The 55,164-nt window shown below is 54.2% G+C and carries 63 protein-coding genes and 2 tRNA genes (2 of these 65 only partly in view); 16 read left to right on the top strand and 49 right to left on the bottom strand.

Annotated elements, in window-relative coordinates:
* The 5 genes from CVV30_08035 to CVV30_08015 all read right to left on the bottom strand — a co-directional run.
* Positions 1–89: the start of a hypothetical protein gene (locus CVV30_08035; protein PKL69493.1), read on the bottom strand. Its footprint begins 634 nt before the window's first position; 89 of the gene's 723 nt are visible here — the first part of the coding sequence; its start codon is at positions 87–89; the stop codon falls past the left edge of the window.
* Between the two features lie 85 nt (positions 90–174).
* Positions 175–429, bottom strand: coding sequence for a ferredoxin (locus CVV30_08030; GenBank protein ID PKL69492.1), 255 nt, complete (start codon positions 427–429; stop codon positions 175–177).
* The gene (locus CVV30_08025) at positions 426–953 is read right to left on the bottom strand and encodes a pyruvate ferredoxin oxidoreductase (GenBank protein PKL69491.1); all 528 of its coding nucleotides are present in this window, start codon (positions 951–953) and stop codon (positions 426–428) included. Before CVV30_08025 ends, CVV30_08030 begins: the two co-directional genes overlap by 4 nt.
* Complete coding sequence (gene porA / locus CVV30_08020; protein ID PKL69490.1) at positions 946–2,058, bottom strand: pyruvate ferredoxin oxidoreductase; 1,113 nt, start codon at positions 2,056–2,058, stop codon at positions 946–948. Before porA ends, CVV30_08025 begins: the two co-directional genes overlap by 8 nt.
* The gene (locus CVV30_08015; protein PKL69489.1) at positions 2,055–2,936 is read right to left on the bottom strand and encodes a 2-ketoisovalerate ferredoxin oxidoreductase; all 882 of its coding nucleotides are present in this window, start codon (positions 2,934–2,936) and stop codon (positions 2,055–2,057) included. The genes porA and CVV30_08015 overlap by 4 nt, the downstream gene beginning before the upstream one ends.
* Positions 2,937–3,350: 414 nt before the next feature.
* On the opposite strand from CVV30_08015, the gene CVV30_08010 reads away from it, so the two are divergent.
* On the top strand, positions 3,351–3,836 hold the full coding sequence (locus CVV30_08010; protein ID PKL69780.1) for a potassium transporter TrkA: 486 nt from the start codon (positions 3,351–3,353) through the stop codon (positions 3,834–3,836).
* Complete coding sequence (locus CVV30_08005) at positions 3,836–4,969, top strand: cation:proton antiporter (GenBank protein ID PKL69488.1); 1,134 nt, start codon at positions 3,836–3,838, stop codon at positions 4,967–4,969. Before CVV30_08010 ends, CVV30_08005 begins: the two co-directional genes overlap by 1 nt.
* Positions 4,970–5,110: 141 nt before the next feature.
* On the opposite strand, the gene CVV30_08000 is transcribed toward CVV30_08005, so the two are convergent.
* The 8 genes from CVV30_08000 to CVV30_07965 all read right to left on the bottom strand — a co-directional run bounded on the left by CVV30_08000 (position 5,111) and on the right by CVV30_07965 (position 12,120).
* Entirely contained in the window at positions 5,111–5,575 is a 465-nt protein-coding gene (locus CVV30_08000; GenBank protein ID PKL69487.1) for an FAD synthase, read from the bottom strand.
* Positions 5,572–5,943 (bottom strand): proteasome protein, encoded by a 372-nt coding sequence (locus CVV30_07995; GenBank protein ID PKL69779.1) that lies wholly within the window; start codon positions 5,941–5,943, stop codon positions 5,572–5,574. Before CVV30_07995 ends, CVV30_08000 begins: the two co-directional genes overlap by 4 nt.
* 92 nt (positions 5,944–6,035) lie before the next feature.
* Positions 6,036–6,863, bottom strand: a complete 828-nt coding sequence (gene budA / locus CVV30_07990) for an acetolactate decarboxylase (GenBank protein PKL69486.1) — start codon at positions 6,861–6,863, stop codon at positions 6,036–6,038.
* Positions 6,864–6,879: 16 nt separating this feature from the next.
* Positions 6,880–7,161 carry a peptidylprolyl isomerase gene (locus CVV30_07985; protein ID PKL69485.1) on the bottom strand — a complete coding sequence of 94 codons (282 nt, stop codon included), beginning with the start codon at positions 7,159–7,161 and terminating at the stop codon, positions 6,880–6,882.
* 372 nt (positions 7,162–7,533) lie between these two features.
* Complete coding sequence (locus CVV30_07980; protein PKL69484.1) at positions 7,534–8,976, bottom strand: MATE family efflux transporter; 1,443 nt, start codon at positions 8,974–8,976, stop codon at positions 7,534–7,536.
* Positions 8,977–8,989: 13 nt separating this feature from the next.
* Entirely contained in the window at positions 8,990–10,189 is a 1,200-nt protein-coding gene (locus CVV30_07975) for an ABC transporter permease (GenBank protein PKL69483.1), read from the bottom strand.
* Positions 10,186–10,851, bottom strand: a complete 666-nt coding sequence (locus CVV30_07970; GenBank protein ID PKL69482.1) for a lipoprotein-releasing system ATP-binding protein LolD — start codon at positions 10,849–10,851, stop codon at positions 10,186–10,188. The genes CVV30_07975 and CVV30_07970 overlap by 4 nt, the downstream gene beginning before the upstream one ends.
* Before the next feature lie 12 nt (positions 10,852–10,863).
* Positions 10,864–12,120 carry a hypothetical protein gene (locus tag CVV30_07965; GenBank protein ID PKL69481.1) on the bottom strand — a complete coding sequence of 419 codons (1,257 nt, stop codon included), beginning with the start codon at positions 12,118–12,120 and terminating at the stop codon, positions 10,864–10,866.
* Positions 12,121–12,280: 160 nt separating this feature from the next.
* Here CVV30_07965 and CVV30_07960 point away from each other — a divergent pair, with 160 nt between their 5' ends.
* A complete protein-coding gene (locus CVV30_07960; protein ID PKL69480.1) occupies positions 12,281–13,168 on the top strand; it encodes a hypothetical protein in 888 nt (295 codons plus the stop codon).
* Positions 13,169–13,259: 91 nt separating this feature from the next.
* Here CVV30_07960 and CVV30_07955 read toward each other — a convergent pair whose 3' ends face one another.
* The gene (locus CVV30_07955; GenBank protein ID PKL69479.1) at positions 13,260–14,672 is read right to left on the bottom strand and encodes a dihydropteroate synthase-like protein; all 1,413 of its coding nucleotides are present in this window, start codon (positions 14,670–14,672) and stop codon (positions 13,260–13,262) included.
* 41 nt (positions 14,673–14,713) lie between these two features.
* Between CVV30_07955 and CVV30_07950 the strand changes: the two genes are divergently transcribed.
* Complete coding sequence (locus tag CVV30_07950; protein ID PKL69478.1) at positions 14,714–15,391, top strand: histidinol-phosphatase; 678 nt, start codon at positions 14,714–14,716, stop codon at positions 15,389–15,391.
* Complete coding sequence (locus tag CVV30_07945) at positions 15,346–16,182, top strand: tRNA pseudouridine(38-40) synthase TruA (GenBank protein ID PKL69477.1); 837 nt, start codon at positions 15,346–15,348, stop codon at positions 16,180–16,182. Before CVV30_07950 ends, CVV30_07945 begins: the two co-directional genes overlap by 46 nt.
* 61 nt (positions 16,183–16,243) lie before the next feature.
* On the opposite strand, the gene CVV30_07940 is transcribed toward CVV30_07945, so the two are convergent.
* From CVV30_07940 to CVV30_07920, 5 genes are all read right to left on the bottom strand, one after another.
* Positions 16,244–17,455 (bottom strand): NAD-dependent malic enzyme, encoded by a 1,212-nt coding sequence (locus tag CVV30_07940; protein PKL69476.1) that lies wholly within the window; start codon positions 17,453–17,455, stop codon positions 16,244–16,246.
* Between the two features lie 67 nt (positions 17,456–17,522).
* The gene (locus CVV30_07935) at positions 17,523–17,951 is read right to left on the bottom strand and encodes a low molecular weight phosphatase family protein (protein ID PKL69475.1); all 429 of its coding nucleotides are present in this window, start codon (positions 17,949–17,951) and stop codon (positions 17,523–17,525) included.
* Positions 17,948–18,286, bottom strand: coding sequence for a 4Fe-4S ferredoxin (locus CVV30_07930; protein ID PKL69474.1), 339 nt, complete (start codon positions 18,284–18,286; stop codon positions 17,948–17,950). The genes CVV30_07935 and CVV30_07930 overlap by 4 nt, the downstream gene beginning before the upstream one ends.
* Complete coding sequence (locus tag CVV30_07925; GenBank protein ID PKL69473.1) at positions 18,286–19,350, bottom strand: carbon monoxide dehydrogenase; 1,065 nt, start codon at positions 19,348–19,350, stop codon at positions 18,286–18,288. Before CVV30_07925 ends, CVV30_07930 begins: the two co-directional genes overlap by 1 nt.
* A gap of 14 nt (positions 19,351–19,364) precedes the next feature.
* Positions 19,365–19,658, bottom strand: coding sequence for an AbrB family transcriptional regulator (locus CVV30_07920; GenBank protein PKL69472.1), 294 nt, complete (start codon positions 19,656–19,658; stop codon positions 19,365–19,367).
* 82 nt (positions 19,659–19,740) lie between these two features.
* Here CVV30_07920 and CVV30_07915 point away from each other — a divergent pair, with 82 nt between their 5' ends.
* Positions 19,741–20,316, top strand: coding sequence for a zinc/iron-chelating domain-containing protein (locus CVV30_07915; protein PKL69471.1), 576 nt, complete (start codon positions 19,741–19,743; stop codon positions 20,314–20,316).
* 11 nt (positions 20,317–20,327) lie between these two features.
* Here the strand turns inward: CVV30_07915 and CVV30_07910 are convergent, their stop codons facing one another.
* From CVV30_07910 to CVV30_07870, 9 genes are all read right to left on the bottom strand, one after another.
* Complete coding sequence (locus CVV30_07910) at positions 20,328–20,618, bottom strand: DUF333 domain-containing protein (protein PKL69778.1); 291 nt, start codon at positions 20,616–20,618, stop codon at positions 20,328–20,330.
* Between the two features lie 287 nt (positions 20,619–20,905).
* On the bottom strand, positions 20,906–21,715 hold the full coding sequence (locus CVV30_07905; GenBank protein ID PKL69470.1) for a tryptophan synthase subunit alpha: 810 nt from the start codon (positions 21,713–21,715) through the stop codon (positions 20,906–20,908).
* Positions 21,712–22,884 carry a tryptophan synthase subunit beta gene (gene trpB, locus CVV30_07900; protein ID PKL69469.1) on the bottom strand — a complete coding sequence of 391 codons (1,173 nt, stop codon included), beginning with the start codon at positions 22,882–22,884 and terminating at the stop codon, positions 21,712–21,714. The genes CVV30_07905 and trpB overlap by 4 nt, the downstream gene beginning before the upstream one ends.
* 2 nt (positions 22,885–22,886) lie before the next feature.
* The gene (locus tag CVV30_07895) at positions 22,887–23,462 is read right to left on the bottom strand and encodes an N-(5'-phosphoribosyl)anthranilate isomerase (GenBank protein PKL69468.1); all 576 of its coding nucleotides are present in this window, start codon (positions 23,460–23,462) and stop codon (positions 22,887–22,889) included.
* A complete protein-coding gene (locus CVV30_07890) occupies positions 23,453–24,208 on the bottom strand; it encodes an indole-3-glycerol phosphate synthase (protein ID PKL69467.1) in 756 nt (251 codons plus the stop codon). The genes CVV30_07895 and CVV30_07890 overlap by 10 nt, the downstream gene beginning before the upstream one ends.
* Positions 24,205–25,224, bottom strand: a complete 1,020-nt coding sequence (gene trpD / locus CVV30_07885; GenBank protein ID PKL69466.1) for an anthranilate phosphoribosyltransferase — start codon at positions 25,222–25,224, stop codon at positions 24,205–24,207. Before trpD ends, CVV30_07890 begins: the two co-directional genes overlap by 4 nt.
* Positions 25,221–25,802: an aminodeoxychorismate/anthranilate synthase component II gene (locus CVV30_07880; protein ID PKL69465.1), complete on the bottom strand. Its 582-nt coding sequence runs from the start codon at positions 25,800–25,802 to the stop codon at positions 25,221–25,223. Before CVV30_07880 ends, trpD begins: the two co-directional genes overlap by 4 nt.
* On the bottom strand, positions 25,799–27,328 hold the full coding sequence (trpE, locus tag CVV30_07875; protein ID PKL69464.1) for an anthranilate synthase component I: 1,530 nt from the start codon (positions 27,326–27,328) through the stop codon (positions 25,799–25,801). Before trpE ends, CVV30_07880 begins: the two co-directional genes overlap by 4 nt.
* A gap of 373 nt (positions 27,329–27,701) precedes the next feature.
* The gene (locus CVV30_07870) at positions 27,702–28,073 is read right to left on the bottom strand and encodes a hypothetical protein (GenBank protein PKL69463.1); all 372 of its coding nucleotides are present in this window, start codon (positions 28,071–28,073) and stop codon (positions 27,702–27,704) included.
* A 110-nt stretch (positions 28,074–28,183) separates the two neighbouring features.
* Here CVV30_07870 and CVV30_07865 point away from each other — a divergent pair, with 110 nt between their 5' ends.
* Complete coding sequence (locus CVV30_07865; protein PKL69462.1) at positions 28,184–28,780, top strand: hypothetical protein; 597 nt, start codon at positions 28,184–28,186, stop codon at positions 28,778–28,780.
* Between the two features lie 5 nt (positions 28,781–28,785).
* Here CVV30_07865 and CVV30_07860 read toward each other — a convergent pair whose 3' ends face one another.
* Complete coding sequence (locus CVV30_07860) at positions 28,786–29,019, bottom strand: hypothetical protein (GenBank protein PKL69461.1); 234 nt, start codon at positions 29,017–29,019, stop codon at positions 28,786–28,788.
* A 137-nt stretch (positions 29,020–29,156) separates the two neighbouring features.
* On the bottom strand, positions 29,157–30,287 hold the full coding sequence (locus CVV30_07855) for a putative peptide-modifying radical SAM/SPASM domain-containing protein (GenBank protein PKL69460.1): 1,131 nt from the start codon (positions 30,285–30,287) through the stop codon (positions 29,157–29,159).
* A 112-nt stretch (positions 30,288–30,399) separates the two neighbouring features.
* On the opposite strand from CVV30_07855, the gene CVV30_07850 reads away from it, so the two are divergent.
* The 7 genes from CVV30_07850 (at position 30,400) to CVV30_07820 (ending at position 37,327) form a co-directional block, all read left to right on the top strand.
* Complete coding sequence (locus tag CVV30_07850) at positions 30,400–31,215, top strand: SAM-dependent methyltransferase (protein ID PKL69459.1); 816 nt, start codon at positions 30,400–30,402, stop codon at positions 31,213–31,215.
* A 53-nt stretch (positions 31,216–31,268) separates the two neighbouring features.
* Positions 31,269–32,630, top strand: a complete 1,362-nt coding sequence (gene ftsA / locus CVV30_07845) for a coenzyme F390 synthetase (protein ID PKL69458.1) — start codon at positions 31,269–31,271, stop codon at positions 32,628–32,630.
* A 37-nt stretch (positions 32,631–32,667) separates the two neighbouring features.
* Positions 32,668–33,306: a hypothetical protein gene (locus CVV30_07840; protein ID PKL69457.1), complete on the top strand. Its 639-nt coding sequence runs from the start codon at positions 32,668–32,670 to the stop codon at positions 33,304–33,306.
* A 106-nt stretch (positions 33,307–33,412) separates the two neighbouring features.
* A complete protein-coding gene (locus CVV30_07835; GenBank protein ID PKL69456.1) occupies positions 33,413–34,063 on the top strand; it encodes a hypothetical protein in 651 nt (216 codons plus the stop codon).
* A 300-nt stretch (positions 34,064–34,363) separates the two neighbouring features.
* Positions 34,364–34,579 carry a hypothetical protein gene (locus tag CVV30_07830; GenBank protein ID PKL69455.1) on the top strand — a complete coding sequence of 72 codons (216 nt, stop codon included), beginning with the start codon at positions 34,364–34,366 and terminating at the stop codon, positions 34,577–34,579.
* 129 nt (positions 34,580–34,708) lie between these two features.
* On the top strand, positions 34,709–35,521 hold the full coding sequence (locus tag CVV30_07825) for a hypothetical protein (protein ID PKL69454.1): 813 nt from the start codon (positions 34,709–34,711) through the stop codon (positions 35,519–35,521).
* A gap of 66 nt (positions 35,522–35,587) precedes the next feature.
* Positions 35,588–37,327, top strand: a complete 1,740-nt coding sequence (locus tag CVV30_07820; GenBank protein PKL69453.1) for a bifunctional metallophosphatase/5'-nucleotidase — start codon at positions 35,588–35,590, stop codon at positions 37,325–37,327.
* 39 nt (positions 37,328–37,366) lie between these two features.
* Here CVV30_07820 and CVV30_07815 read toward each other — a convergent pair whose 3' ends face one another.
* A complete protein-coding gene (locus tag CVV30_07815; protein ID PKL69452.1) occupies positions 37,367–38,248 on the bottom strand; it encodes an MBL fold metallo-hydrolase in 882 nt (293 codons plus the stop codon).
* A gap of 124 nt (positions 38,249–38,372) precedes the next feature.
* On the opposite strand from CVV30_07815, the gene CVV30_07810 reads away from it, so the two are divergent.
* On the top strand, positions 38,373–40,076 hold the full coding sequence (locus CVV30_07810; GenBank protein ID PKL69451.1) for a xanthine permease: 1,704 nt from the start codon (positions 38,373–38,375) through the stop codon (positions 40,074–40,076).
* 629 nt (positions 40,077–40,705) lie between these two features.
* Here CVV30_07810 and CVV30_07805 read toward each other — a convergent pair.
* The 5 genes from CVV30_07805 to CVV30_07785 form a co-directional block, all read right to left on the bottom strand.
* On the bottom strand, positions 40,706–41,797 hold the full coding sequence (locus tag CVV30_07805; protein PKL69450.1) for a hypothetical protein: 1,092 nt from the start codon (positions 41,795–41,797) through the stop codon (positions 40,706–40,708).
* A 64-nt stretch (positions 41,798–41,861) separates the two neighbouring features.
* Positions 41,862–41,935, bottom strand: a tRNA-Val gene (locus tag CVV30_07800).
* A 2-nt stretch (positions 41,936–41,937) separates the two neighbouring features.
* A tRNA-Gly gene (locus CVV30_07795) sits at positions 41,938–42,008 on the bottom strand.
* A 172-nt stretch (positions 42,009–42,180) separates the two neighbouring features.
* Positions 42,181–43,209: a hypothetical protein gene (locus tag CVV30_07790; protein ID PKL69449.1), complete on the bottom strand. Its 1,029-nt coding sequence runs from the start codon at positions 43,207–43,209 to the stop codon at positions 42,181–42,183.
* A gap of 190 nt (positions 43,210–43,399) precedes the next feature.
* A complete protein-coding gene (locus tag CVV30_07785) occupies positions 43,400–44,287 on the bottom strand; it encodes a zinc metalloprotease HtpX (GenBank protein PKL69448.1) in 888 nt (295 codons plus the stop codon).
* 231 nt (positions 44,288–44,518) lie between these two features.
* Here CVV30_07785 and CVV30_07780 point away from each other — a divergent pair, with 231 nt between their 5' ends.
* On the top strand, positions 44,519–45,169 hold the full coding sequence (locus tag CVV30_07780; protein ID PKL69447.1) for a DUF1917 domain-containing protein: 651 nt from the start codon (positions 44,519–44,521) through the stop codon (positions 45,167–45,169).
* Positions 45,170–45,294: 125 nt separating this feature from the next.
* Here CVV30_07780 and CVV30_07775 read toward each other — a convergent pair whose 3' ends face one another.
* The 13 genes from CVV30_07775 to CVV30_07715 form a co-directional block, all read right to left on the bottom strand.
* On the bottom strand, positions 45,295–45,441 hold the full coding sequence (locus CVV30_07775; GenBank protein PKL69446.1) for a 50S ribosomal protein L40e: 147 nt from the start codon (positions 45,439–45,441) through the stop codon (positions 45,295–45,297).
* Between the two features lie 46 nt (positions 45,442–45,487).
* Positions 45,488–46,066, bottom strand: coding sequence for a non-canonical purine NTP pyrophosphatase, RdgB/HAM1 family (gene rdgB, locus CVV30_07770; protein PKL69445.1), 579 nt, complete (start codon positions 46,064–46,066; stop codon positions 45,488–45,490).
* Positions 46,063–47,646 (bottom strand): Kae1-associated kinase Bud32, encoded by a 1,584-nt coding sequence (locus CVV30_07765; protein ID PKL69444.1) that lies wholly within the window; start codon positions 47,644–47,646, stop codon positions 46,063–46,065. The genes rdgB and CVV30_07765 overlap by 4 nt, the downstream gene beginning before the upstream one ends.
* Before the next feature lie 6 nt (positions 47,647–47,652).
* On the bottom strand, positions 47,653–47,838 hold the full coding sequence (locus CVV30_07760; GenBank protein PKL69443.1) for a 30S ribosomal protein S27ae: 186 nt from the start codon (positions 47,836–47,838) through the stop codon (positions 47,653–47,655).
* Between the two features lie 2 nt (positions 47,839–47,840).
* A complete protein-coding gene (locus CVV30_07755; GenBank protein PKL69442.1) occupies positions 47,841–48,134 on the bottom strand; it encodes a 30S ribosomal protein S24e in 294 nt (97 codons plus the stop codon).
* A 124-nt stretch (positions 48,135–48,258) separates the two neighbouring features.
* Entirely contained in the window at positions 48,259–48,750 is a 492-nt protein-coding gene (locus CVV30_07750) for a DUF359 domain-containing protein (GenBank protein ID PKL69441.1), read from the bottom strand.
* Complete coding sequence (locus tag CVV30_07745; GenBank protein PKL69440.1) at positions 48,750–48,956, bottom strand: DNA-directed RNA polymerase subunit E''; 207 nt, start codon at positions 48,954–48,956, stop codon at positions 48,750–48,752. Before CVV30_07745 ends, CVV30_07750 begins: the two co-directional genes overlap by 1 nt.
* The gene (locus CVV30_07740) at positions 48,940–49,578 is read right to left on the bottom strand and encodes a DNA-directed RNA polymerase (protein PKL69439.1); all 639 of its coding nucleotides are present in this window, start codon (positions 49,576–49,578) and stop codon (positions 48,940–48,942) included. Before CVV30_07740 ends, CVV30_07745 begins: the two co-directional genes overlap by 17 nt.
* A gap of 4 nt (positions 49,579–49,582) precedes the next feature.
* Positions 49,583–49,936, bottom strand: coding sequence for a nucleotide-binding protein (locus CVV30_07735; GenBank protein PKL69777.1), 354 nt, complete (start codon positions 49,934–49,936; stop codon positions 49,583–49,585).
* Positions 49,937–49,962: 26 nt separating this feature from the next.
* The gene (locus tag CVV30_07730; protein ID PKL69438.1) at positions 49,963–51,198 is read right to left on the bottom strand and encodes a translation initiation factor IF-2 subunit gamma; all 1,236 of its coding nucleotides are present in this window, start codon (positions 51,196–51,198) and stop codon (positions 49,963–49,965) included.
* A gap of 254 nt (positions 51,199–51,452) precedes the next feature.
* Positions 51,453–51,749 (bottom strand): DUF2098 domain-containing protein, encoded by a 297-nt coding sequence (locus CVV30_07725; GenBank protein PKL69437.1) that lies wholly within the window; start codon positions 51,747–51,749, stop codon positions 51,453–51,455.
* A 51-nt stretch (positions 51,750–51,800) separates the two neighbouring features.
* Complete coding sequence (locus tag CVV30_07720) at positions 51,801–52,778, bottom strand: histone deacetylase (protein PKL69436.1); 978 nt, start codon at positions 52,776–52,778, stop codon at positions 51,801–51,803.
* A 74-nt stretch (positions 52,779–52,852) separates the two neighbouring features.
* Positions 52,853–55,164, bottom strand: partial view of an oligosaccharyl transferase, archaeosortase A system-associated gene (locus tag CVV30_07715; protein ID PKL69435.1) — the 3' portion only. The gene runs 274 nt beyond the window's last position; the window shows 2,312 of its 2,586 coding nt (coding positions 275–2,586); its start codon lies beyond the right edge, outside the window; the stop codon is at positions 52,853–52,855.

Below are 55,164 nucleotides of genomic sequence, written 5' to 3'. Positions count from 1 at the left end.
CTGGTAAGGCCGGGCATGGATTTCATGATATGACGCACAAGATCGAATTTAAAAAGATCCCGCTGGTCCCCAAAATGTTTCCTGTTCACGAGCGCTCACTCTAACCCAATTTTAACGCTGTAATAAAAAAAGATTTTGATTGGTGTATAAAAATAGTGAAATGGATTATGGGAATTACTTCTCTTCCCGGACCATCTCGATCGCCTTTTTCGGGCATTCATTGGCGCAGATGCCGCAACCTTTACAGAACCGGAGATCGATATTCAGCTCCTCATCAATGACACCGTCCGGGCAGTACATGGCGCACAGCCCGCAGGCATTGCATTTCTCCCGGTCCACGACCGGCTTGAATACCCGCCAGGTCCCGGTCTGCCCGGCAGCCCCCTCCTTCGGGTGGCTCATGGCAAGTCGCTCGCGTGAAGTACTCATGCGCTCATCTCCTTATAGGCCGCTTCAGCCACTTTGACATTGCGTTCATCGGAAAACATCTCGCGGATCGCTGTTTTTGCGGAGTCTGCGGTGACGATCCCCATCTTGGCGAGAGCCCCGAGCACCGGTGTGTTTAAGATCGGGCTTCCGGCTACCACGAGGTTCTCGCGCAGTGCAATGCCGGTCAGGTCCACGTTGCGGCTCTCAAAACCTTCAAACGCTTTTTTGTTTGCGCTGTTGAGGAAGACGCGGCCGCCCTTCTTGAGCCCGTGCAGGACATCGACTACGTCCATCACACTCTCGTCGAGCACAACCACCATGTCCGGTTGCCGGATCTGGCTGTAGACTTTGATGGGCTTGTCATCGATGCGGACGAACGAGACGATCGGTGCGCCCCGGCGCTCGGCACCGTAGAACGGGCACGCGGTCGCGTACTTGCCGTCATGGAGTGCGGCCATCGCAAGGAGCCGGGCCGCAGTCACGCCGCCCTGCCCGCCCCGGGAGTGGATGCGGATCTCAAACATGGTCGTTCACCCCGAACCAGAACTCTTCGCCTATACGACGGGTCCGGACAAAGCCCGCGACATCATCGTAGGTCACTTCCTGCCCGCCGATACCCGCGATCACGCTGTAGAGGCTGATGCCGGTCTTGGACCGGATCTCGCCTGCCAGGATGCCGCCGAACCCGAACGAGTAATCGCGATCGATGACCACGACTTCCTTTCCTTTCAGGTCGAGTTTCGGGAACGGACGCAGCCAGCGGATACGCATCGAGCCGGCCTTGATCCCCTCATTCCTGAGGATGTCAACAGCGACTTCCGCTTCCTTGCCGAGCGTCCCCATCGCAATAACGATCACATCGGCGTCCTCGCACCGGTAATCTTCGGTAAAGCCGTACTTCCTGCCGAAGCGCTTCGCGAACTCTTTCTCGGTCTCTTCAATGACCTTGACCGAGTCCCGCATCGAGCGCTCGATATCCCACCGGAACCTGAACTGCTGGTCAGGGCCGGTCAGCGTGCCATACCCTGCCGGGTGTTTGGGATCAATAGCATACGGGAGGTGTATCGGGGGAATGAAATCCCCCAATTCAACGGTATCAACCGGCTGCATGATGTGGGAGAGTAAAAACCCGTCAAGGTTCACCATCACGGGCAGCAGCACATCGTTGTGCTCAGCGATCCGGAACGCCATGAGGGTGGCATCGTAGGCTTCCTGCACGGTGCTCACATAGACCTGTAACCAGCCGGTATCGCGTTCCTGCAGGGCATCGGTGTGCTCCGCCCAGATATTCCAGCCGGGCCCGAGCGAACGGTTCACGTTTGCCATCACGATCGGGAGGCGGGCTCCTGCAGCCCAGTTGGTCATCTCGTGCATGTAGAGGAGACCGTGCGAACTGGTGGCCGTGAACGTGCGAATGCCGGTGATACTGGCACCGATACAGGCTGCCATCGCGGAGTGCTCGCTCTCGACGGCGATATATTTGGCCGGCATCTGGCCGCTGGTCACGAACTCTGCGATCTGCTCCACGATCTCGGTTTGCGGGGTGATGGGGTACGCAGCGACAACCGTGGGGTTTGCCTGTTTTACCGCTTCAGCAACGGCCTTGTTGCCGGTGGCGATCTTCTTCATGCTGATGCCTCCTCTTCGGCTGCCAGCCGTTTGAAGTTCTTTGCGATCCGCTGTTTGAGAATCTCGACAACCTTCGCATCAATGCCCTTGAACCGTCCCTGCGGGGAGAGGTAATCTTCGAGCGGGATAGGTTTCTTCATCGCAACCTTCGACTGCGGGCCAATCGTGACCTTCCCGTACTCGCGCTCGTAGAGCACCCACATGCCGCTCTTGACCGCGAGTTTTCCCATCTCAACGGTCTTTTCGGTGGGGTAGCGCCAGCCGGGCGGGCACGGTGCAAGAATATGAATGAAGGTGGGGCCGCGGAAAGTGAGGGCTTTCTGCACTTTCTTGAAGATATCCTGCGGGTAGGCTGCGCACGCGGTTGCCATGTAGGGCGGGTCGTGGGCGGCAACGATCGCATCGATGTCCTTCTTGGCATCGGTCTTGCCGGTGGGCGTGGTGGTGGTCTTTGCGCCCATCGGCGTGCCCCCGGAGCGCTGCATGCCGGTGTTCCCGTAGGCCTCGTTATCGTAGCAGATATAGAGGAAATCGGTGCCCCGCTCGAATGCGCCCGACATCGCCTGGATGCCGATATCGAGCGTGCCGCCGTCGCCGGCGTACACGATAACATTCGTCTTCTTTCCCACGGCACGGAACGCATTGCTCATGCCCGATGCGCAGGCAGCAGCAGCGCCAAAGGCGATGTTGTAGACCGGCACATTGAACGCGGTGTTCGGGTAGATGCCCTGGATAACACTCGTGCAGCAGGCGGGCACTACCATGACGGTGTCGGGGCCGGCTGCCTTGAGCACGTACCGCAGTGCCAGCGAATCGCTGCACCCGGCGCATGCGGATGTGCATTTCAGCACGTATTCTTCTTTGGGGATTTCGGCGATGGTAATCAGACTCCAGCGTAGTTCTCGTGGATGAAGACCGGCGAGCAGATCGCGGTTCTACATTATTTATCATCATGATTCATGAAAAAAGTATCATAGTTATCCTAGCACCCCAGTTGCGGAACCGGCAAATCACTTTCACCCCGCCCTCTCCGGGGATTATATGCGCATTGTTCGAACTAGGTAAGTGGGAAGGACGAATTCCGATAAAGAAGTGTCAGATGCCATAAAGGCCCGAAACTCGCACCTCCCTACCTCTCAGAAAACCTCAGAAGATCCCAATCAGTTGCTCTCTGTGTGGATCTAACAACAAACCCCCCTCTTTTCTTTTGATTTTTCAGGTGAAATCGTTCATCTACAGTCTCCGCCAGCAAAACAACAATATATTTTAGGAACGTTTTTCTAATGTCTGCTATGGCGCTTCGTTCTCTGAATCTTCCCGGTGTTGGAACAAAATACGAATTCGAGACTGACAAGGGTGACACGGTTGCCATTTTTTTCACCAAGACCAGTGGCATCCAGATGTACACGCTCCAGAAAGGCTGCAAAACGCCCAGCGCAGCGGAGCTGTCTCCGGTTGAAGCGCGGAGGCTGGGAAATATCCTTACCGGAGCAATCATCGAAGCCGACCAGGAAAGTGTCGAGATCGCCTTCTCCGCGCTGGCCGATCTCCGGATTACCATCCACACATTCTTTGTCACGTCCGCTGTTGTCGGAAAAACGATAGAAGAGCTCAAGATCCGGGCCAAGACCGGCGCAACCGTAATCGCGGTCTGCCGGCACGACCACAATATCATCAACCCGCCCCCCACGTTCATGTTCGAAGAGGGTGACGCGGCGCTGGTCATCGGAGAGAGCGACCAGATCAAACTGTTCGAGAACGAAATTATGGTGAATTAATGGAAGGACTCGTAGTCGCACTTTTTGTCTGCCTTGTACTGGCCCTCGTCACCAAGTACCTGTCGATACCCGCCATCCCGTTCTATATCCTTGCCGGTGTCCTGCTGGGAAAAGCGGGCGGGGGGTTGTTGACGAACAATGAGGTCAGCCAGTTTTTTTCCGAGATGGGACTGATCTTCTTATTGTTCTTCATGGGTCTTGGCCTGAAACCGGAACGGATCGCATCGAACCGGTCGGCGGTCCTGACCAGCGGGATCATCGATCTCAATGTCAACATGATCATCGGTTTTGCCGCAGCGTACATGCTCGGGTTTTCGTTCACGGAATCGCTCATCATCGCAGCAGCCTTCTATATCTCCAGCACCGCGATGGCACTCACGTCATTGATCGAGAACCGGAAGCTGATGCTCCGCGAGTCCGACACGGTCATCTGGCTGATGGTCTTTGAAGATCTCGTGCTGATCATCTTCCTTGCGATCCTCTCGGCCGGAAACCAGAACCTGATCATCTTCTTTGTCAAGATCGTTGCAGTGCTCGGGGTGCTCTACGCGCTCGCCCATTATGGCAAGGAATTTCTCATCTCTATTCTCGAAAGGGATGACGAACTCCCCATCCTCTTCACGTTTGCCGCCGTCCTTACCACCGCATCGTTCTCGATGTATCTCGGCGTACCCGAGACGATGATGGTGATCGCGCTGGGTGTCGCATTCGCAACAACCGATCCGGACGCCTTCGAGCAGCACGCCCGGCCATTCAAGGATGTCTTTTTAGTGGTCTTCTTCGTCTTCTTCGGAGTAACCGTTGATTTCTCGGGCGGTGCCAACTGGTTTGTGATTGGCGCTATCAGCCTTCTTGCCGTTGCCAGCAAGCTGGTATCCGGCCTGCTGACCGGCATTTTCATCCACGGATCAGCGCTCTCCGGCCTTGAAATCTGGGCCAATACCATAGCGAGAGGAGAGTTCTCCATTGCTCTTGCGGTGATCTATGGATCGCCGGTGGTGGGCACAACGATCGCAGCCATGGTTATCCTGACGTCCATTGTCGGGTCATTCATGGCAAAATACAGCGGCATACTGCGCCGCGGGCTTGTGAGTCACAGCCGGCACAAGGCATTGACGCGCCGGCCGCATTAGTGTCAACAGGGGTATGGGGGTCTCAACCCCCATCAAATCTGGTTGAATACGAGGGGGGCACTGTCCCACCAGTTGCAGAAAATTACCAAACAACGCAGAAAAGAAGATTTCAACAGAGTTAAAATTACAAAAAATCTGTTTTTATTTCCGGGCATCTTCCGGGGCATCGTTATCCCCGTCATGCCCGCGCTTTGCAACAATTTCCTGCACCACCTTTCGCGAGCTGCAGAGTTCGGTGTCAGCGAATTTTCCTATGCGAACGATCTCCGGATTAAGGTTACGTGCGGCAAGCTGCGACCGGAGTTTTTCCTCGTCAAAGAGCTGGTTGAACCCGATGGTGATCACGTCCGGGTGGATCTCCTCGATCGGGAGGAACATATCGGTCTTGTCACCGAGAATTGCGTGGTCCACCGGGCGGAGTGAAGCGATCATCGCGAGCCGCTGTTCCTCCGGGATGATCGGGCGGGGTTTGTGTTTAACGTTCATGTCGCGGGCAACGATCACCCAGAGCTCGTCCCCGAGTTTCTTGGACTCTTCGAGATAGTAGATATGCCCCGGGTGCAGGAGATCGAACGTACCGGTGGCGACAACCCTGCGGACGCTCACGCGATCACCTCGAGTTTGCAGGGCTCCCCGTCAGCGCTGAAGCATTGCCAGTCGCCCGTGCGGTACGGGTAGCCGATGATGAGATGGAACCGCCCGGCCCGGGGGAAGAAGCGCACATCTGCATCGGATGGGTGAAGCACGCCGTTCGGGTGGCTGTGGGCGCTGCCGGCAAGATGGGTACCCAGCGGCATCATATCGAAAAAGACCGATGCGGAGCTCGATCCGGTAATGGTGCCGGGAACCAGGTTCATCTCCTCAATCACCCCGTCCTTTTCGATGAGGAGGGCCGCGAACTCGTTGGGGTGGGCGTCCCGTCCCAGTTCAAGGAGCAGCCTGAGTAGTTCCTGTCTGATTCCGCGGATGTTCATGGTTAAGTGCCTGGCGGGCCGGATAAGCCGTGTACCGATCATATGCGTGCTGCTGGTCAAAAAAAGGCTCGCAAAAAAAATGAAGAGCCGGGTCAGGATTCGATCTTTGCGAGTTCCTTACTCAGATCCTGCGAGAGATCGACTCCCGTGAATGCACCGCTGGTTGGCAGCGGCATGGCAAAGGCCGGGGTGACGTCATACTCCACGGTTGTATCTGCCGGTACCGTGAAATCCAGGATATGGCCGCCGGTGTGCCGGTCATCGCTGATGAAATGCAGGTGATAGCCCGCGACATTGAGGCCTTTGAAAAAGGCCGGGGTATAGAACCCGACTATCGTGCCGGTGGTATTGGTGTAGGTGTGGACCGACTGGCTCTTTGCTGCATCCGTGAGCGAGGGGTACGGTTCCTGTTGTGCAGGGATTGCCCGGACTTTCATGAGCGGGAACGTTCCCTTTATCCGGACTGCGTAGATCATATTCTGCGTGGGCAGCCGGCTGCTCATCTCGGTTGAAAATGTGGAAAAATTCATCGACCTGTTTGTTGTTGCCGCAAAGTCGCGTTCGAAGTACGTGACGGTGGCAAAGGGGGTGGTGGCAGTATCTTTTACCGGGTACACCTTTCCGTCAGCCTTTACCTGGTACACTTTTCCGTCAATTACGATCATCTCGCCATCGAGCGCATCGAACGTGCCGATGCCAAAGTCGCCGTGCTTTTTCATCTCCCCGACCGGCTGGACGCCCGCGTACACTCCCTGCATCAGGGCGTCAATGGTTGAGACCTGGTAGAGGATCTCATGATCGGCAGGTACTGCGGGTACTGCTGAAGCAGCCGGAATCTTGGTAAACGTAGTGTAAACCGCTGCCCCGCAGAAAACAAGGACGATCGCAAGGCCGATGCCGAGAAAAAATTTGGTGTCCATGACCGTATGCCGGAAATTACTTTTTGCCGGTCACTTTGATGACGTGGAAACCGAACTGGGTCTTTACCGGGCCGACAACCTTGCCAACTTCCTCGGTAAATGCGATCTGTTCAAACTCGGGAACCATCATGCCCTTGCCGAACCAGCCGAGGTCTCCCCCTTGCTTTCCTGACGGGCAGGATGAGAAACGCTTGGCAACTGCTGCGAAATCTTCGCCGTCAGCGACCCGTTTCATGATCTTGTTCGCTTCGTCTTCGGTCTTTACCAGGATATGGGATGCACGTGCCTGTTGTGCCATACTTAGAAATGGAGGAGTAATGGGATAAAAGAATTGATGGCAACAGATCCTTTTCACCCTGCACCAATTGATATGGATATGCCAGTTTTCCTTTTATTCTTCCGGACATTTATCAGGGTAAACTGGAATTTCGTCCCCGGTACCGGCTCAAGACAGAGAGGGTAAAAAGCAGGTTCTTTTGAATTATTGGACTCCACAAGGCAGGATTTTGCCGGGTGTTTGTTTTTTTAACCTTGTGATGTGTCCTCATCCTGATTCTATACCAGTTGCCAGTATCCCCGGGTATAACGTTCCTAAAAACTCTTTTTAGTTTTAATGGTGCTGTTTCATGTGTATCCCCTCAACATTTTTGATCCTGCGGGTCGTCTTTTTTCAAGTGGTTTCCGGTTCCCCCTTTTGTAGTGGCGTGTCTTCCCCAGTCAAGCGGTCCAGTTGTGAAAGGTACAATCGCGCCCAAGCAAATGCCAGCAAACCGCCGAGTATTTCACCAGCAATCAGCCCCCACCAGACACCCTGTTCTCCCATACCTAGAGGGATTGCGAGCATGTACGCAAAAACTGCGGCAAACACAAGACTCCTCATGAACGTGAGAAACAGGGAGGTCGGTCCTTTACCGACTCCCTGAAACACGGAAGACGAAAGCAGACCCAGCGGTACAAATGGATAAAACAGGCACATGACACCGATGAATGCGGCGATGGCCGGGTAGAGATGGGCGCTTTCCTGCGAATAAGAGAAGATGGTGGCAATCGGATATGCAAACACCCCGGTCAGGAGACTGACGCAGAGAGCAAGAGCAATCCCAAGGAGGATCGAAAACGTGTGTGTAACCCGGATCTTTTCATAATACCGGGCCCCATATGCCGCACCGACTACCGATACCACGGATGTGCCGATCGCGACAATGGGAACGATTCCATATGATACAATCCTGAATCCAACGGAAAAGACCGCTACAGCATCAGTGGTTGCTACAATAACGAGGATCAGGTTGAGAATTATACACATTACAGACATCAGCAGGTACTCAACACTGGCCGGGATTCCCACGTTCAGGATATCTGAGACCACGCTCCGGCACGGGGTGAAGACCTGCCGGGAAAAGCAAACGTACAAATTCTTTTTGATAAAAAACCAGTAACAAAGGACAACCGTTACCGCTGCAAGGGAGATGATCGTGCCCCACGCGGCTCCTGCAATACCGAGGCCCAGACCATAAATCAGGAGAGGGTCCAGGACCATATTCAGAAGAGTTGCAGCCACCATGGCATACATCGTTCTTTTTACATCACCTTCCGCTCTGAGGATGCCATATGCAATATTGACAAAAATGATGAAGAATGAACCAGCGAAGAGAACCTGCGCGTATGCCACTGCAAGACCGGCAGTTTCACCGGCACCAAAAAGGAGGGCTATCGGTTCTGCAAAGACGACAAGCGGAATAGTAACGATCGCTGACAGGATGAGAGCGATGAGAAGTGCATGCACTGCACCGTTGCTTGCACCGTTACGGTTGCCTGCGCCGATCATCCGGGCGATGGCCGATGTCGCCCCTGCTCCAATGCCACTTCCCAGACCGATGAGAACCATAAACAGGGGAGACATGAACCCGATGGCAGCCAGAGCATCAGAACCCAGGCCTACAACCCAGATCGCGTTCACGACGTTATAACTGGACATCAGGAGCATTGCGATGATCATCGGCCCTGATAAGGAGATAATTGCTTTTTTCGGATCACCGGTCAGGATAGTGACACCCTGAGTATTTTCCGTGGAACAGACATTTTTTTGATCGCGAAAAGAAAAAAGTTTCATTGTGGCACTGTTCTCACTCGTGCCTCAGTGCATCAATTGGGTTTAAGTTCGCTGCCTGCCATGCCGGATAGATACCACAGGCAAGACAGATCACAATCCCAAAGCAGACCCCCTCCCCGACAGAGAGCGCATTTGCTGTTGTAATCAGGTATTTTGTTGTGCCCAGCATCAGGGCGCTGATGACATATCCCGCCAGGATGCTCAGTATGCCTCCGACAACACTTCCGATAACCCCGATGATCGCCGCTTCATAGATGAACATGCTCATCACCTCCTTTTTCTGGGTACCGATGCTGCGCATGATGCCGATCTCCTTGATCCGTTCATTGACTGACATCATCATAATGTTGAAGATCGAGACGCCGGCAACGACCATCGAAATTCCCCCGATGGCAGAGACAAATGTCGTGATGGTACCAAACGTCGCGTATATGGAAGCCAGCGTTGCCTTGCTGTCCGTTACACTGACAATCTTGTCCCGCTTGTTCATCTGTTTTTCAATGGTGGTTTTAACCACTGCCGTATCCTGCCCCTCTTTTACCTTGACAACAACCTGATCGTAGTCATTCCGGTTGTAGGTATTATCGAACCATTCCTGGGTAGCCACAATCGCAGAATCCGTACTGAGATCGAAGGCCATTCCCCGTTCCTCGATGATACCGGTGACGCGGAGTGTTCCCTTCTCACCATCACTACCGATGGAAATACGAGAGCCAACTTTGATATTATTGTCCTCGGCAAACGTGGAACCTACTAGGCAGCCGGAGTTGCCGTTGTTATAATCACCTGCGGTCAACTTCAGGTTAAGATCCGTGATATACTGGGGATCCACGCCATAGATGGTTGCAACAATATCATCACTGCCAACACCCACTTTCATACGTTCCGATGTCGAGAGCACCGGAATCGCCACATTGGGAGCTACGGCTCGTTTGATCTGCTGATATTGCTGGTCGGAGAGTTTCAGGTTCGCTGAGCTCCCCCCGCCACCACCTCCCCCGGGTCCCATACCTCCGCCACCGCCAGAATACGGGCTGACGATAACGCTGTCTCCCACCGAGGAGAGGCTTTCTGAGACGGTCGCAACCATACTGTTTCCCAGGATCCCCATCGAGGCGATTGCAACGACCCCGATTACGATGCCGAGCATCGCAAGGGCTGACCGGAGCATATGGATCCGGAGATTGCGCTTTGCAATTTCCCAGAATATCATGAGGCAATACACCCGTCAACAATCCGGATCGTCCGGTTCGTATAATTCGCCACATTGGGATCGTGCGTCACGACAATGATCGTAGCGCCGTTTTTGTTGAGTTCCGTCATGAGCTCCATGATACTTGCCCCCGTTTTAGAATCGAGGTTTCCCGTAGGTTCATCGCACAGGAGGATGTCGGGATCGTTGATGAGAGAGCGGGCGATCGCTACCCGTTGCTGCTGGCCCCCGGACAATTCCATGGGTGTATGCGTGTAGAGTTTTTCGTCCAGCTGGACTGCCCGGAGCACTTCCCGCGCCCGAGCCTCGTTGACTCCGGACTTGAGCATCTGGGGAAAACTGACGTTCTCGATGATGTTCAAGAGCGGGAAGAGGTTGAAGTACTGGAAGATGAAACCGATCCGGTCCCTGCGCAGGGAGGTCAGTTCCATGTCGGACATATCCCGGATCGGGACCCCGCTCATAAAGATATTCCCGGAGGTAGGTTTGTCAAGACATCCCATGAGGGTGAGGAGGGTTGATTTACCTGATCCCGATGGTCCCATGATCGAGATGAACTCCCCCCGCTGTACCTCAAATGAGATATGATTGAGTGCCGTTACATCCCCCGACTTGAGAGGGTAGATCTTCACCACATCCTCGAACTGGATGGCCGGTTGCATGATATCTCCCTCCTACTCGGCTTTTCGTTTCCGCATGTAGAGGTACCCGCCACCAATAAGCGCAATGATGATGATTACCCCTACGATGGGGAGAATTGAAGGTTGAGTCGTATTCTGCTCTGATGAGGTGGCAGTTGCGAGATTGATATTCTGTTGTGAAGTGATCACGTTGCCGTCAGCATCCTTGTACGTCATCTGGAGGGGGATGCTTGTTGTACTCTCGGTAGTGAATGAAACTTCAAAACTCCCGAAGTCATCCGGTTTCAGAACGCCTACTACATAGGCCTTGTACGGGTCCTGGGCTGTTGCAGGAGAACTCGATGTAATCGTGACCGCATTTGCCGTTTCCAGTCCTGCATTCGTGACATCTCCTGTCACGTGATAGACCGTGCCCTCTTTCGTGATCTTGATATTATTCACTTTTGGATCGGCCTGCTTCTTGTTCTCTCCGAATATAAGCGGAAGTGATTCTGACATTGTGTGGGTATTATCACCATTATCGTAGGTGACTTTTAAAGTGAGATCTGTCTGCTGTTGCGGAGTTACGGAGAAATCTACTAGGACATATCCCCCCGCGTCAATTGTCCCAAGAGCTATCTTGGACGGGTTGACGGTTGTATCCGTGCCGATTATTTCCACTACGACATTTTCCAGCGCATTACTGCGGGGATTGGATATTTTCGCAGAAATTTTGTCTTTTTTCCCTGCGGAGAACGTGTCTGGTTTATCGATGAACGTCAGCTCGGGGAGAGAGTTATCAATCTCAACAAAGGTCCGGTAATACATGCTGTCAGATTCCAGGAAACTCATAGAAAACGTTGGGTAATAGTAACTTTCTTTTCCATCAGCAGTAATTTCAAAGATAAAATCCCGTGTCTGACCGGGGCCGATATTTGAGGATGTGTCGTAGGGTCTGCTGATGGTCTTTATGGTATTGTCAGTCAGTTGTGCATGGTTGATAACAATTCCCGTATCGGTGTTCCCATTTGTGACTTTGATGTCAACGGTCGCTTTATCTCCGTCGTACATTGATCCGGGATCATAGGTGACATTCGAAACATACACTTTTGCGGATGCTGCCGCAGCCTCGGGTGTCGTTATTGCGCTGGCTGTACCAACAAAGAGACAAATCGCCAGCAGGGTACCTGCAAATAACAGGATCCGCATCGGATTGTTGCTGTTCTTATGTGTGATTCCACCATTGGTGAAAACGGGTTTATTGATTCCTGTTCGTGCCGGAGTTCGGCATGTTTCTTCAAAACTGAACATGTACTTTCCTCAATGGTTTATACTAACTAGTAGTAAATTTTTTTACTACGTGTTTTGTATAGTTTAGCGTACATTGTTAAAAAGGCTATCCAAACTGTAGTATTTTTTTTACTACTTTGGGAAGATTAAATATTCCGGAAGGAAAAGATTTCCGGTACAAATGAATTTAACTCCACATGGCAGAATTTCTACTATGGAGAGCATCCCCACTTCGCTCATAAAATCGCTCAATGATCTCGGGTTATCCAATTATGATGCGAGGGTTTACGCTGCGCTGGTGCTGTACGACAATGCCGAAGCAAAGGAGATCATCGATTTTCTCTCCATCTCAAAACCGAGCGTATACGAGGCACTGGATCATCTTGCGGACATGGGGCTTGCAGTAAAGAGAATCTCAAAACCGGCCCGGTATAGTGCGATTTCTCCGGAAATGGCGATCAATCTCCTCATGGACAAACACAGGGATGCAGGGGAGCAGGCATTAGCGGCACTTATTACTCTCGAGAAAAAGAAGGTGCGGACTGACAAGGAAGATGCCCTCTGGACCATCTACGGGGACGCCAACATCGAGTATAAAATCCGGGATCTCTTTGGAAAAGCAAAACGACAGATCAGCTGTATGATCGGGGAACGGTACCTTAAGTTCATTGAGAAAGTGAAAATCAGGGATGTTTCACTCAAACTCATAGTCATTTCAGATGATGAGGCGCTCCAGGGAAAACTTCTTGCGTTATTTCCGGGAAAAAATGCGGATGTCCATGTCATCTCTCCGGCTCAATTCAGTGTCCCGCCACCGTTTGCACCACCGGAATTTGTTGAAATAACCAAACTCATGAACTTCGAAAACACTCTTGAATTGATCATTGATGATGAGGAACTTCTCATGATCCCCCCATTTATTTCGAGCAGTGTTTCCGTCCTCAATACCCGGAACAAGGGAGCAATCCTCCAGACGAAAATGTTCAGCCAGCTCAACTGGAACCGGTTTATCGATGGCGGGGAAATGCCCTTTCCCCCGCCACCCGCTCCAAAGAAAAAGCGATCGTGATTGGCAAAATTATCACACCTGATGGGGAAAAATCTCCCTCCAGGGCAGTGTATTACCGAGTCTCAAATTTTTTCATTGAAATGTACCTGTTTCAGAACTCCCCGTCCTGCTCAAAACTCCGCCCGTACCGGATCGCGAGTTCCGCTTTGTAAAGTTCCCGGCCGAGATACCCGGCATGATCGAGCAGGGTGACATCCCCGTGCGAGATGATTGTGGCAAGCACATCCTGCCAGCGCCTCCCCCGCACCGCTTTGCCATTGATCGCGGCAATGATCTGGTCGCCCTCGATCCCGATCCGGAAGTTACCCTTGGGATCGTACGCGATCTCGTCCGGGATTGTTTTTGCTGCCGTGACCGTCTCGTATTCAACGGGTGGTTCGCGCCGGCGTCGTTTCTCCTTGAGCACGAGCAGGTCGATGCCGAGATCCTTGGGATAGGGGCGGTCGCGGGTGAGCACCATCATCCCGGTTGCCCGGCGCATCTCGCCAATGGATCCCCGGGTCTTGTCGGAGTGTTCGCTTGAGAAGATGACCGATGCGCCCACCTCCTGTGCCATACCGGCCAGCAATGCGTTTGCCCCGATCGAGTCGGCGTCCAGCAGCTCGACAACGTTGCCGGCCCCGAAAAAGAGCGGATAATTACTTCTCTTAAAATTTTTCAGCGATGCAACGAGTCCCGAGCCAACGGGCTGGAGGAGCGGATCGGCGATGATGCATGCGATACCGGTCTGTTTGGCCATCGCAATATTCTTCGCAAGCGTGCTGCTGCCCGGCACAATGACTGCTGCTGCACCGGCCTCTGCCACTTCGCGCCCGATCACCGGGATATTTTGTTCCTGCAGGGAGAGAACGAGATCCGCCCGTCCAAGTGCAGCATGGATCAGGAGAGGGTCTTGTGAATCCACCGCGAGCGGGCGGTTGATATCTGCCACAAGGGAAAATGCCCGTGACACATCCTCCGGTGTCGCATCGAACCCGAAGCCGAGATCCACGATATCAGCACCGGCAAAAAAGAACCGCTCCACCTTTTCATGCAGGTCTTCGCACCGGTGGGCGTCCATGATCTCGGCAAGCACTTTCATCCGCGAGCCGCCGCCGATCTTCACCCCCCGGATTACGAAATCGGGATCTGCCTCCTGCTCCCGCTGGTCAATTTTATAGATTGCATCGCCTGCTTTTTTTGCCGCGAGAAAATCATCGGCGGGAACGGTACGGGAAAGCGTGATCGAGTCGAGCAGGGGCAGGATGAAGCCGAGATCCGCTGCATGGCGGGGACCGCGATAAACGGGCACACCGGTCTCCCGTTCAACCTTCTCAAACGAGGCCGTGCACATACCGGAGACGATCACGAGATCGTACTTTCCTTTTTGTATCAGGGTGTGGAGTTTGTGGGGGGTAAGAAATGACGCGATCTCCCCGGTTACTACCACATCGGCATCAAACCCGGCCACCGCTTGTTTTACCATCTCCGCCGTGGCGGCACCGGTTGGCAGCAGGATGTGCATAAGTTCCCTTAATACCAGAGAGATAAAAACACTATGATCAGATGCTGATCTGCGATTTGCACGTGCACACGAATCATTCCAAGGATGGTGAAAGCAGTGTCGGGGATATCCTCAGGGCTGCCGAGGCGGCAGGACTCGACGCAATTGCCATCACCGACCACGATTCCGTTGACGGTGCAAAACAGGCCCTCCTGATTGAGACTCCCGTGCTGGTGATTCCCGGCATTGAGGTCACGACAAAACAGGGCCACCTGCTCGTGCTGGGGGTCACCGAGCTCATCCCCTCTGGGCTTGACGTGCTGGAGACCATCGCGCTCGCACGTCGGATGGGAGCGCTCCTGATCCTCCCGCACCCGTACCATATCTGGAGGCACGGGGTTGCCCGCAGGAAAAAAGCCGGTATGACTGCGGTGGATGCCGTGGAATCCTTCAACAGCCGGTACATTGTCGGGTCCGCGAACCGGAAGGCGGCACGGATGGCAGTGAAGCTGGGCAAGCCCTGTGTTGCGGGAAGCGATGCCCACAATGCCCGGTTTGTCGGCTTTGGCAGGACCTACGTGGATGCAGAGAAGAATGTCCCTGCGATCCTTGATGCCATCCGGGCCGGTAATGTTACCTGTGGTGGAAAAAAGACACCGCTGCGCACCTATACACACCAGTCACTGAACAACACATGGAGAAAGATTACACGGATCACCCGGCTGATGCCCCTCCGGTGAGGCTCGCGTTCCGGGTCTTGTACCTGGGCAGCCGGTTCTATGGCTCGCAGATGCAGGCCGCCAGCCGCACGGTTGAAGGCGAGTTTGTCTCTGCATGCCAGCGGCTCAGCCTTTTTGATGACTGGCGGAAAGCCGGCTTTTTGTCCGCAGGCAGGACCGACCGGGGTGTCCATGCCCGCGGGCAGGTGATCGCGTTTTCAACCCCGGCACCGGAACGTGCCCGGACGGTCATCAATACCCAGCTCCCCCCGGACCTCTGGTGCACTGCATATGCGGAGGTACCTATGGAGTTTCATCCCCGGTACGATGCGAAGTCCCGCACGTACCGGTATTATTTTTCGAAACGACCCGGACAGCCCGATGCCATGGACCGGGCTGCACAGCAGTTTCTCGGCAGCCATAATTTTTCGAACTTTGCGCGGGTGAAAGACAAGAACCCGTACCGGAATATTCTCGCTGCCCGTGTGGGCGAGGAAGACGGGTTTGAGTTCCTTGAAGTAAAGGCAGAAAGTTTCCTCTGGCACCAGGTGCGGTGCATGGCCGCAGCACTCCTCCTTGTGGGAGAGGGCGAATCGGATGAGGGTTCCATAGCCCGGCTGCTGGAAGCAGATGCCCTGCGCCCTCTCCAGCCGGCGCCTGCCGAGGGGTTAATTCTCTGGGAAACCGATTGCGGGATTACCTGGACCCCAATCACATCAGAAGGACAGAGCGGTGCATTTATGGATCATCTTGTGCGGCACTACGCGCTTATGGAAAAAGTGTGCCGGGTGCTCAAGACAACACAGGTCTGATCAATTTCTGTGTCAGAAAAAATGTAAAAAAGGAATTTTTCTTTATTTCCCTTGCCCGTACTCACTCGATCGTCCGGGTACAGCCGCTTGCAACTGCCGCTTCACTGACTGCACGGGCAACTGCCTTTACCACGTCACGGTCAAGCACCGCAGGAAGGACCCTGTCCCTGCGTGGGTGTTTGACATAATCAGCTAGTGCATGAGCAGCAGCCACCTTCATCTCATCGGAGATCCGGGTTGCACAGACATCGAGGGCACCGCGGAAGATTCCCGGAAAGGCAAGGGCATAATTGATCTGGTTGGGAAAATCCCCGCGCCCGGTTCCCACGATCGCTGCCCCGGCCTCGAGAGCATCCCGGGGAAATATTTCGGGCATCGGATAGGCGAGGGCAAAGATGATAGGGTCCTTGTTCATGGACCGGACCATCGCTGGCGTGATGATGGCAGGAACGGATACACCGATACAGACATCGGCACCCTTCATTGCATCCTCTAAAGTCCCGGATCGCCCGGTTTTGTTCGTCTCCTCGGCAATGATGAATTTGTACTTGTTTGCGTACAGTCCCTCGCGGTTGCGGTGGATGATGCCCTTGCGGTCACAGACGATGATATCATTCACGCTGCTGCAAAGGTTGGGGTTGTAGCCGATGCACCGGAGCATGCGGGTGATGGCAAACCCGGCCGCCCCTGCACCGATGACAACGATGTTCAGGCCCTCAAATTTCTTTTTTGTTATCTTACAGGCATTCAGGAGAGCTGCAAGAACAACAACGGCGGTCCCGTGCTGGTCGTCGTGCATGACCGGAATGCCGATGCCCTGCAGGGACTCTTCGAGTTCAAAACATTTGGGTGCTGCAATGTCCTCAAGCGCAATTCCCCCGAAGACCGGGGCGATATTTTTTACATCGTCGGCAAATTCCGTATGACCGCTCTCAAAACAGATGGGAAATGCATCGATGTCGGCGAGTTGCTTGAACAGGAGCGCTTTTCCCTCCATAACGGGAATCGCAGCGTAGCCCCCGATATTTCCCAATGAAAGCACGCGTGAGCCATCAGTGACGATTGCAATGGTGTTTGCCTTGAGGGTGTATTTGTACGCGAGATCCTTGTTCCTGTGAATCTCCCGGCAGACCTCTGCTACCCCCGGGGTATAGGCAAGGGAGAGATCATGGCGTGTTGCCAGGGAAACTTTGGAATGGACTTCGATCTTCCCATGATACGTTTCATGGAGTTCAAGCGATTCCTGGTAGATGTCTTTCTTCTCCCCGCTCATGGTTCTCGCGCCCGGTAATTCAATGATTGTGGGGGGACAGTATCAATCTTGTTGTTGAAAAAAAGGATTATTTCTGGGGGACTCTTCCAAACTCTCCCTCGATCCATTCAGCAATTTCGTCCCTTACCCTGCGGTACCCGTCAAGGATTGTTTTGTCGCTGCCGGGTATCATGTGGGGATCGGCAAAACCCTGGTGGATGGTCTTTTTTGCTCCCGGTATGAACGGGCAGATTGCATGAGCATTGTCGCAGAGGGTCACTGCAATATCGAATGATACCCCACGGAATTCGTCGAGGGTTTTTGAACGGTGGTGCGAGATGTCGATCCCGATCTCCTGCATCACCGCTATCGCTGATGTGCTCACCTTTGCCTGCTTTGTGCCGGCAGAGAAAACCTCGTACCGGTCCCCGTATTTTGCCCGGAGCAGTCCCTCTGCCATCTGGGAGCGGGCGGCATTTGCGGTGCAGACAAAGATTACCCGAGTTTTCGATGTCATTTTTGATCACCGCAGGATGACTTCTCTTCCCGGGCGCCGCAGCAGGATCCCGCATCCCCACCGCAGCTGCATTCCCCGCTGTCCATATCCTTTCCCCGCAGGGCAGCGCTGATCATCGCCCATGCACACCCGACTCCGCTCTGGACCTCGATCGCCTGCACCGGGCAGTTCAGGGCACAGGCCCCGCATTCCATGCAGGCAGCCGGGCGGACAAGTTCCGCATGCTCCGGTCCCTCCGCAAATACGCGGTGGGGGCAGACCTGGGTGCAGCGCTTGCAGTTGATGCACCGATCTTTATGGAAATGGAGTGTGTTCTCCGCGTAGGAATCAAACATCAGATCACTCCCATGAGACGGCTTACGCCGAGCACGATCCCAAGAATGGTGCCGGTGACTGCCATGAAAGTCATGACGGGTACGTACCGGAAGATCTCTTTCCTGACCCCCGTCCGTGAGGTGAAGGTTGTTGAACCGGTAAAATTCAGGGCAAGATATGCGGTGACTGCCGGCATGATGAGGAGCGGTGTCAGGGCAGCGATGAGCGCGGCCCAGCCGGGCAATGCCGGGGCTGAAGCGAATACAGCGGCAAACGGGATTGCAACAACGCCCCCGAGAAGGAGGCCCTTTGTGGAGAAATCATTTGTCGGGATGAACGGCAGCAGGGCCGGGAAGAGTACGGTTCCTGCAATCACCGAAGAGATTGCTGCCAGTGCGGCGACCGGGCCGGCAAGGAACCAGAGAACGGCTGCGATAACAATCGTCGGCAACGCCACGTGAACCAGCTCAACTGGTGCCAGCACAATCCGGTCGCGGACCGGGAACTCTACCGTGCGCATTTTCGGCGTTGCCTTTCCGTTCCTGATATATTCCGGGAGATCCCGGGCACGGACCGGTCCATATTCAACCTTAAAACCGGACCGGCGCTGGACCACATGGGCGGAAATTCCCGGCGCTCCCAGCTGGGGAACGATGATCTTCCGGTGGGTGACGGTACCGGCAAGGCCGGTCTGTTCGATCCGGTTGACCAGTTCATCGGTACCGAACGTGCCTTTTCCGGCAGCGCACCAGACATTGATCCCTTTGGTGTCCAGCACAAGGATGTATGCATCGAATCCCGCAAGGGCAGCACGCACGGCATCGAAGCTTAACGTATAGTTCGCCGAGGCAAAGACCGGGGATTCCGGAGTTGGGTTGCCGAGCCGGTAGAGGCCGGGTTCGACCCGGTGCCTCATGCGGTTTATGCCCCAGCGGGCAAGGAAATGGTCGAGCCGGTTGGCAAACGTGAGGGGGCTGTCAGTTGTGTATATTTCTGCTTGCGGCATTGCACCCGGACTACCGCAGCACGGGGATGCCTTCGCCGCTTGGGAGCATGAGCAGCCTGAGGTTTGGGGAGATGTCATAAATTCTGTTCTCCTCAGCGTTCAGTGTCGTGCATAAGCGGTCCGAGCACGTCTTTTACCATGCCGTTCAGGTTCTCGACCTTCATGAGCGCAAGACAACAGATGCTGCCGTCCTTCTCCCAGCTGATCAGGGCGAGTTTGTCACCGGTTTTGATGCCGGCTTTTTCCCGGATATCTTTGGGGAGCACCATCTGTCCGCGCTCGTCAACGCTCAATACTGCCTCGACCCTGCACCCGGTGGCCGGGCTGCACCCGCACGGTGAACTGCCAGGTGTGCACGTTGAATCATTCATCTTTTTTTTGGCCATGCAAATCCTCAGGATCTTGTAGAATCTCCGGTATATTTATAATTTTCAGAAAAATCAGAAAAATCAAAAATATTTACAATTCATGCCGGGTTCAGGATGTTGCACAATAATCCGGGGACATCCCCGTTCTTTTTATTACTCCTCCCGTCAACATCCGATCATCGGTATGGTGGCATTCGATTGTAACTGGTGTGGCAAGTGCTGCGCGAGTTTCGGGGCATTTATAAAAATCGAGCGCCAGCTCACCAGCCGTGACTTTTACTGCCGGTACGGGGTAAAGAACGAACTCTTCCTTGCTCATATTGAAGGAGAATACGCCGACAGTCAGCCCCTTTCTTCAGAGACAGGGGTCCCGGTCAAAGGCTGCCCGTTCATGCGGAAAAAACAGGATGGGAATGGCATTGCCTGTGCAATCTATGCCACCCGGCCGCGAGTCTGCAGAGAGTTCCGGTGCTACCGGATGGTGATCTTTGACCATGAGGGTCATGAGTGCGGCAGGATAGTCGGGCGAAGTGAGCTCAAGTCGTCTGATGAATCCCTTGCGCAGATTTGGAAAGAAGAGATTATACCCTTGCCCCATGACAATGATCCCCGCTGGGAAAAATCCGTGATCGCTGCCCTGGCGGCGCATGGCTATCGCGCTGAACCTGTTGAATAAAAAAGAAAAAATTATTTTACCGGGGTGGCAGTTGGTGCCACGTACGGCTTGCAGCCTTCTTCGCGGAAGAGCGCCCATTCTTCGCAGGCAGTCCCGTTGGGGAACTTGCACATGCCGTATTGGCTGCCGTCAGGATTATTCATAATCTCTGATGTGGCACCGACTTTGCCGCAGTTGACCGAGGCCGGGTTTGCCATACCAATCGCTGCTGCGGTTGTGGTCACGGGTGTGAACGGTTTGCAGCCTTCCTCTCGGAAGAGTGCCCATTCCTCACAGGTGGTGCCGTTGGCAAACGTGCACATGCCGTACTCGTTACCCTGTGCATCTTTCTTGATCTCGACATTTCCACCGACTTTGCCACAGTTGACTGAGGCCGGGTTTGCCATGCCAACACTGGCCGGTTCTGCGGTGGTGACAACGGTGGTGGCTGCTGGTGTCTGTGCGGGTGCCGCAGGTTGAGTGCAACCGGCGACAAGAAGGCCGGCAACAAGGCAGGCACACATGATGATAAGGAGAATGTTTTTCGACTTCATGATTTACCGGCATAGTTTTGTCCGGCGCTGGATAAAAAGATGATTTTTAGATTTTTTCACGGTTTGACTAGGACTTCCTGTTTCATCCTTGTTACGTAATCCTTCAACTCCCGTTCCATCACATCCGGTTTTTTCAGGTTGCACTCGACGATATCCACGATTGCGCTTCCGACAATCACCCCATCAGCTCCGGCCCGGGCACAGGTTTGTGCGTGTGCTGGGGTCGATATCCCGAAACCAAGTGCCAGTGGGAGAGATGTATGCCTGCGGACCCGGTGCAGGAGCTCAATTGCACCTTCTGACACCTGGTCACGCACCCCGGTGACGCCAAGAACAGCGACAAGGTACAGGTACCCGCGGGCCTTTGCTGCAATCTTTTTGATCCGTTCATCCGAAGTTGTCTGGGTGATGAGGAAGATCGGGTTGATGTCGTACTTCGCGGCAACAGCACAGACTTCCTCTGACTCCTCGACCGGCATATCGGCGATCAGGATGCCGTCGACACCGGCCTCATGCGCTTCACGATAGAATTTCTCAATCCCGCGGCGATGAACAATGTTGTAGTACGTGAGGAAGACGATCGGCACGTTGGATTCCTTGCGGATCTCCCTGACGATGTCGAACACGGTGTCCGGGGTTGTTCCGGCTGCCAGCGCCCGCTCGTCGGCTTTCTGGATGGTCGGACCATCCGCTACCGGATCCGAAAATGGCACTCCCAGTTCGAGGATATCGGTTCCCCCGGCAATCAGTGCCTTGGCTATCCGGATGCAGGGGGCCTTGTCCGGGTCTCCTGCAACGATAAACCCGATGAAGGCCGGCTTTTTCAAAAAGGAAGCCGCGAATGCAGTTTCAATCCGTCCCATCACAATCCCCCCTGCATCTTTGCCACTTCTGCGACATCCTTGTCGCCCCGCCCGGAGAGATTGATGATCACGATGTCATCCTTATCGAACCGGTCCGCATTCTGTTTGACATATGCCACCGCATGGGCGGACTCCAGGGCCGGAATGATACCCTCGGTTTTTGAAAGGAACCTGAATGCATCCATCACTTCGGGGTCGTTGACCGCCGCATACGTCACGCGGTGGTTGTCCCTGAGCATTGCATGTTCCGGGCCTACCCCCGGGTAATCGAGACCTGCCGAGATGCTGTGCGTAGGCATCACTTGTCCGTGTTCGTCCTGTAAGAGGTATGAGAGTGTTCCGTGCAATACGCCGGTATCTCCGGCGCAGAGCGTAGCGGAATGTTTTCCGGTCTCAATCCCCTCGCCTCCTGCTTCTACGCCGATGAGTTCCACATCATCGGCAAGGAACGGGTGGAAGATGCCGATCGCATTCGACCCGCCGCCGACACAGGCAACAATCGCATCGGGCAGTCGCCCCTCTTTTCTCATCACCTGCTCCTTTGCCTCCCTGCCGATCACCGACTGGAAGTCCCTGACCATGAGCGGGTACGGATGCGGCCCGACGACCGAACCGATGAGGTAGTAGGTGTCCCGCACGTTTGCCACCCAGTCGCGAAGCGCTTCGTTGATTGCGTCCTTGAGCGTCCGGGTCCCCGATTTGACCGGGATAACTTTTGCCCCCATCAGCTCCATGCGGAAGACATTGAGTGCCTGCCGCTGGGTGTCCACCTCGCCCATGTAGACTTCGACAGGCATGCCGAGCGCTGCACCGACAATCGCGGTCGCAACCCCATGTTGCCCGGCGCCGGTCTCGGCGATCAGCCGTTTCTTACCCATTTTTTTGGCAAGCAACGCCTGGCCGAGGGTGTTGTTTAACTTATGGGAACCACCGTGCACAAGATCCTCGCGCTTGAGATAGATCTTACACCCGAGTTCCTTCGAGGCATTCGGGCAGAAGGTAAGCGGTGTTTCGCGCCCGGCGTATTCCGTCTGCAATGCGGTGAGATCGCGGGCGAACTGCTGGTCCCTGCTGATCTGTGCATAGGCCTCCTCCAGTTCGATGAGTGCGCTCATCAGTGTCTCGGAGACGTACTGCCCGCCGTATTGTCCGTATCTTCCCTTTGATGTCATGGTTACGTCCTCCGTGCTGCCGCAATGAATGCGGCAATTTTTGTATGATCTTTGATCCCCGGTGCTGTCTCGATGCCGCTTGCAACATCAACGGCATACGGATGCACCTGCCGGATGGCATCCCCCACATTTTCCGGGGTAAGTCCCCCGGCAAGGATGACCGGTAATCCGGATCGCTGCACTGCATCACGGGCATGCGAGAGATCGAATGGTTTCCCGCTGCCGTGGCTCTCATCGACAATGATGGCATCGCAATCGATCGGCAGCGGATCGTCTCTCCCGATAACCCGGATCACTTTCGTATCCGGTTTTTCCTGGAACACAAACGGGTGCGAGATCTGGATCGCATCCGGGTGCAGGGCAAGGATATGCCCGATATCTTCAAGTGATGTAGTGTGGCTGACAGCGACGGTGGTAGTAAAGAGGCCGACCGCATCAAAAATTTCGCGGGCCCGTTCCGGAGTCACCGATCGTTTTGACGTTGGTGAAAATACCACAACGCCAATCGCATCTGTGCCGCATGCTTCCGCGTACCGGGCATCCTCCGGCCGGGTGATCCCGCAGCACTTTATGCGCATACGAACTCCTCGAGTTTCTTTTCCGGGCGATCGTGCATCATGATCGATGAACCGATCAGGAACGCATCGCAGTAATGTTTCATCTCCCGGATATCGTCGGCTGAGCGCATACCACTTTCTGATACGATCGTTCTGCCTGCGGACCGGATACTCTGCGAGAGAAGCCGGGTGGTGGAACGGTCGATCGTGAGGGTTGCAAGATTGCGGTTGTTTATGCCGATCATTGCTGCACGGGTGGCAAGTGCGGTTTCTGCCTCTTCTGCATTGTGGACCTCGACAAGCGGTTCAAGCCCGTACTCCTGTGCGAGATCGACAAAGACCGGCAGGCGCTCCTTGAGCACTGCGGCGATCAGGAGCACCGCGTCAGCCCCGAGTGCCCGTGTCTCTGCGATCTGTTGTTCGTCGATGATGAAGTCCTTCCTGAGCACCGGGATGCTCACTGCGGATTTCACCCGGGCGATATCCTGCCCCGTACCCCCGAAGAAATACGGTTCGGTCAGTACCGAGAGCGCCACGCACCCGCTCCCCGCAAGTGCGCCTGCCATCATCGCCATGTCCACGTTGCGGCGGATGGTTCCCCGGCTGGGTGATGCGCATTTGATCTCGGCGATCACCGCATTCCTGCCGTTCCTGTTTCGTATCGCATCGATAAGGCTAACCTGAGTTTTTGTACCATTCTCTGGAAATGTTGCTGGTAATAGGGCAACCCGTTTCTCGGTACGCTTGATGATCTCATCGAGGATCATGCGGCACCCCGTGTCGCATCTACCAGTGCATCGAGCCGGGCAGCGGCGTTTCCTGAATCTATGGAAACAGCAGCGAGTCGTATCCCTTCGTGAAGATCCTGTGCCATCCCGCCGACATATATCGCAGCTCCTGCGTTCATGAGCACGATGTCCCGTGCTGCCCCTCGCTCCCCGTGGAGGAGATCGCAGATGATGCGGGCGTTCTGCTCTGCGTCCCCCCCTGCCAGATCGGCCGGTCGTGCGGGGGCAATACCGAATGTGTCGCACCGGAGGGTGTACGTCCGGATCGCTCCGTTACCGAGCTCTGCAATTACCGTGTCCCCTGTTGTGGTGATCTCGTCAAGCCCGGATCCATGGACTACCATTGCCCGCGAGAGCCCGAGAATCCTGAGCACCTCTGCTAAGGTACCGGTAAGGTCCGGCCGGTAGACCCCGAGCACCTGTGCCTGCGCACCGGCCGGGTTTGCCAGCGGACCGAGAATGTTGAACACAGTCCTGCACCCGATCTCCTGCCGGGCGATCATGGCATGTTTCATGGCAGGATGATAGTTTGGGGCAAAGAAGAAGGCAATCCCGACATCTTCCACTATACGCGCCTGCACTTCCGGGGCAGGTGCGAGACCGACTCCCAGTGCTGCGAGGACATCTGCCGAACCGCATTTGCTGCTCACGCCCCGGTTGCCGTGCTTGACAACCGGGCATCCTGCTCCCGCAGCGACAAAGGCAGAGGCTGTGCTGATATTGAATGTATGAGCCCCGTCACCCCCGGTGCCGCAGGTATCTACCAGTGTTCTCTGGGTCACCGGTTTTACCGTGATAGCATGATCCCGCATCACCCGTGCAAACGCAGCGATCTCTTCGGCGTTTTCGCCTTTCATATGCAGAGCAAGGAGCAGGGCGCCGATTTGTGCCTGAGAGGCTCTCCCCTCCATGATCGTTCTCATCACCTCTGCAGCTTCGGGTGCAGCAAGGTCCTGCCGTTCAGCAAGTTTCATGAGGGTCTCTTTGATCATCATGATGCCCTTCCTTTGCCGTCAAGGAAATTCTGGATTATCCGGTCGCCTTCCCGCGACAGGATACTCTCCGGGTGGAACTGGACCCCTTCGATCGGGTACCGCGTATGCCGGACCCCCATCACGTACTGGTCGTCGAGGCTGGTTGCAGAGACCTGCAAATCTGAAGGTAGGGAGTCTTTTCTGGCAACCAGCGAGTGGTACCGCGTTGCGGTAAATGGTGCCGGTATTCCGGTAAACACTCCCCGTCCGTCATGCTGGATTGCTGAAGTCTTGCCATGCATCAGGTGTCCTGCCCTTATAACCTCCCCGCCAAAAGCGGTGCAGATTGCCTGGTGCCCGAGACAGACCCCCAGCGTGGGAATTGTTCTGCTCATTGTCTCTAACACGTCCATACAGACACCGGATTCTTCTGGTGTCCCCGGCCCGGGTGAAAGGATGATCCGGTCGCACCCGCTCTTTTCGAGTTGCTCCAGCGGGGTGTCGCAGGTCATGACTACCGGGTTTCCCCCGAGTTTACCCACCTGCTGGTACAGGTTGAAGGTGAAGCTATCATAACAGTCCACGATAAGGACTTTCATGACGACACCCCGGCCCTCTCGATGGCCCGCAACATCGCAGATGCCTTGCTCTCGGTCTCCTTCCATTCATTGGAAGGGACGGAATCAGCAACAATTCCTGCACCGACCTGCACCGATGCCATGCCGTTTTTGACAATCACCGTACGGATTGCAATTGCAAACTCGAGATTACGGTCAAACCCGATGTAGCCGACCGCCCCGGCGTAGAGCCCGCGATTCTGCGTCTCCTCCTCGCCGATGATCTGCATTGCCCGGATTTTCGGTGCACCGGATACTGTTCCGGCAGGGAAACAGGATCTGAAGGCATCATAACAATCCAGGTTATCCCTAAGAGTGCCATTGACCGTGGACACGATATGCTGGACATGGGAGAACTTCTCAATACCCATGAACTCCCCGACTTCGACAGAACCAAACCGGCAGACCCGTCCGATATCATTTCTCGCGAGATCAACGAGCATTGTATGCTCTGCCCGTTCCTTGGGATCTTCGAGAAGATCCCGGGTGAGCTGTGCATCCTCACGGGCATCGCGTCCCCTCGGGCGGGTGCCGGCGATAGGCACGGTTGTTACCCGCCGTTTCTCCACCCGCACGAGCATCTCGGGACTTGCGCCAATAACCTGCTCGTCCCCGAAATCGAGATAATACATGTACGGGCTCGGGTTGATCTCCCGAAGTGCCGCATAGATCGCGAAGGGATCGTTTTTGACTGCACACACCATCCGGCGCGAGATCACTGCCTGGAAGATGTCCCCTGCGACAATGTGCTCTTTTACCCGTTCTACAGATCGCTCAAAGGCTTCCTGTGATACTGACGGGATATACTCCGGTGTTTTACCGCTCGCCTTCTTCGGTGTTTCACTCGCGTTCTTTCCTGATGCAAGGTGTGCAATACGGTCGCTTAATGCACGTATCTTCGCAATGCTCTGTTCATACTCTTCTGTCAGGTTGGAATCGTATGTCAGAAACGGGCTGGAGAAGATGAAGAGTTTCTTTTCAGCGTGATCGAAAACAATGCAGTCCTTGGTGAGCATGAAACTGGCGTCATGATCTTCGCTGGCACGGTTCCCGGCAGTTTGCTGGATGCCGTTGTGCCCCTCGCGTACTTTCTCAAAGAGCGAGTACACGCAGTCGTACGCGAAGTAACCCACCATCCCCCCGAAGAACCGGGGCGCCTTAACGTTCACGTAGCAGAACCGGGAGAGTATCGACTTGATCTTATCAACCGGTGTCTCGCCCTCGGGCTCTTTTGCAATTGCTGTAAAGCGCTCATTACCCCGGACATCCACAGTCTTTCCTATCGTGACCACGAATTCGGGATCGATCCCGATATAGGAGTAGCGGGCAATCTTCTCGCTCCCCTCCATTGATTCAAGCAGGAACCCGCAACCGTTCCGGGTCCCGGTGTAAATATCCAGCGGCGAGATATCCGGCAAAGGCAGCTCAGCGCAGAGCGGGATAATCAGCGGTTTTGGCTGATCTTTTACTGCGGTCAGGTATTCATTCAGTTTAAGATTTACGTTCATTTCATCCGTTTTAATAGCCTTTTCCAGTCCACCGGCATCACCATTCTATCAGCTGCCCGATTCCGGGCAGATGTGTGAATAACGGTGTACTTTGTACATATTTATACATTATTGTAAATTTTTGGTTATTGGTGTATTTTATTTAACACTGGGTGCGGGAAAGCAGAGAGTGCCTGATCACGGGGCAATACCCTTTTTAAAAGTGCATTATGGACAAAAATTTCTTCCAGGGACGTCGTGATTCCGCCGGGAAACGTGAAACGTGCACATGGATTGATGGACGAACCGAGATCCTGTACAGGACCGTTAAAACAGACCCGGGAAAAATTCAGGAATAAAAAAGATCAAAAAGAATATCAAAAATTTCCCACAATCAATGAACCTTTACCCCCCGCCCTTTGAGTTCCTCAGACTTTTTCTGTGAGCATTCCTCACACCGGAACTGCGGTTCATGATCATGCGTCCTGTCGTAATCACCCGATCGCACCAGCCGGTACCCGCGGGTGATTTTGCCACAGTCCACGCAGGTGATATTCTCCTTAACTTCCCATTGCGCAGCAAGACTCTGGGATGTGAAGATGAACTGGTCTACCCAGAAAAAGATCAGCCCGCCTATCAGGTTTGCGACAATGGCGGCAATCCACTGCCCCATGGACGCGAGAAGAATACCGACCCCGGCAAGAATCGGGGTACTCGCCTGCCACCGGAGCAGGTAGAGCCCGTACCGCTTGTAATTGACCTGCATACCGATGAATTGTATGCCCGGGTGATAGGTGTTGCGATGGTGCCAGCACCAAGGGGGGAATCTTATTAGCGTCTTTGACCAATCCTACTTAACATTACAGAGGCCGGAAAATGAAGTTCCACCGGAATGAATCCTTAAGCTCAGTGTTTGTCTCACGGATGATCGGGATCATATGTTTCCTGATTTTCGTAGTGCTGGCAAACATCCTTACCTATTACATATCAAACCCGATCTACCGTTCCGGAGTCGTGTTTATCGACGAAAACTTCTGGTTTCTGCTGATCATCTCATTCATCATGCTGGCCGCTGATCTCTTCTTTGCCTTTACGTTCCCGCTCAATCTGCCCGCACCCATCATCAGGGCGACCGGCAGCGTTTTTATCATCGCGTTCCTGCTCCTTGTTTTCAAGTGGATTGACACGGTTGTGGCAACCAGTCTCTACCCGTTGGTCTGGCTGATGTCGTTTGTGATCGTCCCGATTGTTTTCATTGTCGTGCTTGTCAGCGGTTATTTCGAGATTATGCGCACACTCTGCTATGGAAAACAGACAGAAAAGGAAGGGGAGTGCCAGGTTGTGCACGAGGTAAAAAGTACTCTAGAAGAACCGGTTTCCGATGTAAAATCATGGGAAGATATCGGCTCTGAGTTCCGGCTGATGATGTACGATATCATGCACCGGTTCCGTCATGAAGTCCGGAAAAAATAATCGTGTTACCAGTCCGGATTTTCCCGGAGGAATTTCTTCTCTTTTTCTTCGAGTTCTTCGGCGCTCAGGTTAGCTGGCATACACAGGCAGCGATGTTCGGTAAACACGCCCCCTTTAAATGACCCCTGACGCTCCCAGTCATTGCATGCCCCGTAGGTATTTGCATCGCAGTCATGATAGACGTGCAGGAGTGCCTCTTTGTGGGCACACTCTTTTGCCTCCTTCCACGATTCAGCCATGATTTTTAGTATTAGTCCAACCCAGAGATGAGTTTTGCCCTGATGCCTGATCCAAAAATGTGCTGTTGAGGTACTCTGTGGTATTACAGATCATAAGAAAAAATGTTCAGGGTACGGTAATATTCCGCTGGTAACCCTTACGGGATGATCTCGCACCCGTTGAACTTTTCATGGGCAAAAGCGTCGGGAGCAATCGTACCATTCTTAATTAAACGCTGGACGCGGGGAAATTCACTCTTAAGTGCCGTGTAGAGGTTCTCCACGGTCCCGCAGACGATCTTTCTCTCTGCATTGTTCCAAGGCTTGGTAATATTGGAGTACAGGCACCGTCCTCCGCAGAAATCATAAATCCCGCACCCGGTGCATTCCCCCGCGATTAAGATCCTGTCAAGATGTTGCGGGTCGGCAGTCCGGATATGTCCCACGTAATAATCCGTCATCCCGACCATTGCCGGGCAGGGCGCGATATGCCCGTCGGTCATGATGCTGTAGTTCGCGTGCCCCGACCCACACCGGAGATGACTTTTTCTGCCCAGCAATAAATCTTCCATCGGGTCAAGGAACGGGTACCATTTGGCTACTTTCCCGGTCAATTCCATACGATCCACCCAGTCTGCAACCAAAGACCGGATCCCCGGATTATAGCTTGTATTCACCCATTCAGCAAAGTGACGCCGTGAAAAATCCCCGGCAAAATTCGCGTCCAGCTGCCAGTGGATAGAATTGAATGAATAGTCCGGGTTCTGGAAAAGCCAGTGGACCGCTTCTGCGATATCGGTCCTTTCGGTCACGGTCATCCGTGCGATGAGTTCTCCCGAGTAGCCGCCTTCCCGTATTTTCCTGACATTTTCTATCACCTTCCGGTACACTCCCATTCCCCGGTTGCCGTCGGTCAGGTCTTCCCCGCCGTCCAGTGAGACGAGGATGGTGGATAAACGGTTCACGATTTCCGGAGCAAGCTGGTCCAGCAGCAGCCCATTGGTCTGGATCATGAACTGCTGTACCGGTGCCTCGCGCACAATCCTGTCAACCAGATCCGCACGCATGAGGGGCTCTCCTCCATAAAATGTGAGCGTGGGTGCGGGATCTTTTTGCAGGAATGTATAGAGCAGGTTGAGATCGAAATCCAGATCCCGGGGAAGATTGGGATCGATATCAATTTCGGGTGCGGTTTCATCATCGCTCTCTTCCATTACCTCAAATTCCTTTGCGCGGCAGTACCTGCAGCAGAGGTTACATTCGTCGGTGAGGATGAGGTGGAAATACATGGAATGCTCATCATCATGGGTGTTTGCAGACGATAAATATAGGGAAGCATGCAGTCCCTTCCGACTCTAACATTTAATCTGTACAGCCCCCACTATTTCTGAGGCTGCATATATGGTACCCCCGGATCCATTACCGTCATTTACCTGGAACGCCGCAGACTACCACAAGAGTTCACCCGCCCAGCAGCTCTGGGCGCAGGAACTGATTGCCAAACTCAGGCTCTCCGGGCATGAACGGGTCCTTGATATCGGTTGCGGGGACGGGAAGGTGACCGCTGCGATCGCAGCGTGTGTGCCGGAAGGGTCGGTGACAGGTATTGACAATTCACCGGAGATGTGCCGTTTTGCCCGGGAACATTTCCTTCCCTCCACTCACCAAAACCTCACCTTTGTCCGGATGGATGCCAGTCATCTGGAGTTTTCCGGGAAGTTCGATGTTGTTTTCTCGAATGCCGCACTCCACTGGATTTTCGATCATAAACCCCTGCTTGCAGGAATTGCCCGCTGTCTCTGTCCGGGGGGAAGGCTGCTTGTCCAGATGGGCGGGAAAGGGAACGCAGCACAGACATTCGAAGCACTTGAAGTCCTGCTCGAAAATCCCCGCTGGTGCCAGTACTTTGATGGTTTCTCCTTCACTTTCGGTTTTTTTGGTCCGGAAGAATACCGGCAGTGGCTGGCAGGTGCAGGACTTGAGCCGGTCCGGGTGGAGCTGATCCCAAAGGATATGGTGTATCCCGACCGGGAGGCATTTGCCGGTTGGATCCGCACCACCTGGCTCCCGTGGATGGCGCGTTTGCCGGAGGATGAGCAACCGGCATTTATCAGGGCACTTATCGATGAATATCTCGCACTGTATCCGGCTGGCGCTGACGGAGTGATCCATGTCGGGATGGTGCGGCTGGAAGCCGAAGCGATAAAACGTGTCTGATTCGGCCAGAACCCTTCGCAATCTATAAACCATCCCTCTCATAATTCTCTCTCATGCCCGGGGGATCGTACTTTGATAAGCAGGTCGAGACCATGGAACGCAGTGATCTCGATGCTCTTATTGATGAACGCGTGCGGTATACTGTGCAGTATGCCGCTGAACACTCCCCCTTCTACCGGCACTGGTTCCGTGAGAACCGCATCAATCCTGCAGAAATCCGGGTTCACGAGGATCTGCTCAACCTGCCGGTAGTTTCCGGAAAAACTATACGGGAGCACCAGCCCCCCGCCACACCGGAATTTGAATTCCTGTCCACTGGCTGGAATGATGTGTTTTCCATCCAGGAGACGAGCGGAACAAGCGGTACCCCCAAAGGTTTCTTCCTGACCTGGGATGACTGGAAACGGTACGCAGAGAAGTATGCCCGGAGTTTTGTCTCGCAGGGCTTTTCGGAAAAGGACCGGATCGTGGTCTGCGCCTCGTACGGTATGAACGTGGGTGCAAACACCATGACAATTGCAGCCCAGCGTATCGGTATGGGGATCATACCCATAGGTAAATGTACCTTTGAATCCCGAATCCTGAAAAGTTACAAACCCACCGCTATTGTGGGAAGTATTTTCAAATTGCTCAGGCTCGCACGACGCCTGGCAGCTGAAGGAATGAAGACCTCTGATACGTCAATTGATAAGCTTGTTGCAGGCGGTGAGAGTTTTGCCGACGAGTCCCGCGCCTACCTTTCTGAATTGTGGGGCGTGCCGGTGTACAATACCTATGGCAGTACAGAAGGGACCATGTGTGGTGAATGCACGCAGCTTGCAGGGCTTCACGTTCCCGAAGATCTTGTTCACCTGGATGTATACGATCCCCGGATGCAGTCATTTGTTCACGATGGCGAGTGCGGGAGGGGCGTACTCACTACGCTGCTGCCGGTTGGCGGGAAGAGCGGGATGATGCTGATCAATTATGATACGGAGGATACAACGGTAGTCCTTTCAAAAGAGCGGTGCGGATGCGGGAGGACCCATATGCGGCTGGTCAATCCCCAGCGGGAGGCAGAAACCGTCTGGGCATTCGGCAATCCCTTCAACCGGACTGACATAGAAGCGGCAGTCTTCCAGCCCGGGAACATGGCATATATTACCGGGGAATATGAAGCATCTGTATCCAATGGAGAGAAACCCGATCAGGTGGTTTTGCGGGTGAACATTGAGTGCTTTGATCCGGAACGCTGTGATCACCGGCTGATAGAAGAGCAGTTCGTTTCCCGGTTCCTTAAGTACAAATCACTGATTGCAGAGCATTACCACGATGGTTCGTTCCAGATAACATTCAATTTCACCGGGCTCCGCGGGCTCGATCTTTACACAAAGAAGGGTCGCCCGAAACGGCTGGTAGACCAAAGAGTGCACTGATGGGGAGAGAGGAATTATGAAAAGATATACAAGACAATTGCACGGCAATGAACATGCATTGACGGGACTCGAGATCGTCATACTGCTGGTTGTCGCAGCACTGGTCATAGGGTATCTCGGGTACGGGGAGTTATCCCACGGGAAAACACCCCCTGTGGGTGCACAACAAAAGCCGAAACAGGGAATGATCGCAAATGACGTAGTGGCAACGACCGATCTTCTCACGGATCCCGGTGGCATATTCGGGTATCCTGCGGTTGACGGAACAATCGATGGTGTTCAGGTCCATTTTAAAACCCAGAACCCGGCATTGCTGGGAGCGTTTGAACTGACGATCCAACCGTTCATGATGAATTCGGGAGATATCGATATGGGCCACGCATCGATCCATTGGGTGAGTGGAACCGACCAGGAAAAGCTCTCCCTGGTACAGACTCCTGTTTTGATCTGCCCGAACTGGACGATAACTAAGAAGGCAAATTCAGTCCCCCTGAAAGGTGCGGATCAGGATATCTTCCTTGAAACCGATGAACAGTTCACGCTCCTTGTCTGTCCGGCGGGGAATGCGGCTCCCTACCAGCAGTTCACGCTGACGATCATGCCGCAGAACGGGCAGATCCTCCCCCTGACCCGGACCGTCCCTCCTGAGATTACTGCAGTGACGAACCTTGGGTAGCGGCACAAACGCTAAGATCTGATGTGTGCACAAAGAGGAGTAATTACACTTGGCTGAAATGTCTGGCAGGCATACTAAGAGTAAACGGGAAACAGGGTGAGGGGATTTGGGTATTTACAACAAGCGTACACCATACCGTGACGATGCATTTACCGGCATTGAAGTGGTTGTAGTCTTGGCGATACTCATCGGAGCACTAATAATCCTGATCGTATTCATGAGCGGGGGGCAGTCCGGGGGGACCAGAACGTTTCCCGAAGGTGCAGTGGCGGAGAGTGCATACATATCAGGCGACCATGTCCAGCCCGTCGGATCAGTCTTTGGTCTTCCCGCAGTGAACGGGATCCATGATAACAAATATATTATGTACAAGTCCCCGAATCCCGATGAACTTGGAGCGATCCAGATAACGATATCGCTCTTTATGGGGGATACCGGGGCTATCGATATGGATCATATGGACGTGAACTGGATTTCTTCGGGGGCGTCCGAACCAATACGGCAGACATTCGCCCCTTCCCTTGTCTGCCCGAACTGGACAATAACCCGGAAATATAATATCCTCCCCGGGCGGACCGCGGATTCTGACAACTGGTTGGAGCCGGGCGAACAGTTTGAGATCCTGGCATGCCCATCGATCGGCGTCCCGCCATACAGGACCTTCACACTCATCCTTCATCCGGATGGCAGTGCCATGCCGCTCACGGTCGCCCGAAAGGTTCCTTCCGTAATTCACCCGGTTATGAATCTCGGGTAATCTGCCGCACCTTGCCGCACCCTGCCGTCAGGCACCCCCGGTTTACCCCTCCGACTGCGCTACGGGGTCCGGTTTCTGTCACCCCGAAGAGCGGAAATCTGCCCGTTATTGCCGTCAATTGGCTAAAATAACCGTTATTCGGGGGTTATTTAAACGGAATGAATAGTGCGCCTCAATGCCAAAAATAAGCGCAAATATATCCCAAAAATCCAGACTTCGACGGGCTTCGACGGAAACCTTTTATATTATCAGGCGTCACCTTTCATTATCAAAACCCAATTGTGGTTTTGAGGTGTTTAAATGGGAACCAAAATTGGAAAAGAAAAAATCGTGCGCGAAAAGGGCTTCCTGTACTTCATCGGCAAGGATGGGTACGTATGGGCAGCACCTATGAAGCACAACAAGACCGGCAAGAAGAAGAAAGTCGGCACTGAAAAGATCGCAAAAGAGAAAGGCCACATGTATTACATTGGCAAAGACGGCTTTGTAGCAAAAGCCAAGATGAAGAACGCATAACTTCATCCATATTTTTTGCACGCGGTCACCCGCAGTCCGGAGCAATCCGGATTGCGGAACTGCATACTTTTTTTTAAGTCGTGGCAGTTACTCGCGATCGGTTTTTTCCTGCAGTGATGTTTTTGCGGTATGATCAAAAGCCAGTACGGCTGGTTTTGTACCGTGTTCCGGGATTTATTTGTAAAGTTTGATGTGCCGGGCCGTGGAGTGGATAGTATTGTGCAAGGCAACCAACCGCTCTCCCCGGTGATCATGTCGGCATTTCATGCATGGACAGATGGTCTTGATACCCGGGAGAGTATATGCTCGATCTTCTCGCATATCCGCGATATCCCGTACTCGCTGGTCGTTCCGGCAACCATTGCAAAATCCCCACAGGAAGAGATTCTTTTAGCAGGGACTGGATCCTGTGCTGCCAAGCACTACCTGCTCGCAGATATGTTCCGGCACCTGGACCTCAATGTTGTATATGCTACGTTTCCTTTCCTCTGGAACGATCCAGACATTCTTTATCCGCCGGAACTCCGGAAACTTGCTGCACCGCTCCCGGTTGCACACCATCTTGCCTGCCGCGTGCAGATCGGATCCAGCTGGGTGCTGGTTGACGCAACATGGGATCTCCCGCTTGCAAAGGCCGGGTTCCCGGTCAACGAGCACTGGGATGGGCATTCGGAAACGAAATGCGCCGTGAAACCGCTGAAGTCCCCGGTGCGGACGGCTTTCTGCCGCACGGTCACCAACGAGCCGTGCCGCGGCAAGGATGAGGCAGCACTTGGCCCGGTCGATGGAGAGAAGAATCACCGGGATGAAGCAGACCGGGCCCGGTATTATAACCGGAAGATATCCCTGCGTTCCCCGGATGAGGTTGAGCATACACGGCGGTTCAGCAGGGAATTCAGCAGCTGGTTAGAAACCCTGCGGGAATCCCCGGCCCCCGGATAATCAGAATTTCCCTCTTTTCTCAGTGATTCCCAAACATTAACTGATCACATTCCAAAATCCATTATAATGGTATCCGATTCCCGGAAGCACAGGATCCCGGTCGAGTTGCAGATCTTTTTTGGATTCTGCATTCTTGCAATTCTCATACTGGCACCGATTTTGCTTTCATGGTATTTTCCCGGGACGGTCCCGGCAATGCACACGAATGCAACTATTCATGTGAAAATTCTCGCGGTAAACGATTTCCACGGGCAGCTGCCCCCGGGACAGTCTATGAACAAGCGCCCGGTGGGGAGTGCGCCGGTACTGGCATCCTACCTGAAATCGGCAATGGCATCCGGGAATGCAGATGGCATAATCATCGCCCTGCCCGGGGACGTTGTCGGGGCCTCTCCACCGCCGTCGGGGCTCCTTGCCGATGAACCGAGCCTGCTCTTCTTCAACGAATTTGCCAATCCATCCTGTACGGGAACGATCGGAACAGACCCCCTGTGCAATATGGTTGCAACCCCGGGGAACCATGAGTTCGACCGGGGCACCGGTGAGCTCTTGCGACAGGTGTACGGCGGCAACGGCACCTCACCGATTACCCATATTATCGATCCCTATCCCGGTTCCCGGTCATCCTATATCTGCGCCAATGTGGTATGGAATGGGAACGGCACTACGATCTTTCCCCCCTATGTGATACGGAACATCAGTGGGGTGCCCATCGCATTCATCGGGGCCGATACAGTGACAACCCCGGAGCGGCTGGCGCCTCACCGGGCGGATGATGTCCGTTTCCTCAACGAAACGGAGTCGATCAACCGGTACGTTGCCGAAGTCCGGAAGGACGGGATACATGCGATCGTTGTCTTGCTTCACGAAGGCGGGGTGCAGCAGGCCTACGAGGGTTCGACCATGGATGGGACCAATGTGACTGGCCGGGTCACGGGCATCGTCGCTGGTCTTGATGGGGATGTGGATGTGGTCCTCTCGGGCCATACCCACGAATTTACGAACGCCTGGCTCCCCAATGCTGCCGGAAAACCGGTGCTGGTCACGCAGGCATGGAGTTACAGCAAGGGGTACGCGGATGTGGACCTGGTCCTCGATCCCGCCAGCCTGGATATCGTGAATAAATCCGCCCGGATCGTGGTTGCCTATGCTGACAGTCCGCCTGGCACTGCCCCGGACCCGGAAGTGGCTGCACTCTTGGCAAAAGGCGGGCAGGCTGTTGCGCCTGTGGTCGGGCGGCAGATAGCAGTGATCGCACAGGACATCACCCGGGATATGAATGATTCCGGGGAATCCGCACTCGGGGATCTCCTTGCCGATGCACAGCGGTCGGTGATGGAGACGGATGTTGCATTCATCACGACCGGAAGCATTCGGTCTGATCTCAAACAGGGGAATGTGACGTGGGGCGACCTGTTTACTATCCAGCCATTTTCCGGAACAGTCGTGTCGGTGAAACTGACCGGGCAGCAGATCCGGGATGCGCTCGAGCGGCAGTGGCAGGAACCGCTGCCCCCGCACCCCCTCGGCGTGTCGGGGCTGACCTATACGTATGATGCGACACGGCCAGCCGGCAGCCGGGTGCAGGACGTCCGCATCGGAGGCGTCCCACTCGATACGGCAGCGAGTTACTCTGCGGCCTTGATGGATTACCTCTCCATAGGGGGTGACGGGTATACGGTATTTACGAAGGGAACCCTGATTGCGAGTGGGCCATCTGATGTCGATACGCTTGCGTCATATCTCGGATCCTTTCCCCGGCCGATGAACGCGACGACCGACGGGAGGATCCGGCGGATTGCCTGATGCGAGGGTTTGCTCTCCCGCTCCAACCGCCCCGCGTCGTTATTGGCGGGAACCGCGCGTAAGGTCTTCGTCCCGCGCCCGGATGTTTGCCGCAAAGGTGCGGGCAAGCAGCGGGTTGACCGCCTGCGGAGGAAGCCCGAGCAGTGCAACGGTCTTCCTTGTGAGTTCCATAGGATCGGGATTACTATCGCCCGCAGCCGCGATCACGGCAGTATGAATCTTCCGGAGATACTCAAGCGCAAGGTCCATCTGCCCGTACGCGTCGTTGCCGTACCGGGGTTCGTCCCATGCTGAAAGGAGGACGCGGATGCCCCGCAGTGACCGGAGGAGCCGTATTGATTCTTCGGACTCTGTCACATCGTCATAGACCGGGAGGTCACTAGTCACCGGGATCACGTCCCCGGAGAAGAGCGCCACCTCGTTCTCCAGGTAAAGGGAGATCGAACCGGCTGAATGGCCGGGCGTGTGCAGCACCTGGAGTTCGTACTCTCCTGACCCGTCGATGTCGATCGTATCACCCCGGTCGAGCTCGTAATCGATCGGCACCGGCCCGCCAACCAGCGTGGTAAAGCCCGGCACCGGGCGCTCCTGGTTCTGGAGTTCTACATCCTCGATCCACGCCCGTTCATCCGGATGTGCTGCCACATTGCATCCCGTCTCCCCCCGTATTGCCCGGGCTGCCCCGATATGATCGGGGTGGGAGTGGGTCAGGATGACGAGTGAGATCTCCGCGGGGTCGCGGCCGATAGACCGGATATAATCAAAGATTCGCGTTTCACAACCCGCTACACCAGTGTCGATGAGGGTGATAGTCTCGCCTGCAATGAGGTACGAGTACACGAAACGGTCAAGGGCGATGCCGGGCGCAACCGGGACCTGGAACGGGTGCCGGAGTGCATGGATAGCGGAGGTGATCTGCATACGTACTCCTGTGTGCCGGAATATGGGACGGGGTATCGTATATTGATCGCGGAGTAATCCGCCGGGTTTTTCGCAGGTGTCTTTCGAACCGCTTTAATATTTACACGCCCTCGTTTCGTAGTATATGCGTCCACCGGATCTCGAGTTTGGAGCCGATGATAAGCCCCCGCTTACCACGATGTTCCTGCTCGGCCTCCAGCACACGGGGATTGTTGCGACGGCGTTTGTCTTCCCGATCCTGGTCGCCCGGGCTGCGGGCCTCGAGGCCGGGGCTGCTGCCTTCTTTGTCTCGATGTCGATGCTCGCCAACGGCATCTCAACGATATTCCAGGCAATAAAACACCCGGAGTTTGGTTCAGGGTATCTCATTCCAAGGGTGGCCGGTCCCAATTATGTCTCGGCCTCGATCCTCGCCCTCCAGTCCGGGGGCCTCTCGCTGCTCTGCGGTATGACCGCCTGTTCCGGCGTATTGCAGGTTGTACTCTCCCGGGTGGTGCAGCGGCTCCGCGTCCTCTTCCCGGTCGAAGTGACGGGCCTTGTTATCATGATGCTCGGGGTAACTGTCGTGCCCTTTGCCCTCCCGCAGTTCTTCGGCATGACCGGGGGGGCCACGTCCCCTGATCCGACCGTCATGGCGATCTCGATCATCACCCTTGCAGTCACGGTCGGGATTACGGTCTGGGGCCGGGGGCAGATCCGGCTCTTTCCGCTCATTGTCGGCATGGTTGTCGGGTACGCGCTCTGCATCGCGACCGGGCTTGCAGGAGCCGACCCGCTGGGGCAGATCGCCGCCTCGCCGCTGGTTGCCCTCCCCGACCCCCGCTACTTCGGGCTCTCCTTCCAGCCGGTGCTCCTGATCCCGTTCGGGATTGCAGCGATTGTCACGTTTGTGAAAAGTGTTGGCGAGTTCTCGATCTGTCAGCGGATCAATAACACGGAATGGAAACGGCCGGATATGAAAAACATCCAATCTGGGCTTTTTGCCGACGGGATTGCGTCGGGCATCGGCGGCCTGTTCGGGGGGATGGGCCAGACCGGGTCATCGTCGAATATCGGCCTCTCGATTGCCACCCGCTCGACCAGCCGGTACATCGGGTTCATGACCGGCGGGATCTTGATCGTGCTCGCCTTCCTCCCGTTCCTTGCCACGGTCTTTCTCATCATGCCGGGCCCGGTCATTGGCGGGACGCTCATCTACGTTGCCGGGTTCATCATCGTGGGCGGGTTCCAGACCATCACGACCCGGATGCTGGATTCCCGGAAGATCTTCGTGATCGGGATCTCGTTCATTTTCGGGATCAGCGTGTACCTCATTCCCGGGGCATACGCCGGCGTCCCGTTACTGATCCGCCCGCTCTTTGATTCGGCCCTCTCCTTGACAACGGTCATTGCCATCATCCTGAACCTGGTGATGCGGATCGGCGTGAAGCAGCGCATCACCGCGACCATCGATCCATCAGGCAGTATCTCGGACCAGATATTTACCCTGATGGAACGGCAGGGCGAGGCCTGGGCTGCAAGGGGAGAGGTTATCCACCGGATGGCAATGGCCCTGACGCAGGCCTGCGAACTTGTCACGGACGAGGCGCGAACCTCCGGTCCGGTGACGGTTGCGGTCTCGTTCGATGAGTACAACCTTGATGCGGAAGTCTCGTACACCGGCACCCCTCTCCCGTTACCCGAGAAGCGCCCGAGTGAAGAGGATATCCTCAACGATCCCTCCGCGATGCTCCTGCTCGGGGGCTATCTTATCCGTTCCCAGGCAGACCAGGCGAGTTCTTCAACATCGGGCGGGCTCGCGGTGCTCAGGATCCATATGGAGCACTGAGGAAAGACTCAATCTAAATGGGGGGTACCCCCCACTCAAAACAAAGAGGGGGCCCCCCTCCCTCCCTATCGTACGAAAGACAGGCCCCCACCCCCCTCCGGTTGCATGCACCCGGGCGTCGTTTCGTGTGGACCTTCGACGAAGAGCAAGTATCATTGCTCAAAATTAATGGGGGGGTGGGTACCCCTCCCTCAGCATGACAGGGGGGTACCCCACCCCCACTCAAAACAAAGAGGAGGGGGCCCCCTCCCCCCACTCTTTTAAAAGACAGGCTCCCCCCCTCCGGCCGCAAGTACGCGGGTGGGGCTTCTCGTGGAGTCACGACGGAGTGATGGTTTCCCGGTCGGGTACCTCGCAGGGGGGTGGGAGCCCCTCATGTGCCCGGAGGGGTACCCACCCCACCCTCACTCTTGGGCAAGACAGGGACCCACCCCCCTTGCCCTGAGGGAGACCACACTCCCTTAGCATTCATTGCAGGGCAGTCCACCCAGGCAGGTGCACAAATCATAAAAAAAATGTGCAATGGCCGGGCAATCTATTGAGAAAATATATCTCACTATATTGACCCCTTCATTTCCAGTGGAAAAACGTCGGCAAAAAGAGTGAATTTGTCTTTGGGCCCCGTCCCTTTATTCAAGACATTTTCCCAGTTTTTTCTGCACGGAATCCGGGACATCCTTGTGGATGATCTCGCCCGGCAGTTCGCCCAGCCCGATCTTCATCGCATGCCGGATGTAAGGATGGTCTCGGACAGGGGTCGCCACAAAGTCCTGCACGTTCCGGTTCTGGAACAGGACCATCCGTTCGGCCAAGCGCGGGAAAAAAGGAACTGATCGTTTGAGATCCCTGAGCAGGGCAAGTGCAAAGGCCTCGGCCGCCACCTGGTCCGCACTCGCAAATACCAGTCCGGGTTGGGGACTTATGATGTGTGCCCCGCCCAGACCTACCGGTCCCAGGTGCACCCCGTACCGGTCGGGACCGAAGGTGGCCTGTGCCTGCGTTGCGACAAACAGGGTGAGGCGCAGCTTGTCCCGCAGGGCATCGCTGATCTCCACAATCTTCTCAAAAAAAGTTCCCGTCCCGTCATCGCGGGAAGCGAGCGTGCTTCCCTTTGCCGCAGCCGTGATGAAGTTGTTATACGGCCCGTTTGCATGGAACTCCATCCGGCTGTCCTCCCGCAGCATCCCGACCATGATCTTGAAGCCCAGCGTTGCTCCTGCCTGAGTGTGGGCGCTGACCCGGGGCAGGCTGATGATATGATCGGCCTTTTTCGCCCAATTGGTGATGAAAAAACCGTCCGGCCATGAGGAGGTGTGAGGCGACTGGTGACGATAGAATCCTTCGTCCCATCCCCCGTCTTCAAAGCTCACGAACCGGGCATCGTCCTTCCGGCCCATGCCCGACTGTGCGTAGTTCTCTTTCGAGCTCCCGTGGATTATGCCCCCGGGATGATGGAGCACATGCCCAATTCCCGACTGGTCCCCGATCACGACTTTTGCGCCGCGTTCCTCCAGCAGGTCTGCCACCACCCGGATCGCGAGCGGGTGCGTGGTCGACGGATAGGGATCGGGCGAGTTCAGCGCAGGTTTCAGCAGGACGATATCCCCGTCACGCAGCCATGCGAGATTATCGGCAGCCTTCAAAAAGACATCCCGGATGCAGGCCGCGAGAGCCTCAGCCTGCGGTCCGGGACCAACACCGTTCACCAAGAGCGGCTTCATACAAGGACTATCAGGGTCTTACGCGATAAAGACATCCGTAGCCGGAAAAAATGCGCAAAATTCATGGGCCCGCTGAGATTCGAACTCAGGACCTCCGCCGTGTGAAGGCGACGTCATAGCCAACTAGACCACGAGCCCGATGCATCGACCGGGAATTGAACCCGGGCTATAAGCTTGGAAGGCTTAAGTCATACCACTAGACCATCGATGCACTGTGCTCTACAATTTTGGCGGGGAGCTGTATTAATAATTGTCACCGGGTTTTCTGCTTGTGGAGTGTCTTGATCTCAATTTCTTCTGCCATTTAGTACCTGCACAGTGACATTTTTCACCGGTAATATGTCCGCATACAATTTGTGCGATAAATGACTGAAAAATGGGGATTATTTCCTGGCAGGCTGGATGTATGGCAAGTGTTCGGGCAGTACCGCCGCGCCAATAGCGAGCACCGGTCCAACAATCAGGCCCGCCCAGAAGACCAGTCCCAACAGGCCAATCAGTAGCAGCGTAGCCCGCACCTGCATTGCCCATGGAGATGACAGTCGCCCAATACGGAGCGCCCAGACACCCAGTAACAGGGGAATTATCGCAAAGACCAATGTCAGAGCAAGCGAAGAGGAAGGCCCGGTCACCGCCAGCGCCCGCACCATCTGGACCAGTGTGATCGCGGCACCTCCGAGATAACATAAGCCGGCGATCGTTGCCATCCAGGAAGGGTACGTGAGGAGCAACCCCTTCCGCTTCCCGCGCCGGGCGATCATGATGAACCCGAGAACCACGACCGCAAGAAACGGGGTCAGAATCGCGAGGATCGATTGCCCCTCCCAGAGATGGGTGGAGATCACACCGGACGGGACAAACACCCATTCCAGCGGCGTGAACTCTTCAACATAGCCTACGCCAAGGCTGTACCGGGTTTCGACCGACGGGCTGACAACGGCAACGTAATAGATGCCCGGGGTTGTGATCTCTTGTGTGTAGGATGCAACCTCAAAAACCGCTGACGGGCTGAATGGCTCGTACGCTGCATTCCGTGGCGTTATTCCGCGTATGATCGTTGCATCATACCCTTGGGGGACGCTGAATGTTTTGGGGAGTTCCCGGAGCCCTTCAGATGATGGGTCTGTGCCCGGGCTCATGACGATCAGATCCGGAACGGATGCATTGTATCCCGGGGTCATCAGCGAAAGGACGAGGCGGTCGCCCGGGTTCATCCGGAGCTGGTACCAGGCCACGTCCCCTGTTTCGTGCAGGTGGCCGTAGAGCACGTACGACTTGGTGGGATTTTCTACGGGAAGCGCAGTGTTGAGCTCGTAATTTCCCTCAGCACTGACCGGCACATGAGCAAGTACCGGGTGTGCAAAGCACAGGACCAGCACGAGCACAACGGCCAGCCGCCATTGCAGGTTCATTGCATCAGCATCGTCTGTGACATTATATCAGTTTTCGCAAAAATGTGCGGGGTGATCCGTGGGAACCGATAAAGGCAGGATACCATTCCCTGCGATATGGTTTCGAGTGCCGGAGGATCGATTCAATCCTCGGTTTCAGGATGGTGAAATGATAGTTCCGGATGCTCGCAATAGCAGAAAAAAAGAGGGGTTAATAGCCCCGCATCTCGGTTTCGACTTTCTCGAGATTGGCGATCCGCTTCTCAAGTGGCGGGTGCGTGGATAAGAGTTCCATGAAGGATTTGCCTGAAAGGGCAGGGATGATAAAGAATGCATTTGCCGCCTCGACTTTTGCCTTGTATTCCGGCGGTACCGCATCCATCCTGCCACTGATCTTGTTGAGCGCTGAGATTAATGCCCGTGGATTTTTCGTGATGAGCGCGCTGCCGCGATCTGCTGCGAACTCGCGGTATCTTGAAAGAGCGAGAATGAGCAGCGTACTGATCGCATACACAACAACTGAAACGATCATGACGATGATCCAACTGCCCCCTTCGCGATCACGCCCGCCGAACAATGCGGAAAAGAAGAAGCTCTGCATGATCATCGAAGCGATCATCGCAATAAAACTGGCTAAGGTCATGGTCAGGATATCGCGGTTCTTTACATGCGCAAGTTCGTGGGCAAGTACTGCTTCCAATTCATCCTTGTTGAGCAGGCGCATGATCGAATCTGTGCAGGCAACGACTGCATGCTTCGGGCTCCTGCCGGTGGCAAAGGCGTTTGGCACCGGGCTCTGCATGATGGCAATCCTTGGCTTGGGGAGATCTGCTTCTTTGCAGAGTTTTTCCACGGTCCGGTGGAGTTCAGGATATTCATCCTCTTCAATGATGCGTGCCCCGGTTGACCAAAGCACCAGCTTATCAGAGAAGAAGTATTGGACTGATCCCATACCCACTGCCAGTATGACAAATAACCAGATGCTGGCACTTGGGAATACGAACATGAGAATTCCCATGAACACAATATAGAGCAATAATAATAGCAGGCCTGTCAGCCAGACCCGTGAGGTAAGACCCCAGTCACGTTTCCATTCCATAATTAGTACATTTTCGATGAGGGCGCTCTTAAAGTATTCGAATGTGCAGAATCCGACTGGGATCTTAACGGTTTTCTCTGATCAGGCTTGTATAAATCCTGGGAACGGCGCTGCGAAAACATTGCTAAACCATTGCCAGAAATTATGGCACCTGAAGTTGCCCGACCAAACCCGCGCTCCGGACCAGCAACAATAACCAAGCTTATATTTTGTAACATCGGAAAGGTACGCATGGCGGAAGTCGATCCCGAAGCGCTGGCTGACGTGGCATACGGCATCTTCGAGCACCTCCTGAACAGGAGCCTCCAGGCACAGGAAAAATATCTCTATGCGCTTGTTGAAGGTGGTATTGACTTCAAACCGGAGCTTGAGGCTATTTTCCAGAAATTCACGGAAGAATACCCGCAGCTGGCTGAGGCAATGCTCTCCCGTTTTTCCGGCCTTGATACCATCTACCTGCAGCTCCGTGACGGTGAAGGGGTGCTTCCCACAAAGACCACGCAGATGTACTGGATTGTCCAGGATGCACCGGGCAGTGCGCCCGAAGCGATCGAAGACGAGAATGCGGGCAAGTGGCTGATCTTCCAGGAACCGGATCAGTCGGATGCAGCCTGGATCAAAGTGCGCAATGCAACCGTGGCGCTCGAACTGGGGATCTCGGCAAAAGTGAGCACGGCAAAACCCAACCCGGACTCCCGGGACAACCGCAAGGTAATCTATGTCTATACAAAGGACTGGGCGGATGAAGCCGATGTCATGCGGGTGCGCGAGAAACTGCGTGAGCTGGGTTTTGTTGACCGGATTGGTTACAAGCGCAATATCGAGACTTTTGCGGGAGAATACGCAAAGAAAGGAAAGCGGGTCACGTATTACAGCGCATAATACAGACCTGAATTTTCAGGGCATGGGTCAAACGTGCATAAAAGTCATAGTGACTTTAATACCGTTTTTAAGGTGTTTTCGGTTGAAAACCAAAAAAAGAGAGAAAAAAATATTGAATATTTCAATTACGCTTTTCGCTCTTTGTTCTTGGGGCGCAGGTTCTGGTAACCGCATTTGCGGCAGCTGGTTGCGCGGATCGCATTGCGGGCGTTGCAATGCATACATATCTTCACGTTGAGTAACCGGGCTTCGGCTTCAGGGAATTTTGCCATAGAAATACACTCCTGTTCTGCCCTTATAACAAAGCTGTACGACTTCTTAACCGTTTGTGTCAAGAGGGCCGGACGGGTATTTTTCCAAAAACCAGTCCCGAAATGCGACAAGGGCTTTGGCCCGGTGGGACATCACACTTTTTTCTTCAAGGGATATCTCTGCAAGAGTCCTCCCGTTGATATCGACAATCGGATCATAGCCGAATCCGTTCTCCCCCCGCGGGGATGTCGTGATGCTGCCATGTATTGAGCCGGTGAATACCCGTATACCGGATTCATCCGCATACGCGATTGCGGTGGTGAAGTGGGCCTGCCGGTTTTTCACGGCATCCATGAGTTTCAGGATGCCGGTATTGCCGATTGTGTGCAGGACGTACGCAGCATATGGGCCGGGAAATCCGCTCAGGGCATCGATGGAAAAACCGGTATCGTCAACAATGAGAGGGGTCCGGAGCTGGTCGTAGGCATACTGTGCTTTGCCTCGTGCAATCTCGCCCACATCATCGGAACGGTGCTCCGGGATTTCCAGCGCAACGTGGCTTACTTCCAGTGTGCCGCTGAAAAAAGCAGCAACCTCCACGGCTTTGTTCGCATTGCTGGTAACGATGGTCAGTTTCTGTTTCACAGGTATCTTCCCCTCAGTTCGATCTCGTGTTCGCGATGGATCACATCGGCAGCCCCCTCGAAGGTCTCTGCATACCCGGCGACAAAGGCTGCTTTGAGTACATCTGCCTCTCCGGGTGCTGTACTCTCCAGGGTCTGGAACAGCACGTGGATGTCTACGCCCCGCTGCTCGATCTCGGTTGTTGCCTGGGCAAGCCCGAAGTCGATCAGTACGCATTTCCCGTCACTCTCCCGCAGGATCAGGTTGCTGGTCGTGAGATCGCCATGCATGATACCCGCCTTATGGAGTTTTCCGACCATCCTGCCGGCTTCCCTGACGGTTGATTCGTGCAATGCGTGGGTGAGCAGGGTTCCCTGAATTTCTTCCATGACGATGGTATCTGTGGTAATGTCGCTCATGATGGGGGTGGGTACGCCACCCTTTCTGGCTGCATGGATAAGGCGGGCCTCAGCCCGTGTTCTTTCCGCGATCAGCCGCTTATCGAGCTGTGCAACCCGGTACCGTTTCGAGACCCTCATTTTCTCTGCAAGTCCATCGTGGAAGGTGACAATGGCCTCAGCCCCCCGTTTACTGGTGATGCCACCGGGCTGGACCGGGGCATGGGTAACAGGGGTTTCATGCTTCCAGGTCACTTCAACCTCATCTGAGCGGAAGGATGGGTTAACCTGTGAGGATTCAACAGGAGTGGTGCTACCGCTCTCCAGCATCAGTTTCCCGGTATAAGCGATCATCGCCCCATTGTCGCCAAGATATTTCTGCTCGGGGACAAAGAACTGCGCACCGCGTTCCTCGCACATGATCCGCAACATTTCCTGAAGGCGCCTGTTCGCCCCGACGCCGCCAACAAGCAGCACTTCGTTCTTCCCGGCAAGCGACATCGCCCGCTCGGTCACTTCCACGCACATCGCAAACGCCGTCTCCTGCAGGCTGTAGCAGACATCCGGCAGGGATGCCTTGCTGTCCTTTGCCGCAGAGACTAATCCTGAAAATGCGAGATCCATTCCCTTGACGGTATACGGGAGTTCGATATACTGCCCCTGTTTACCCTGCGCTTCTATGATGGGGCCTCCGGGGTGTGGGAGATTTTTTGACCGGGCGAATTTATCCAGCGCATTACCTACGCCGATATCGAGTGTCTCGCCAAAGATGCGGTACCTGCCGTTCAGGTAACCGATTACCTGGGTATTTGCCCCGCTTGCGTACAATACGATGGGATCGCGGCAGCCGGTAGCAAAACACCCGATCTCCACGTGGGCAACGCAGTGATTGACCCCAATGAGGGGAACGTCGAGAGCAAGGGCAAGGGACCGGGCTGCTGTTGCCACGGTCCGCAGGCAGGGACCGAGCCCCGGGCCTTGGGAAAAAGCAATGCCGGTGATCTTATCGGGCTCCGTGAGCACCGAACCGATCAGCTCCTTCATCTCCGAGGCATGGTGCTGGGCCGCTTCCCGGGGGTGAATACCCCCCGTTGCCGGGCTGTAAGGTCGTGAAACCAGTGCGATAAGATCGCGATCAAAAAGAGCGGCACTGAGGTTCCAGGCTGTTCCCTCAATCCCAAGTATCTGCCCAAAAACAGGCATTGGTCCTTATTTTCTGAATTCGGTATATCCGCACTTGCCGCAGGTAAGGCGATCCTTGTGGTCCGCCATCATGATACCGGGTCCGCAGCGCGGGCAGTATTTCTTTGCGGTGGTGATCTTGTCGCCTTCAACCTTGAAGTGCGCACCCCTCTGGGGCCCCTTGGCTTTTGCTCCTTTCTTTGGCGCTGCCATGGTTATGCCTCTTCCTTGGGCTTTGGCATGCCGCGCGCTGCAAGGTGCGGGCGTTCTGTCTTGTTCCTGACCTCTTCGGTCTCATAGATGCGGGCTGAACCGCTGATTTCAGTTTTACCGAAGCTGCTGTGCAGCGTATCAAGAGTAACCTGGTGCTCCTTTATGTTGAGCAGTGCACAGAGTTTGCCGATGATCTGCATGCGGGAGGGGGTCGCTCCATCGTATTTGAGGGTAAACTGAACCTCTCTTCTGGATAAAAGCTCATTTCTTTTATCGCTGGTGATCTCAAAGTCCATCGATATCCTGTAATTATTGGAAACCTGTTTATTTAAACTATGACCCAATACGGGGAAATATTATCCCTCGGTAAAAACGATAACAGGAAACGAAAAGAGCCCGTGTTGCGGTTGAAATCAGAAATTATGCATCAGAGCGTATAAAATGGTCAAGGAATTGCTGTGCAGTCTCTTGTGCTTCACGGTTTACCGTGCGCATAACAACTCCCTTGTGCGGCTGGCCATAGAGCACGATTGCTCCTAAGGGAGCTGCGAGAATGAGGGGGATAACTGCGAGGTCTTCTTCCCCATCTACATTGATGGTCACCGGCGGATGGTTGACCGCGTACGTGAGTGCCTGGATCAACTCGTCAGTGATGGTCCCGGCGGGATTTTTCACGTTAATGCACTCCCCCTGAAGTGAAGGCATCCGGCTGCAGGGGGATCTCATAGTCTGCCCATCAATCACCGCAATGGCGGGAGTGATCCCGTTCCGCTGGAGGTTGTGGGTGACGACATCACCCACCGCGTACACGGTAGCATTGGAGATTAAAGGGATAATCTCCTTGATATTCTGGTGTAATTCCCCGAATGGTTCCTTGAAGAGCTTACGGTGCTCTTCGGGAAGGGTGAGCATCAACGGACCTTCAGTGCGTAGCGGCCAGGGAGTTTAATATTCATCCTTTTTGCCACTTCGGAATTTTCCGGATCAATGATAACGAGGTAACCGGACCAGTCCTCGCTTAAGTTGGTGGTGCCGCAGATGACACAGTTCTCGCCTTCAACAACGCGGTGACAGTCACGGCAGACCTTCCCTTGTTTCTTCTTATTCGCCGGAGGCATGCTCCTTCCTCTTGCCCTTTGATTTCAGCGGCGTTTCTTTTACTGCACCATCCGGGTTGTTGGCCTTCTCTTTCTCCTTGTTCATGTCTTCTTCGAGCCAGAGTGCGGTGCCAAGGCCCGCCTGGCGCATGGTCAGACCGATCTTGCTGTCACGCGGTTCTCGTTCGTTTAACGAGAGAGTAACTACGCGAACGCGGACCACATCGCCTACGCCAATAAATCTCTTGGATTCCTGGCATATGAGTCGGGCGTTCTTTTCATCGTAGTTGATATACTCGTCTGAAATCTGGCTGACATGGAGCATTGCATCGATGGGACCGAGGCTCACGAATGCACCGAAGCTCGTGGTTTCGACAACCAGTCCTTCGATGACTTCCTGTAACCCGAGCCTGAGGACCATTGCCTCAAACTTCACATCGTAGTATACACCACCGTCACCGGGAACGAGTTCTCCTTCTCCTACGTCCTTTACTTTTGTTACGCAGATGAAGATCCCGATCTCCTTGTCGATGCTGCCTTCGAGCTGCTCCTGCAGGACTTCAAGAATCACTTTTTCGAGTTTCTCGCCCAGTCTTGGGGGGGGCACCCGCACCTTATCCTCAAGCATCAATTTGTGATACATTTTTTTACCTCCGTAAAATCTCCAGTTTTTTCTGATTTCTTAATGAAATTACACCGATACCCTGTGCAAACAGCGCATCTCTCACGCGCCGGTCATTGGTGACTACCAGACATTTGTTTTGGGCTGCATATTCGATTACCTGTTCATCAACCGTGTTTGCCTTCAGATCTGTGATCTGTGCAATGGTGCATTTTTCAGCCAGCGTAAGGCCGCAGCGTGCAGCGGCACCATCCCGGCCTTTTGCCCGGGACAACCCGTTGAGTTCCTTTATTATTCCGGGGAGAACCACCGGGTCAAATGCCCCGACGAGCATCCGAAGCTCATCGAAGAGATCAACCTGGAACTGCGCCGGCATCATCAGTGCATTGGCGTCCAGGAGGACCATCACTCGCCCAGCACACCCATCCCGATTAACCGCCAGCGTGCTCCCACCTGCCGGCTGATAGCGATCCTTGAACCGATCTCTGCACATACGGGTCGCTTCAGCGCAATCTCAACATGATCTTTCTTGGTATTGCTCACAACACCCACGGTGACTGCGGTACCGACTGAGAGCATCAACGGTTCGCTGTGCTTGAGCGGCTCGATGATAAGCTCGCTTGTAGCGCCAACAACCCGCTCCATCAGGGTTACACTGCACCGGATCTTCTCCCAGACCGGGGGAAGCTTGCCCTCGTGTCCAAGCACCTGGCCGGCAAGCGCATCGCTCTTGGTCAGGGCTGGATCGAGCTTCGTGCCCACCCCGAGGAGCCCTCCGGGAGTGGCCGCTTCCACGTGCTTGGAACCTGCATTGATGGAGGTGATCGTTGTCGTGATAGGAATCCACTTGATCTTGTTCTCGACCTGCACCTGTCTGCCCGGGCGGATCTCGATCTTCTCATCTGCGCGGAGGATGCCCCGGATAAGAGACCCACCGACAACACCGCCTTTCACATCCTTCCAGTTACAGCCGGGTTTATTGATGTCAAATGAACGGGCGATCAGCATCAATGGTTCCGCATCCGGATCCCGCACCGGTTCAGGAATTGTGCTGTCAAGAGCCTGCACGAGTGCTCCCATGTTGATCCCCTTCTGGGATGAGACGGGAACAATGGGCGCATTTTCTGCAATGGTGCCCTTGACAAATGCCTTGATCTCGTGGTAGTTGTCGATCGCTTCTTTCTGGCTTACCACATCGATTTTGGTCTGGACAATGACGATATTTTTGATGCCGACAAGCTCCAGTGCCATCAGATGCTCTTTTGTCTGGGGCTGCGGGCATTTCTCGCTGGCAGCGATAACAAGCATCGCCCCGTCCATAAGGGCCGAGCCGGACAGCATCGTGGCCATGAGTGTTTCGTGCCCGGGAGCATCAACAAATGATATGGAGCGGAATGGTGTACCGGTTCCACTACAGGTCGGGCATTCGGCGCGTGTTGAGAAGGCTTCTGTTCCTTCACACTTATCGCACCGGTAAAAAGTCGCGTCAGCATATCCGAGCCGGATTGAGATACCCCGCTTCACCTCCTCGCTGTGTCGGTCTGTCCATGTACCGGTAAGCGCATTGACGAGTGTGGTCTTACCATGGTCGACATGACCCACAACTCCTATATTGACACTGGGAACTGTCACATCGTGCAAATGAAATCGAACCTCCTTACTCTATAAAAGATCGTCAACCTGACGGCCTTACTACGAATATTCAATTATGCGCCGCGTGAGATACCGAAGTGAAGACAGATCGCACAAAGTATAGACGCATAGCTGATCATCATATAGAGCGCCTGATACATAAATACAATCCCGCAGATCAGGAATTTTTCAGGAAAACCGCAATACCTGTGGTCCACAAAAAAGAGATTGAATAAGAAAATGTCAACGATTGGATGAGCGGCTTAACCCCCGCCCTCACAACTCTGATCGATATTTTTTAACGCTTCTGTCATCCCATTTCCCGCAGCAAATGCCTGTTCCCGTTCAATGATTTTTTTTGCATCTTCACTTATGGTCACGGTAGTTTTTTTATCTGAACTGGATGCCGGGATCAGCTGGTCAATACGGTACAGGAGATTTGTACTGTCCAACTCGGCAAATACCTCCCCCCGGATGCGTTCGATGCGAAGGATAGTGCCGGCTGTCCCTGTTCTCGGGTACCGCACTCTCATACCCTGGACAACCTCTTCGGATAACATAGATGGAAATGAATCTCTGAATCTATAAATTTTTTCGTGCCCGCACCCGGATCAGGTTGTCAGGTTATTGAGTGCAGCAACAATCTCCAGTGTCGTTCTGTGCGGTTCTCCCTTTGATTCTGAAGGATTGGATGATCCGTTGAGGGCAGAGAATATGGCTGCGATGGCATCGCCATGTGAAGGGCCATATCCCCCTTCAAGGACTAATGCGAGAGGATGTTCTGTTGCATCCCGCACCATTTGGGTCAATGTGCCAAAATCCCCAGGACATAACAGCATACCGCTTTTCGGGTCATCTGAGAGCGCATCCTGGCCCGCAGAGATGATTACTGCATCCGGCCTGAACCGTTCAAGTGCGGGGATGAATACCCGCTCAAAGACGCACCGGTAATCTGCAATAGTTGATCCTGATCGCAGGGGTGCATTGATGGTATACCCTTTTCCGTTCCCTGAACCGATCTCATCTACCCAGCCGGTATGGGGAAAAATATTCCCCTGGTGGATGGAGCAATAGAGCACCCGATCGTCTTGGTAAAAGATCTTTTGTGTCCCGTTTCCGTGATGAAGATCCCAGTCAATAATAGCGATGCGATCAACCCGGTCAAGAGCAACAGATGCTGCAATCGCCGCATTATTAAAAATACAGAATCCCATCGCCCTGTCCGGCTCTGCGTGATGCCCTGGAGGGCGGACAAGGGCAAAACAATGTTCGCCATCGATTGAACGGTGCACCGCTTCGATCGTAGCACCGGTTGCAAAGGAAGCGACCTCGAATGACTCCCCGTTGACATAGGTGCTCTGGTCAATGAAATGCTGTCCCCCGTGCGAAGAAAATTCGCGTATCATATTGACATGTGAACGGGTATGGACGCGAAGAATATCTTCTTCGGCTGCAATGCCCGGTTTAATGGTCGGTATGCCCTCTGGTAATCCTGAACACGCTGCATCCAGGCGGGCACTGCTCTCATCATGGGTTTCGATCTCATGCCGGGCGAAAATATCCCCGGTAATTGCGGAACACCTGACCATAATTGCTGATCGGTACTATTATTTCCAATCTTTGAAAATGATTGGCTTTTAAACGAAAAAAAAATTGACGGGAATTACTGGATAACCGTTCCCTGCATGACTGCAGATTCCGGGACTTCATATTGCTTTCCGCTGCTGATAACGGTGTATTTTCCAGCAGTCTTTACATCGTACGGATTTCCTGTCGTGGCGTATGGTACAATGAATTCACCGTTGATACTCTCCTGCCGGTAGGTGAATTCCCTGCCCGTATTGGAAATTACCGGGACTTCGATAATTCCGTCTCCCTTGATATGGGCTCCTTTGACGTATTCAAAGACTTTCACGTACTTTACATCCGGTGTCTTTGTATTGAAGACATTGCTGGGGGATTCATGCACGAGACGGTAGTGACGCAGTGCCGGAACGGTATCTATCGGGAGGGTTATTACAGGACTCAGTGCGACTGCGTGATATCCGGCAGGTGCTTTGCGGTTATACTCATCAACAAGGCGTTTTGCTTCTGTGGCGTTCGTTGCTTTAGCATCCGTCATTACCGGCAATGACATCTGGGTGATTTCCGGATCTGCATATTCGACATAGTATAACTTCGAAGCGGGGGTCAGGGAGCCGTCAAAGTTATGGAGCCGGGATATCGTTGTATGGTAATAGGACTCCGAGTTCAACAGGACGGGTTCATAACTGTTGGGATTGTTCTGCCCGGGTGTAAGCAGCGTCATCTGGTAAGGGGTGTTGGCAAGCGTGCTGTTATACCATGTTGTCATTGCCCAGAACTTTCCGGTGTCCATCTCGATATCGGTGATGACGTACCGGGTGCCAAGGTGATCAAGGATGCCATTGGACGTGTCCTCTGATGTGGATATGAAGTATGCAGCAGCTCCCGTATCTCCTGTCACTCCCGCCTGGAATGGGTTGGAGTTAGGGATTCGTTTAGAGATATAGGTAATCATATGCCCATAGTCCCACCAGGACATGACGCCATAGGATCCTTCAGGGTATTTGAAGGTCTTTGGATCAAAAATAGTATAATAATTCACTCCGGTATCCGGTGTGTTGTTCCCCATCCAGTCAAGGGATTCGCGCCAATCCGGATTCATGTTGATAGGGTTGTTTACAGCATTTGAATAACTGTATGACACTGAAGTATAGGCAAATAATATTCCCAAACCGGCGATGATCACTATCAATCCCATCATGAGGTAATTGGATTGGGAATGCGCTGCACTTTTTTTCGTGGGTTTTTTTGTTTTTTTACTTCGTGGAGTGGTATCATCCACTGGTTCTTGATTATCTGTGTCTTTGGAGAAACCGGATACAATCTGGTTGATATCGCCCCTCCCTTTTGCCCACACAAAACTTACACAGACCGCCGAGAGGAGAGCGACATTTACAGCAAGGTAATATTCGTACCTGACATGCTGCCAGGTAGAAAAGAGCATGATAAGCGACCAGACCAGTGCGAATACCTGTTCGGGATGCTCGTCCCGCAGGTTGTTATACGCCATGACCAGGATCCCGCCGACCATCAGGATAAGGCCGTAATTATAGGTCATCCATGCACTCTCAAGTGCCCAACCCCGTGCTTCCTGGACCGTATTGGTGACCGGGGCCTGCCCGAAGAATGCGAAGAAAGATGCGATCAGCAGGTTAAAGAGGGCGGGACTGACGACAAACAGGGCCAGGGCAAAAAAGATCCCGCATCCAAGAAGCGTTGCAGGGAAGTAATACCATTCTCTTCCTTTGAAGTACCGGGCAATAAGATAGAGCACACCTGTACCAACGATCAGGCCAAGATATGCGTAGATATGCCCGATTGAATATGTGGAAAGATTCACACCGGGGTCTTTGAAACCAAATAAAAAAAGCCCCAGTGAAGCAATAGCAAATATTACTAAATTGATGATGACAAGATACTCACTTGTCCTTTTTTTGTGAACATCAATAATGAACTGAACTACCGTAAATAATCCCGCAATCATCGCAAAAAGGATCATTGTTGGCATCACAAAGAGGCCAAGCAGGTACGCAATGCCCGCCAAAGCGGAGAATATGACTGTTTTTTTGTAGGTGTGAATATTTTTCAGATCTATTATTGTCTCTTTCTCTGAATGGAGGGTATACATATAGAACAGGCAGAAGAGGGTGGAAAAGAGGACTTCTGCGATATGGTGATCCATATACCCGTATAAGGATCGGTAGAAGAACTGCCCGGTAACTATTGCGGTAAATCCGGATGCCATGAGTCCCGTCTTCCAGTCGCCGCAGGTCTTTCCTACCCCGTACATGATTACGACAATTGCTGCTGCCATTATGGCGGGAATCACAAGACCCACTCCAATGATCTCCGGCCGTGTTGTCGCACCTGCAATCATACAGCCGATGGCTA

The organism is Methanomicrobiales archaeon HGW-Methanomicrobiales-1, from assembly GCA_002839675.1.
Classification (GTDB): Archaea; Halobacteriota; Methanomicrobia; order Methanomicrobiales; family Methanospirillaceae; genus Methanoregula.
The sequence above is the reverse complement of the archived record's forward strand: the minus strand, read 5'-3'. Positions and strand labels throughout refer to the sequence as shown.

Excerpts from the sequence above, each read along its gene's own strand:
- CVV30_08025 (PKL69491.1), bottom strand. The coding sequence starts at position 953 with ATGTTTGAGATCCGCATCCACTCCCGGGGCGGGCAGGGCGGCGTGACT.
- CVV30_07825 (PKL69454.1), top strand. The coding sequence starts at position 34,709 with ATGATCAAAAGCCAGTACGGCTGGTTTTGTACCGTGTTCCGGGATTTA.
- CVV30_07750 (PKL69441.1), bottom strand. The coding sequence starts at position 48,750 with ATGCTCACCCTTCCCGAAGAGCACCGTAAGCTCTTCAAGGAACCATTC.
- CVV30_07740 (PKL69439.1), bottom strand. The coding sequence starts at position 49,578 with ATGTATCACAAATTGATGCTTGAGGATAAGGTGCGGGTGCCCCCCCCA.
- CVV30_07820 (PKL69453.1), top strand. The coding sequence starts at position 35,588 with ATGGTATCCGATTCCCGGAAGCACAGGATCCCGGTCGAGTTGCAGATC.
- CVV30_07965 (PKL69481.1), bottom strand. The coding sequence starts at position 12,120 with ATGTTCAGTTTTGAAGAAACATGCCGAACTCCGGCACGAACAGGAATC.
- CVV30_07810 (PKL69451.1), top strand. The coding sequence starts at position 38,373 with ATGCGTCCACCGGATCTCGAGTTTGGAGCCGATGATAAGCCCCCGCTT.
- CVV30_07720 (PKL69436.1), bottom strand. The coding sequence starts at position 52,778 with ATGGTCAGGTGTTCCGCAATTACCGGGGATATTTTCGCCCGGCATGAG.
- CVV30_07890 (PKL69467.1), bottom strand. The coding sequence starts at position 24,208 with ATGATCCTCGATGAGATCATCAAGCGTACCGAGAAACGGGTTGCCCTA.
- CVV30_07975 (PKL69483.1), bottom strand. The coding sequence starts at position 10,189 with ATGATATTCTGGGAAATTGCAAAGCGCAATCTCCGGATCCATATGCTC.
- CVV30_07860 (PKL69461.1), bottom strand. The coding sequence starts at position 29,019 with ATGGCTGAATCGTGGAAGGAGGCAAAAGAGTGTGCCCACAAAGAGGCA.
- CVV30_07950 (PKL69478.1), top strand. The coding sequence starts at position 14,714 with ATGCTGATCTGCGATTTGCACGTGCACACGAATCATTCCAAGGATGGT.
- CVV30_08010 (PKL69780.1), top strand. The coding sequence starts at position 3,351 with ATGGCGCTTCGTTCTCTGAATCTTCCCGGTGTTGGAACAAAATACGAA.
- CVV30_07735 (PKL69777.1), bottom strand. The coding sequence starts at position 49,936 with ATGATGCCGGCGCAGTTCCAGGTTGATCTCTTCGATGAGCTTCGGATG.
- CVV30_07915 (PKL69471.1), top strand. The coding sequence starts at position 19,741 with ATGCCGGGTTCAGGATGTTGCACAATAATCCGGGGACATCCCCGTTCT.
- trpB (PKL69469.1), bottom strand. The coding sequence starts at position 22,884 with ATGACATCAAAGGGAAGATACGGACAATACGGCGGGCAGTACGTCTCC.
- trpD (PKL69466.1), bottom strand. The coding sequence starts at position 25,224 with ATGATGATCAAAGAGACCCTCATGAAACTTGCTGAACGGCAGGACCTT.
- CVV30_07765 (PKL69444.1), bottom strand. The coding sequence starts at position 47,646 with ATGCCTGTTTTTGGGCAGATACTTGGGATTGAGGGAACAGCCTGGAAC.
- CVV30_07760 (PKL69443.1), bottom strand. The coding sequence starts at position 47,838 with ATGGCAGCGCCAAAGAAAGGAGCAAAAGCCAAGGGGCCCCAGAGGGGT.
- CVV30_07910 (PKL69778.1), bottom strand. The coding sequence starts at position 20,618 with ATGTGCACGTTTGCCAACGGCACCACCTGTGAGGAATGGGCACTCTTC.
- CVV30_07870 (PKL69463.1), bottom strand. The coding sequence starts at position 28,073 with ATGCAGGTCAATTACAAGCGGTACGGGCTCTACCTGCTCCGGTGGCAG.
- CVV30_08030 (PKL69492.1), bottom strand. The coding sequence starts at position 429 with ATGAGTACTTCACGCGAGCGACTTGCCATGAGCCACCCGAAGGAGGGG.
- CVV30_07830 (PKL69455.1), top strand. The coding sequence starts at position 34,364 with ATGGGAACCAAAATTGGAAAAGAAAAAATCGTGCGCGAAAAGGGCTTC.
- CVV30_07880 (PKL69465.1), bottom strand. The coding sequence starts at position 25,802 with ATGAAAGTCCTTATCGTGGACTGTTATGATAGCTTCACCTTCAACCTG.
- CVV30_07780 (PKL69447.1), top strand. The coding sequence starts at position 44,519 with ATGGCGGAAGTCGATCCCGAAGCGCTGGCTGACGTGGCATACGGCATC.
- CVV30_07855 (PKL69460.1), bottom strand. The coding sequence starts at position 30,287 with ATGTATTTCCACCTCATCCTCACCGACGAATGTAACCTCTGCTGCAGG.
- CVV30_07970 (PKL69482.1), bottom strand. The coding sequence starts at position 10,851 with ATGCAACCGGCCATCCAGTTCGAGGATGTGGTGAAGATCTACCCTCTC.
- porA (PKL69490.1), bottom strand. The coding sequence starts at position 2,058 with ATGAAGAAGATCGCCACCGGCAACAAGGCCGTTGCTGAAGCGGTAAAA.
- CVV30_07935 (PKL69475.1), bottom strand. The coding sequence starts at position 17,951 with ATGACATCGAAAACTCGGGTAATCTTTGTCTGCACCGCAAATGCCGCC.
- CVV30_07940 (PKL69476.1), bottom strand. The coding sequence starts at position 17,455 with ATGAGCGGGGAGAAGAAAGACATCTACCAGGAATCGCTTGAACTCCAT.
- CVV30_07945 (PKL69477.1), top strand. The coding sequence starts at position 15,346 with ATGGAGAAAGATTACACGGATCACCCGGCTGATGCCCCTCCGGTGAGG.
- ftsA (PKL69458.1), top strand. The coding sequence starts at position 31,269 with ATGCCCGGGGGATCGTACTTTGATAAGCAGGTCGAGACCATGGAACGC.
- CVV30_07980 (PKL69484.1), bottom strand. The coding sequence starts at position 8,976 with ATGAAACTTTTTTCTTTTCGCGATCAAAAAAATGTCTGTTCCACGGAA.
- CVV30_07920 (PKL69472.1), bottom strand. The coding sequence starts at position 19,658 with ATGGCCAAAAAAAAGATGAATGATTCAACGTGCACACCTGGCAGTTCA.
- CVV30_07960 (PKL69480.1), top strand. The coding sequence starts at position 12,281 with ATGAATTTAACTCCACATGGCAGAATTTCTACTATGGAGAGCATCCCC.
- CVV30_07725 (PKL69437.1), bottom strand. The coding sequence starts at position 51,749 with ATGTTATCCGAAGAGGTTGTCCAGGGTATGAGAGTGCGGTACCCGAGA.
- CVV30_07985 (PKL69485.1), bottom strand. The coding sequence starts at position 7,161 with ATGGCACAACAGGCACGTGCATCCCATATCCTGGTAAAGACCGAAGAC.
- CVV30_07815 (PKL69452.1), bottom strand. The coding sequence starts at position 38,248 with ATGCAGATCACCTCCGCTATCCATGCACTCCGGCACCCGTTCCAGGTC.
- CVV30_07755 (PKL69442.1), bottom strand. The coding sequence starts at position 48,134 with ATGGACTTTGAGATCACCAGCGATAAAAGAAATGAGCTTTTATCCAGA.
- CVV30_07865 (PKL69462.1), top strand. The coding sequence starts at position 28,184 with ATGAAGTTCCACCGGAATGAATCCTTAAGCTCAGTGTTTGTCTCACGG.
- CVV30_07955 (PKL69479.1), bottom strand. The coding sequence starts at position 14,672 with ATGCACATCCTGCTGCCAACCGGTGCCGCCACGGCGGAGATGGTAAAA.
- CVV30_07785 (PKL69448.1), bottom strand. The coding sequence starts at position 44,287 with ATGGAATGGAAACGTGACTGGGGTCTTACCTCACGGGTCTGGCTGACA.
- CVV30_07790 (PKL69449.1), bottom strand. The coding sequence starts at position 43,209 with ATGAACCTGCAATGGCGGCTGGCCGTTGTGCTCGTGCTGGTCCTGTGC.
- CVV30_07995 (PKL69779.1), bottom strand. The coding sequence starts at position 5,943 with ATGAACATCCGCGGAATCAGACAGGAACTACTCAGGCTGCTCCTTGAA.
- budA (PKL69486.1), bottom strand. The coding sequence starts at position 6,863 with ATGGACACCAAATTTTTTCTCGGCATCGGCCTTGCGATCGTCCTTGTT.
- CVV30_07930 (PKL69474.1), bottom strand. The coding sequence starts at position 18,286 with ATGTTTGATTCCTACGCGGAGAACACACTCCATTTCCATAAAGATCGG.
- CVV30_08005 (PKL69488.1), top strand. The coding sequence starts at position 3,836 with ATGGAAGGACTCGTAGTCGCACTTTTTGTCTGCCTTGTACTGGCCCTC.
- trpE (PKL69464.1), bottom strand. The coding sequence starts at position 27,328 with ATGAACGTAAATCTTAAACTGAATGAATACCTGACCGCAGTAAAAGAT.
- CVV30_07850 (PKL69459.1), top strand. The coding sequence starts at position 30,400 with ATGGTACCCCCGGATCCATTACCGTCATTTACCTGGAACGCCGCAGAC.
- CVV30_07925 (PKL69473.1), bottom strand. The coding sequence starts at position 19,350 with ATGACATCTCCCCAAACCTCAGGCTGCTCATGCTCCCAAGCGGCGAAG.
- CVV30_07895 (PKL69468.1), bottom strand. The coding sequence starts at position 23,462 with ATGCGCATAAAGTGCTGCGGGATCACCCGGCCGGAGGATGCCCGGTAC.
- CVV30_07745 (PKL69440.1), bottom strand. The coding sequence starts at position 48,956 with ATGCCTCCGGCGAATAAGAAGAAACAAGGGAAGGTCTGCCGTGACTGT.
- CVV30_07805 (PKL69450.1), bottom strand. The coding sequence starts at position 41,797 with ATGAAGCCGCTCTTGGTGAACGGTGTTGGTCCCGGACCGCAGGCTGAG.
- CVV30_07775 (PKL69446.1), bottom strand. The coding sequence starts at position 45,441 with ATGGCAAAATTCCCTGAAGCCGAAGCCCGGTTACTCAACGTGAAGATA.